The organism is Seonamhaeicola sp. ML3 (genome assembly GCF_023273855.1).
GTDB lineage: Bacteria > Bacteroidota > Bacteroidia > Flavobacteriales > Flavobacteriaceae > Seonamhaeicola.
Window position 1 is genome coordinate 1 of sequence record NZ_CP096884.1, and the last position, 57,671, is coordinate 57,671.

At 33.7% G+C, this 57,671-nt stretch carries 56 protein-coding genes (1 of these 56 running past the window's edge); 23 read left to right on the forward strand and 33 right to left on the reverse strand.

Annotation, left to right across the window (positions count from 1 at the left end):
• Genes dnaA through M0214_RS00015 form a run of 3 tightly spaced genes read left to right on the forward strand, consistent with a single transcriptional unit; the run spans position 1 to position 2,609 of the window.
• Positions 1 to 1,428 (forward strand): chromosomal replication initiator protein DnaA, encoded by a 1,428-nt coding sequence (gene dnaA / locus M0214_RS00005; protein WP_248723428.1) that lies wholly within the window; start codon positions 1 to 3, stop codon positions 1,426 to 1,428.
• 12 nt (positions 1,429 to 1,440) lie between these two features.
• A complete protein-coding gene (locus tag M0214_RS00010; protein ID WP_248723429.1) occupies positions 1,441 to 1,890 on the forward strand; it encodes a low molecular weight protein-tyrosine-phosphatase in 450 nt (149 codons plus the stop codon).
• Between the two features lie 2 nt (positions 1,891 to 1,892).
• Positions 1,893 to 2,609: an SAM-dependent methyltransferase gene (locus tag M0214_RS00015; RefSeq protein WP_248723430.1), complete on the forward strand. Its 717-nt coding sequence runs from the start codon at positions 1,893 to 1,895 to the stop codon at positions 2,607 to 2,609.
• An 11-nt stretch (positions 2,610 to 2,620) separates the two neighbouring features.
• On the opposite strand, the gene M0214_RS00020 is transcribed toward M0214_RS00015, so the two are convergent.
• The 5 genes from M0214_RS00020 to dapF form a co-directional block, all read right to left on the reverse strand.
• The gene (locus M0214_RS00020; protein ID WP_248723431.1) at positions 2,621 to 3,271 is read right to left on the reverse strand and encodes a peptidoglycan-binding protein LysM; all 651 of its coding nucleotides are present in this window, start codon (positions 3,269 to 3,271) and stop codon (positions 2,621 to 2,623) included.
• Between the two features lie 110 nt (positions 3,272 to 3,381).
• Positions 3,382 to 4,293, reverse strand: a complete 912-nt coding sequence (locus tag M0214_RS00025) for a DUF2279 domain-containing protein (RefSeq protein WP_248723432.1) — start codon at positions 4,291 to 4,293, stop codon at positions 3,382 to 3,384.
• A complete protein-coding gene (mltG, locus tag M0214_RS00030) occupies positions 4,293 to 5,336 on the reverse strand; it encodes an endolytic transglycosylase MltG (protein WP_248723433.1) in 1,044 nt (347 codons plus the stop codon). The genes M0214_RS00025 and mltG overlap by 1 nt, the downstream gene beginning before the upstream one ends.
• A gap of 1 nt (position 5,337) precedes the next feature.
• On the reverse strand, positions 5,338 to 5,862 hold the full coding sequence (locus tag M0214_RS00035; RefSeq protein ID WP_248723434.1) for a GNAT family N-acetyltransferase: 525 nt from the start codon (positions 5,860 to 5,862) through the stop codon (positions 5,338 to 5,340).
• On the reverse strand, positions 5,859 to 6,632 hold the full coding sequence (gene dapF / locus M0214_RS00040; RefSeq protein ID WP_248723435.1) for a diaminopimelate epimerase: 774 nt from the start codon (positions 6,630 to 6,632) through the stop codon (positions 5,859 to 5,861). The genes M0214_RS00035 and dapF overlap by 4 nt, the downstream gene beginning before the upstream one ends.
• 149 nt (positions 6,633 to 6,781) lie before the next feature.
• Between dapF and M0214_RS00045 the strand changes: the two genes are divergently transcribed.
• From M0214_RS00045 to M0214_RS00055, 3 genes are all read left to right on the forward strand, one after another.
• Positions 6,782 to 8,191, forward strand: coding sequence for a trypsin-like peptidase domain-containing protein (locus tag M0214_RS00045; RefSeq protein WP_248723436.1), 1,410 nt, complete (start codon positions 6,782 to 6,784; stop codon positions 8,189 to 8,191).
• A gap of 138 nt (positions 8,192 to 8,329) precedes the next feature.
• Complete coding sequence (locus M0214_RS00050) at positions 8,330 to 9,778, forward strand: glyceraldehyde-3-phosphate dehydrogenase (protein WP_248723437.1); 1,449 nt, start codon at positions 8,330 to 8,332, stop codon at positions 9,776 to 9,778.
• Positions 9,779 to 10,004: 226 nt separating this feature from the next.
• Positions 10,005 to 10,628 (forward strand): tRNA (guanine-N1)-methyltransferase, encoded by a 624-nt coding sequence (locus tag M0214_RS00055; protein ID WP_248723438.1) that lies wholly within the window; start codon positions 10,005 to 10,007, stop codon positions 10,626 to 10,628.
• Between the two features lie 112 nt (positions 10,629 to 10,740).
• Here M0214_RS00055 and M0214_RS00060 read toward each other — a convergent pair whose 3' ends face one another.
• The 4 genes from M0214_RS00060 to M0214_RS00075 are packed head-to-tail and all read right to left on the reverse strand — an operon-like array spanning position 10,741 to position 14,329.
• Positions 10,741 to 12,237 carry a CotH kinase family protein gene (locus M0214_RS00060; protein ID WP_248723439.1) on the reverse strand — a complete coding sequence of 499 codons (1,497 nt, stop codon included), beginning with the start codon at positions 12,235 to 12,237 and terminating at the stop codon, positions 10,741 to 10,743.
• Entirely contained in the window at positions 12,227 to 12,955 is a 729-nt protein-coding gene (locus M0214_RS00065) for a DUF2490 domain-containing protein (RefSeq protein ID WP_248723440.1), read from the reverse strand. Before M0214_RS00065 ends, M0214_RS00060 begins: the two co-directional genes overlap by 11 nt.
• Positions 12,956 to 12,968: 13 nt before the next feature.
• Positions 12,969 to 13,574: a DUF4956 domain-containing protein gene (locus M0214_RS00070; RefSeq protein ID WP_248723441.1), complete on the reverse strand. Its 606-nt coding sequence runs from the start codon at positions 13,572 to 13,574 to the stop codon at positions 12,969 to 12,971.
• A 5-nt stretch (positions 13,575 to 13,579) separates the two neighbouring features.
• Complete coding sequence (locus M0214_RS00075) at positions 13,580 to 14,329, reverse strand: polyphosphate polymerase domain-containing protein (RefSeq protein ID WP_248723442.1); 750 nt, start codon at positions 14,327 to 14,329, stop codon at positions 13,580 to 13,582.
• 375 nt (positions 14,330 to 14,704) lie between these two features.
• On the opposite strand from M0214_RS00075, the gene M0214_RS00080 reads away from it, so the two are divergent.
• Entirely contained in the window at positions 14,705 to 15,736 is a 1,032-nt protein-coding gene (locus M0214_RS00080) for a sensor histidine kinase (protein WP_248723443.1), read from the forward strand.
• Positions 15,733 to 16,404: a LytTR family DNA-binding domain-containing protein gene (locus M0214_RS00085; RefSeq protein ID WP_248723444.1), complete on the forward strand. Its 672-nt coding sequence runs from the start codon at positions 15,733 to 15,735 to the stop codon at positions 16,402 to 16,404. The genes M0214_RS00080 and M0214_RS00085 overlap by 4 nt, the downstream gene beginning before the upstream one ends.
• Before the next feature lie 53 nt (positions 16,405 to 16,457).
• Here M0214_RS00085 and guaB read toward each other — a convergent pair whose 3' ends face one another.
• The gene (gene guaB, locus M0214_RS00090; RefSeq protein WP_248723445.1) at positions 16,458 to 17,930 is read right to left on the reverse strand and encodes an IMP dehydrogenase; all 1,473 of its coding nucleotides are present in this window, start codon (positions 17,928 to 17,930) and stop codon (positions 16,458 to 16,460) included.
• Between the two features lie 89 nt (positions 17,931 to 18,019).
• Complete coding sequence (locus M0214_RS00095) at positions 18,020 to 20,797, reverse strand: outer membrane beta-barrel protein (RefSeq protein ID WP_248723446.1); 2,778 nt, start codon at positions 20,795 to 20,797, stop codon at positions 18,020 to 18,022.
• Positions 20,798 to 20,909: 112 nt separating this feature from the next.
• Here M0214_RS00095 and M0214_RS00100 point away from each other — a divergent pair, with 112 nt between their 5' ends.
• Entirely contained in the window at positions 20,910 to 21,296 is a 387-nt protein-coding gene (locus tag M0214_RS00100; RefSeq protein ID WP_248723447.1) for a DUF6686 family protein, read from the forward strand.
• Positions 21,297 to 21,305: 9 nt separating this feature from the next.
• The gene (locus tag M0214_RS00105; protein WP_248723448.1) at positions 21,306 to 21,659 is read left to right on the forward strand and encodes a hypothetical protein; all 354 of its coding nucleotides are present in this window, start codon (positions 21,306 to 21,308) and stop codon (positions 21,657 to 21,659) included.
• A gap of 1 nt (position 21,660) precedes the next feature.
• Here M0214_RS00105 and M0214_RS00110 read toward each other — a convergent pair whose 3' ends face one another.
• From M0214_RS00110 to M0214_RS00135, 6 genes are all read right to left on the reverse strand, one after another.
• Complete coding sequence (locus M0214_RS00110; RefSeq protein WP_248723449.1) at positions 21,661 to 22,116, reverse strand: heme-binding domain-containing protein; 456 nt, start codon at positions 22,114 to 22,116, stop codon at positions 21,661 to 21,663.
• Positions 22,117 to 22,146: 30 nt separating this feature from the next.
• Entirely contained in the window at positions 22,147 to 24,570 is a 2,424-nt protein-coding gene (locus M0214_RS00115; protein ID WP_248723450.1) for a TonB-dependent receptor domain-containing protein, read from the reverse strand.
• Positions 24,551 to 25,906, reverse strand: coding sequence for an HTTM domain-containing protein (locus M0214_RS00120; RefSeq protein WP_248723451.1), 1,356 nt, complete (start codon positions 25,904 to 25,906; stop codon positions 24,551 to 24,553). Before M0214_RS00120 ends, M0214_RS00115 begins: the two co-directional genes overlap by 20 nt.
• Positions 25,907 to 25,961: 55 nt before the next feature.
• Positions 25,962 to 27,056 (reverse strand): imelysin family protein, encoded by a 1,095-nt coding sequence (locus M0214_RS00125; protein ID WP_248723452.1) that lies wholly within the window; start codon positions 27,054 to 27,056, stop codon positions 25,962 to 25,964.
• Between the two features lie 102 nt (positions 27,057 to 27,158).
• Positions 27,159 to 28,355: a DUF4856 domain-containing protein gene (locus tag M0214_RS00130; protein WP_248723453.1), complete on the reverse strand. Its 1,197-nt coding sequence runs from the start codon at positions 28,353 to 28,355 to the stop codon at positions 27,159 to 27,161.
• Between the two features lie 165 nt (positions 28,356 to 28,520).
• Positions 28,521 to 29,384: a hydroxymethylglutaryl-CoA lyase gene (locus tag M0214_RS00135; protein WP_248723454.1), complete on the reverse strand. Its 864-nt coding sequence runs from the start codon at positions 29,382 to 29,384 to the stop codon at positions 28,521 to 28,523.
• Positions 29,385 to 29,782: 398 nt separating this feature from the next.
• On the opposite strand from M0214_RS00135, the gene M0214_RS00140 reads away from it, so the two are divergent.
• Positions 29,783 to 31,714 carry a T9SS-dependent choice-of-anchor J family protein gene (locus M0214_RS00140; RefSeq protein WP_248723455.1) on the forward strand — a complete coding sequence of 644 codons (1,932 nt, stop codon included), beginning with the start codon at positions 29,783 to 29,785 and terminating at the stop codon, positions 31,712 to 31,714.
• Here M0214_RS00140 and M0214_RS00145 read toward each other — a convergent pair.
• On the reverse strand, positions 31,707 to 32,741 hold the full coding sequence (locus M0214_RS00145) for a quinone-dependent dihydroorotate dehydrogenase (RefSeq protein ID WP_248723456.1): 1,035 nt from the start codon (positions 32,739 to 32,741) through the stop codon (positions 31,707 to 31,709). The genes M0214_RS00140 and M0214_RS00145 overlap by 8 nt on opposite strands.
• A 118-nt stretch (positions 32,742 to 32,859) precedes the next feature.
• On the opposite strand from M0214_RS00145, the gene pepT reads away from it, so the two are divergent.
• The 3 genes from pepT to M0214_RS00160 all read left to right on the forward strand — a co-directional run bounded on the left by pepT (position 32,860) and on the right by M0214_RS00160 (position 35,120).
• Positions 32,860 to 34,101, forward strand: coding sequence for a peptidase T (gene pepT, locus M0214_RS00150; protein WP_248723457.1), 1,242 nt, complete (start codon positions 32,860 to 32,862; stop codon positions 34,099 to 34,101).
• Positions 34,102 to 34,284: 183 nt separating this feature from the next.
• Entirely contained in the window at positions 34,285 to 34,614 is a 330-nt protein-coding gene (locus tag M0214_RS00155; RefSeq protein ID WP_248723458.1) for a PID-CTERM protein-sorting domain-containing protein, read from the forward strand.
• Between the two features lie 188 nt (positions 34,615 to 34,802).
• Entirely contained in the window at positions 34,803 to 35,120 is a 318-nt protein-coding gene (locus tag M0214_RS00160; RefSeq protein ID WP_248723459.1) for a PID-CTERM protein-sorting domain-containing protein, read from the forward strand.
• Positions 35,121 to 35,250: 130 nt separating this feature from the next.
• On the opposite strand, the gene M0214_RS00165 is transcribed toward M0214_RS00160, so the two are convergent.
• Positions 35,251 to 36,084 carry a hypothetical protein gene (locus M0214_RS00165; protein WP_248723460.1) on the reverse strand — a complete coding sequence of 278 codons (834 nt, stop codon included), beginning with the start codon at positions 36,082 to 36,084 and terminating at the stop codon, positions 35,251 to 35,253.
• A gap of 181 nt (positions 36,085 to 36,265) precedes the next feature.
• On the opposite strand from M0214_RS00165, the gene M0214_RS00170 reads away from it, so the two are divergent.
• A complete protein-coding gene (locus tag M0214_RS00170; protein ID WP_248723461.1) occupies positions 36,266 to 36,865 on the forward strand; it encodes a YdeI family protein in 600 nt (199 codons plus the stop codon).
• 60 nt (positions 36,866 to 36,925) lie between these two features.
• Here the strand turns inward: M0214_RS00170 and yajC are convergent, their stop codons facing one another.
• From yajC to nusB, 3 genes are all read right to left on the reverse strand, one after another.
• The gene (gene yajC, locus M0214_RS00175) at positions 36,926 to 37,216 is read right to left on the reverse strand and encodes a preprotein translocase subunit YajC (RefSeq protein WP_248723462.1); all 291 of its coding nucleotides are present in this window, start codon (positions 37,214 to 37,216) and stop codon (positions 36,926 to 36,928) included.
• A gap of 17 nt (positions 37,217 to 37,233) precedes the next feature.
• Positions 37,234 to 37,692: a DUF1573 domain-containing protein gene (locus M0214_RS00180; RefSeq protein ID WP_248723463.1), complete on the reverse strand. Its 459-nt coding sequence runs from the start codon at positions 37,690 to 37,692 to the stop codon at positions 37,234 to 37,236.
• 84 nt (positions 37,693 to 37,776) lie between these two features.
• The gene (gene nusB, locus M0214_RS00185) at positions 37,777 to 38,721 is read right to left on the reverse strand and encodes a transcription antitermination factor NusB (protein ID WP_248723464.1); all 945 of its coding nucleotides are present in this window, start codon (positions 38,719 to 38,721) and stop codon (positions 37,777 to 37,779) included.
• A gap of 202 nt (positions 38,722 to 38,923) precedes the next feature.
• Here nusB and M0214_RS00190 point away from each other — a divergent pair, with 202 nt between their 5' ends.
• Together M0214_RS00190 and M0214_RS00195 are read left to right on the forward strand one after the other, a co-directional pair.
• The gene (locus M0214_RS00190; RefSeq protein WP_248723465.1) at positions 38,924 to 40,681 is read left to right on the forward strand and encodes an ABC transporter ATP-binding protein; all 1,758 of its coding nucleotides are present in this window, start codon (positions 38,924 to 38,926) and stop codon (positions 40,679 to 40,681) included.
• A 153-nt stretch (positions 40,682 to 40,834) separates the two neighbouring features.
• Positions 40,835 to 41,224, forward strand: coding sequence for a PUR family DNA/RNA-binding protein (locus M0214_RS00195; protein WP_248723466.1), 390 nt, complete (start codon positions 40,835 to 40,837; stop codon positions 41,222 to 41,224).
• Between the two features lie 57 nt (positions 41,225 to 41,281).
• On the opposite strand, the gene M0214_RS00200 is transcribed toward M0214_RS00195, so the two are convergent.
• Genes M0214_RS00200 through M0214_RS00210 form a run of 3 tightly spaced genes read right to left on the reverse strand, consistent with a single transcriptional unit; the run spans position 41,282 to position 43,558 of the window.
• The gene (locus M0214_RS00200) at positions 41,282 to 42,313 is read right to left on the reverse strand and encodes a 1-acyl-sn-glycerol-3-phosphate acyltransferase (protein WP_248723467.1); all 1,032 of its coding nucleotides are present in this window, start codon (positions 42,311 to 42,313) and stop codon (positions 41,282 to 41,284) included.
• An 11-nt stretch (positions 42,314 to 42,324) separates the two neighbouring features.
• Positions 42,325 to 43,221, reverse strand: a complete 897-nt coding sequence (locus tag M0214_RS00205) for a bile acid:sodium symporter family protein (protein ID WP_248723468.1) — start codon at positions 43,219 to 43,221, stop codon at positions 42,325 to 42,327.
• A gap of 4 nt (positions 43,222 to 43,225) precedes the next feature.
• Positions 43,226 to 43,558 (reverse strand): tRNA-binding protein, encoded by a 333-nt coding sequence (locus M0214_RS00210; RefSeq protein ID WP_248723469.1) that lies wholly within the window; start codon positions 43,556 to 43,558, stop codon positions 43,226 to 43,228.
• Between the two features lie 49 nt (positions 43,559 to 43,607).
• Between M0214_RS00210 and M0214_RS00215 the strand changes: the two genes are divergently transcribed.
• Positions 43,608 to 44,165, forward strand: a complete 558-nt coding sequence (locus M0214_RS00215) for a thioredoxin family protein (protein WP_248723470.1) — start codon at positions 43,608 to 43,610, stop codon at positions 44,163 to 44,165.
• On the opposite strand, the gene M0214_RS00220 is transcribed toward M0214_RS00215, so the two are convergent.
• The 6 genes from M0214_RS00220 to M0214_RS00245 form a co-directional block, all read right to left on the reverse strand.
• Positions 44,162 to 44,647: a GNAT family N-acetyltransferase gene (locus M0214_RS00220; protein WP_248723471.1), complete on the reverse strand. Its 486-nt coding sequence runs from the start codon at positions 44,645 to 44,647 to the stop codon at positions 44,162 to 44,164. The genes M0214_RS00215 and M0214_RS00220 overlap by 4 nt on opposite strands.
• Positions 44,648 to 45,193: a YfiT family bacillithiol transferase gene (locus tag M0214_RS00225; RefSeq protein WP_248723472.1), complete on the reverse strand. Its 546-nt coding sequence runs from the start codon at positions 45,191 to 45,193 to the stop codon at positions 44,648 to 44,650. It lies immediately after the preceding gene.
• Positions 45,194 to 45,219: 26 nt separating this feature from the next.
• Positions 45,220 to 46,857 (reverse strand): lipocalin-like domain-containing protein, encoded by a 1,638-nt coding sequence (locus M0214_RS00230; protein WP_248723473.1) that lies wholly within the window; start codon positions 46,855 to 46,857, stop codon positions 45,220 to 45,222.
• 268 nt (positions 46,858 to 47,125) lie between these two features.
• Positions 47,126 to 48,058 (reverse strand): peptidylprolyl isomerase, encoded by a 933-nt coding sequence (locus tag M0214_RS00235; RefSeq protein ID WP_248723474.1) that lies wholly within the window; start codon positions 48,056 to 48,058, stop codon positions 47,126 to 47,128.
• 84 nt (positions 48,059 to 48,142) lie between these two features.
• Positions 48,143 to 48,613: a hypothetical protein gene (locus M0214_RS00240; protein WP_248723475.1), complete on the reverse strand. Its 471-nt coding sequence runs from the start codon at positions 48,611 to 48,613 to the stop codon at positions 48,143 to 48,145.
• A 49-nt stretch (positions 48,614 to 48,662) separates the two neighbouring features.
• A complete protein-coding gene (locus tag M0214_RS00245; protein ID WP_248723476.1) occupies positions 48,663 to 50,867 on the reverse strand; it encodes an ATP-dependent DNA helicase RecQ in 2,205 nt (734 codons plus the stop codon).
• 328 nt (positions 50,868 to 51,195) lie between these two features.
• Here M0214_RS00245 and M0214_RS00250 point away from each other — a divergent pair, with 328 nt between their 5' ends.
• From M0214_RS00250 to lptB, 3 genes are read left to right on the forward strand one after another with little or no spacing between them, the layout of a single operon-like run.
• Positions 51,196 to 52,161: an SIS domain-containing protein gene (locus M0214_RS00250; RefSeq protein ID WP_248723477.1), complete on the forward strand. Its 966-nt coding sequence runs from the start codon at positions 51,196 to 51,198 to the stop codon at positions 52,159 to 52,161.
• On the forward strand, positions 52,161 to 52,985 hold the full coding sequence (tatC, locus tag M0214_RS00255; RefSeq protein ID WP_248723478.1) for a twin-arginine translocase subunit TatC: 825 nt from the start codon (positions 52,161 to 52,163) through the stop codon (positions 52,983 to 52,985). The genes M0214_RS00250 and tatC overlap by 1 nt, the downstream gene beginning before the upstream one ends.
• 45 nt (positions 52,986 to 53,030) lie before the next feature.
• Complete coding sequence (lptB, locus tag M0214_RS00260; RefSeq protein WP_248723479.1) at positions 53,031 to 53,771, forward strand: LPS export ABC transporter ATP-binding protein; 741 nt, start codon at positions 53,031 to 53,033, stop codon at positions 53,769 to 53,771.
• A gap of 164 nt (positions 53,772 to 53,935) precedes the next feature.
• On the opposite strand, the gene M0214_RS00265 is transcribed toward lptB, so the two are convergent.
• Entirely contained in the window at positions 53,936 to 54,763 is an 828-nt protein-coding gene (locus M0214_RS00265) for a TerC family protein (protein WP_248723480.1), read from the reverse strand.
• A 6-nt stretch (positions 54,764 to 54,769) separates the two neighbouring features.
• A complete protein-coding gene (locus M0214_RS00270; protein WP_248723481.1) occupies positions 54,770 to 55,498 on the reverse strand; it encodes a phosphatidylcholine/phosphatidylserine synthase in 729 nt (242 codons plus the stop codon).
• A 282-nt stretch (positions 55,499 to 55,780) separates the two neighbouring features.
• On the opposite strand from M0214_RS00270, the gene M0214_RS00275 reads away from it, so the two are divergent.
• Both M0214_RS00275 and M0214_RS00280 read left to right on the forward strand, forming a co-directional pair.
• Complete coding sequence (locus tag M0214_RS00275; protein ID WP_248724981.1) at positions 55,781 to 56,767, forward strand: PorV/PorQ family protein; 987 nt, start codon at positions 55,781 to 55,783, stop codon at positions 56,765 to 56,767.
• Positions 56,767 to 57,671 carry the 5' portion of a DUF4105 domain-containing protein gene (locus M0214_RS00280; protein WP_248723482.1) on the forward strand. Its footprint extends 271 nt past the window's final position, so 905 of the gene's 1,176 nt are visible here — the first part of the coding sequence; it begins with the start codon at positions 56,767 to 56,769; its stop codon lies off the right edge, out of view. Before M0214_RS00275 ends, M0214_RS00280 begins: the two co-directional genes overlap by 1 nt.

Sequence of the window (57,671 nt, forward strand, 5' to 3'; positions counted from 1 at the left end):
ATGAGTAGAACTGCGCAATCGGTATGGAACAATTGTCTAAAATTCATACAAGATAATATTCAACCGCAAGCATATAAAACTTGGTTCGAACCAATAATAGCAGTAAAGCTCACTGAAAATGCCTTAAGCATTCAGGTACCTAGTAAATTCTTTTATGAATGGTTGGAGGAACATTATGTTAAAATCCTCAAAGTTGCATTAACCAAAGAATTAGGTGAAACCGCCAAATTAGTGTACATCATTAAAATGGAAAACACCTACGGTAACAAACAACCTTTTACAGAAAAAATCCCTAGTTCCAACAGAACCGCCGTTAAATCTCAAGAAGTTGATATTCCTTTAAATAATAAAAGCCCAGAATTAAGAAACCCTTTTGTTATTCCTGGCATTAGAAATGTAAAGGTAGAATCTCAACTTAATCCTAATTATAGTTTCGATAACTTTTTAGAAGGCGACTCCAACAGACTCGCCAGAAGTGCTGGGTTAGCAGTGGCTAATAAGCCTGGAGGAACATCTTTTAATCCGTTATTGATTTTTGGAGGTGTAGGTTTAGGAAAAACACATTTAGCCCATGCTATTGGTGTTGATATTAAAGACAAATATCCTGAAAAAACGGTTTTATATATTTCTGCGGAAAAATTTACGCAACAATACATAGAAGCCATAAAGAAGAATAACAGAAATGACTTTATTCATTTTTATCAGATAATTGATGTACTTATCATTGATGACGTTCAATTCCTATCTGGTAAATCTGGAACTCAAGATGTTTTCTTCCATATTTTCAACCATTTACATCAAAACGGAAAACAAGTTGTATTAACAAGTGATAAAGCACCTGTTGATATGCAAGATATAGAACAACGTTTATTATCCCGTTTTAAATGGGGGCTTTCTGCCGAATTGCAAACACCTGACTTTGAAACCAGAGTTTCAATTTTAAAGAATAAGCTTTATCGTGACGGTGTTGAAATGCCCGAAGAAATTATTGATTATGTTGCTAAAAACATCAAATCTAACGTTCGTGAGTTAGAAGGCGCCATTATTTCACTAATTGCTCAATCTTCTTTTAACAAAAAGGAAATCACCATTGACTTAGCACGAGTTATTGTTGAGAAATTTGTTAAAAACACCAAACGCGAAGTATCTATAGATTACATACAAAAAGTAGTGTCTGATTATTTCCAAATGGATATCGACACCCTTCAATCTAAGACCAGGAAACGCCACATCGTTCAGGCGCGTCAGCTAGCCATGTTCTTCGCCAAAAAGTTTACTAAAGCCTCATTAGCAAGCATAGGTTCACAAATTGGAAAACGAGATCATGCCACTGTACTGCATGCTTGCAAAACGGTTGACAACCTTTCTTCAACAGACAAGCAATTCAGAAAATACGTTGAAGATATTACCAAAAAACTTTCTGTTTAAAACTTAATTCAGATGACTAAAATACTAATGGTTTGTCTTGGCAATATTTGTCGTTCGCCATTAGCCGAGGGTATTCTTAAATCAAAACTTTCTAATAATTTCTTAGTCGATTCTGCAGGCACAGCCAATTATCATACTGGCAGCCAACCAGATCCTCGCTCTATAGCGGTTGCTAGAAAACATGGTTTAGAAATATCTCATTTAAAGGGAAGACAATTTACCGCAAATGATTTTGATACCTTCGATTACATTTATGCAATGGACCAATCCAACTATCTGAATGTAATTAGATTAGCTAGAAATGAAGACGACAGAAACAAAGTTGAAATGATTTTAAATCTAGTTCATCCTAATCAGGATTATGATGTCCCTGATCCTTATTACGGAGGAGACCAAGGTTTTGAAAATGTTTACCAAATGCTGGACGAAGCCTGTGATATTATTGCCGAAAGATTAAGCTAACCATGGATAACGAAAAAGGTAATCTATATTTAATTCCAACAACTTTAGGAGATAACGACCCTGTAGAAGTACTTCCAATATCAGTAAAAGAAACCATCGAAAAGTTAGACACTTTTATTGTTGAAAACGGAAAAACAGCCAGAAGGTTTATCAAAAAAATAGCGCCTAGCAAGCCGCAACCAAGTTTAAATCTTTTCATTTTAAACAAACACACAGAAACTACTGAGTTGCCCGGGTTTTTAGAACCCTGCCTAAACGGTAAAAACATTGGCCTATTATCTGAGGCGGGTTGCCCAGGTGTAGCCGATCCCGGAGCTGATGTTGTAAAAATTGCACACCAAAAGAATATAAAAGTTGTGCCGCTTGTCGGCCCCTCTTCTATTCTGCTTGCCCTTATGGGTTCTGGCATGAATGGGCAAAGCTTTGCATTTAACGGTTACCTTCCTATCGATAAAGGCGATAGAAAAAATGAATTACGACGATTGGAACGCTTGTCATTTGACCACAACCAATCTCAAATATTTATTGAAACACCATATCGAAACAACAAAATGTTAGAAGACATCACTTCGGTTTTGGGCGGAAATACTGATGTCTGTGTGGCTTGTGATATTACATTACCTTCAGAATTCATTAAAACGAAATCCGTGAGCCTATGGAAAAAAAATATGGTAGACCTACATAAAAGACCTACCATATTTATTATTCATAAAAGCTAATAATCTAGAAACTATATAGCTTTTGCTTTTTTGTTTGGTTTGATAAAAGAAGTATCATATCCAGAAAAACGTTTCATGTATGTGTAGACTGTTGTACCGAATCCGTCGGCAAAATTATCCAGTCCGTAACTTCTCAAATACTTTTTTACACTTCCAGGTCCAGCCAAATGCGCTGCTGCTAAAATCCCAGATTCCGTGACTAAAACACCATTAATTCGTTTACCAACAAAATTTCTGATGTCTCGTCTCAAAATCCACTTGTTTCTTTCAGCATTTGCAATAAAAGCCTTTTCCTGAAGTTTAGGATCATTTAAAAACTCTGTCGGATTGTTAATCCCGATAAGCTTTAAAGTTCCCGCACCAAATTGGTACTTACCCAAATACCCAAAGGTATTTACACAAGCATAATCCCCTCTTGATTCCTTAAAAGCCACCGCTTCTTTAAAACCAACAAAAGATTTACCTAAATAAGGAGTGAAAACTTCATTAGATGCTATAAGACCCCTGTCTCTAACATCGTCTGGATTTACAGTGTAGTTCAAATCCAGTCCCTTTGTAGAATACTTACTCAGGTCTACATTTTCATTTGATGAAAACGAAACATACAATAAAATACCTATTGTAAGCCCGAGGGTAAAATATCTTGCAATATTTCTTACCATAATTCTAAATTTTTCAGCATACTTTTTTCAAAAACCATGCCTTGAAATTTGAGCGTGCAAAATTATAAAAAAAATAAATAACTTCAAAACTATTCGACCAAATAATTATTTTAGTAGTAGAATAGATGAAATACACTTCTTTTTTTACCAAATTCCAATGTTGGAAATGGTACTTTTATCATATTGACAACGCTAAAAACGGTCCTTAAAAGGGAGGATTTGGTATTAATCTTATTCAAATTTACATCAAAACTAAGATAGAATTGGCGGTTGGAAGAAATACTTGTTAACAACTGATTGTCAACATCTTCAATATCACCCAAAACACCTTCTGCACCATAGCCAAAGGCTATATTAAGCCATTTAGGGACTTTACTGGTTTTAAAGAATGCGTGTATATTAAAACTTAGCCAGTATGTTTGTCCGTTATAATCCTTTAAAGCCTCCTCTAAAAAGCCTTTCCCCAACTTGTTTGGGTTTAATGCAGCATATTTAGTTTGACGAAAAGAGTATTTAAGGTTAATGCGCTGCTCATTCCAAAGTAATTCTTGACCGACATAGAGTCCTGTACCTGCGGCATTGGCTGTAATATCGCCCCAAGAAAAGCCCCACTCTTTAGAAAAACCATCCAACACTTCAATAGCAGTTAAAAAACCAAAACCTAAAGTGGCACCATATAATAATTGGTCTTTTTTACTAACACCGCTCCAATTCAACACATTTGCCCCAACTCTACCTAATTGATACGATGAAAAAACATGCCCCATTTTATCCATTTGTAACCAATCGCCATTATCGTTAATGGTATGAAACTTAGAGCGCTCAAAATCAGCATACCACACTTCATTTAAGCCTAATAAAGTTATACTAGCTAAAGCAGCTTCAGATATTACGACCGTATTTCGCCTTGGTATATTTAAAGTATCAGTAGGAGTTAAAAACCTATTAAATTTTGATTGTGCTAATGAAGAAACTGATATTAAAACTAAAACCAGAAAATATTTAGCTTTATCAATGTCCACTATTTATAGATTCCTTTTGAAGATAAGTACTTTTGGTAAGCTCTTGCATTGGCATTATGTTGCGACAAAGTCTTAGCAAACTTATGAAACCCAACATGTTTTGGATCGGCTGCAAAATATAGGTATTTATGCTTTTCATAATTCAAAACGGCGTCAATTGCCGATAAATCTGGCATAGCCACTAATCCTGGAGGCAATCCGGTATTCTTATAGGTGTTATAAGGAGATTTTATGTCTTTATGTACATTTAAAACACGTTTAATAACCGTATTCTTGTATTTCGGCAATTGATAAGCTGCAAACTTAAGGGTAGGATCTGCCTGTAAAGGCATGCCTATTTTCAACCTATTTAAATAAACACCCGCAATTCGTGGCTGTTCCTTAGGCTCCTTAGATTCTTCATAAACAATAGATGCCAAAGTAATAACTTCGTCTTTAGACAAACCAATCCTTTTAGCTTTCTCAACTCTAGTTTTATTCCAATAGCGATTGTACTCAGAAAGCATCTTATCCCTAAACTTTTCTGCCGAGGTATTCCAGAAAAACTCATAGCTATTAGGCAAATACATACCCAGAGCTGTTTCAGCTTTAAAACTGTTCTTATCATAGAAAGCCTGATCCTTCATCGCATTTACTAAAGAGGTACTATCTGCTTCTATTTGCTTAGCTATTCTACCAGCAAGCTTCTCCAAAGAATTCTGATTGTTAAAAGACACTTTAACTGGAATATTTTTACTCCTTATAGAGTTAATGATATCATTATTACTCATGCCCTTTTTAATCGCGAATTTGCCAGCCTTAATATTGTTGACATATTTCTTTTGGTTGGCCAAGGCATCAAACTTATCTATATCCTTTAACAAAGGTTCCAATTGGCTTCTTACATCCTTGTAAGTGTCTGTAGACTTGATATAAATATAGGCTTCTTCATTATTAAATGCTGTATTGGGAGTCATCATAGCCGAATATACATAGTATGCAAAATAACCCGCTGCTACTAACCCGATTAACGCTATGGCCCAAAGTATTTTTTTAATATACATTCTATCTGTTGATTAACTGAAATAATAGTTCATTTTTGTAGGTGTTATTTACTAAGTTCCAGTCTTTTTTAACACCAACTTCTTCAAAACCTTGTTTTTTGAACATACTAATACTAACGTGGTTATCTTCTGAAATATTACAGTACAACTGATGCAAACTTAGGTGATTAAAACAATAATCTATCAACAATCTTAAGGCCTCAGAACCGTAGCCTTTACCTCTATTTTCCTCGTCTTTAACCAAAACACCTATACCAGCTCTTCTGTTTTTAAAATCGAAATCGAAAATATCAATCATTCCCAAAGGCTTGGAATCATAACTGGAAATAACCAATCTCAATTGCTTAACCTCATAAATATCCTTATGGGCATTTTCTATGTACTCTTTTATCAAATACTTTGAAAAAGGACTTATGGTATTGCTTAATCCCCATACAGATTCGTCATTTTCTACGGCATGCACAAACTCCAAATCTTCAGGCTCTAGAGCACGTAAGTAGATATGTTCTCCTTTAAGGGTAATCATATGGTTCCTTTGAATACAAATTTTGCAGGACCAACAAGCCATACATTTTTGTAGGTTCCGTTTTCTTCCTCGAAAGAGACTTTTAATTCACCCCCTTCTACATTTAGATTTATTAAGTTATCATGAGTTTGCTTTGTAGCATGCATAGCTATGGCTACTGCAGTAACACCCGTACCACAAGATAAGGTTTCATCTTCAACACCACGCTCATAAGTTCTAACCCTGTAAGTGTTATCATTTAACTTTTTTACAAAATTAACGTTACTACCAGCCTCATTATAAGGGGCTCCATATCGTATGTTGGCGCCTAAGGTTTTTATGTCGAAATCTTCTATTTGCTCTTCAAATTGTACATGGTGAGGCGACCCTGTATCCAAGAATACATGACTGTCATGTTTTTCTACAGTATTAACATCCACCATCTGAAGTTTTACGATATCTCCATCGATAGACGCATGATGAAGCCCATCTATAGCCTCGAAAAGAGCTGTATTTGTAATGACTCCCAAATCTCTGGCAAAGGCCACTAAACAGCGTCCGCCATTACCACACATAGTACTTTCATTACCATCAGAATTGTAATAGACCATCTTAAAATCGCAGGTTTCGTGATGTTCTAAAAGTATTAATCCGTCTGCTCCTATGCCAAAACGTCGGTCGCATAAAAAAGCAACCTGTTTGGTATCGTTTTTGTCGAATGTTAGTTGACGATTGTCAATCATGACAAAATCGTTTCCCGTTCCTTGATATTTATAAAAAACTTGCTCCATAATATGGGGTAAAGATATGAATATTAAATAGTTTTTTCGGTTGTTAAACCAGCGTTAAAATTGTCGTAAAAAACCGTTAAAACTAAAAACCAAATTCAATAAATATTTAATTTTAATCGTTCAACAAATTAAACTTAATACTGAAAATTATGAAGAAGATTCTATCGTTAGTACTGATTTCGGCCTTAGGTGGCGTTTTAACACTTGGAGGCTACAAATTATTCCTAGAAAAAGAAAACACTGTTATTGTTGAAAATGCTCAGCAAACACCAACCTTTTTACCCACAAACACTATAAACACATTGTTTAATGCTACAGAAGCACCCAATTTCGTGCAAGCTGCAGAAAATACTGTAAATGCTGTAGTACATGTTAAAAACGTGTCTATGAGTAGCGGCCCCGTAACCTTTGAGGATTTATTTTGGGGAAGAAGTTCACAAAAACCGCAACTAGGAACAGGTTCTGGAGTTATTGTTAATAAAGATGGTTACATTATCACTAACAATCACGTTATCAAAAATGCGCAAAAACTTTCCGTTACACTTAATAATAACAAAACCTTTGAAGCAGAATTGATTGGTGCAGACCCCAAAACGGATATTGCACTTCTTAAAATTGAAGCCGATGAAGACCTTCCCTTCGTGACTTTTGGAGATTCTGATAATGCTAAGATTGGCGAATGGGTTTTAGCTGTTGGAAATCCTTTTAATCTAACCTCTACGGTTACAGCAGGAATTATAAGTGCTAAAGCAAGAGATTTGTCGGGAGTAAGCGCACAATCCTTTATTCAGACCGATGCGGCTGTAAATCCAGGAAATTCTGGAGGGGCCCTTGTCAACACCAACGGAGAATTAATTGGCATTAATACGGCTATTAGCTCTCAAACAGGTTCTTATATTGGGTACTCTTTTGCAGTACCTAGCAATATCGCTAAGAAGGTTATCGAAGACATTATGGAATATGGTAATGTTCAGAATGGTGTTTTAGGTATTACTGGAGGTACATTTACAAGTGAGTTTGCTGAAAAAGAAAATATAGATTATTCTGAAGGGGTTTACGTTACTGAAGTCATTAAAAACTCTGGAGCTGAAAAAGCAGGTATCAAGCCTAAAGATATCATAAAAAGGCTCGATAACATAGAGATTTCTAAGTTTGAAGATTTAAGTGGTTATATAAAAACCAAGCGTCCAAACGATGTGGTTAATGTTGAATTAGAAAGAGATGGAGAAATTAAAATATTCACTGTTACCCTTAGCAATACCAGTGCTTTTACAGTGAATTTCATTAAAATGGAGCTTCAAGATCTTTCAGATTCATTTAAAGAGGAACACGAAATCGAATACGGTGTATTGGTAAAAGAATCTAAAAACAAATGGTTGTATTCTAACTTAGGCATTTCCGAAGGTTATATCATTACCGGAATAAATGACCAAAAAATTGAAAGTATTGCTGATATATCTAAAATTAAAGAAGAGTATGGAGACGATATTCTAGACAATATCAAGAAACTGGAATACATTAACAGAAGGTTAGAAAAGAAAGAAGTTATTTTCAGATAAAGCTTTCTAAAAAACTTATTAAGCGATAACCTCTTTAAGTAAAATTAAAGGGGTTATTTTTTTAAATGTATTACAAAAAACATTTGAAATATTATTGTTTTGTCTTAACTTTAATACACAAACTAAACTATTTAAACCATGAATTTCAATAAAACCTACGAAAAGGAGCTTGCCTTTCAAGCAGACCGTAGAAGAGCTACGGTAGAGTTTATAAAAATTATAAGCGATTTGTGGTACGACAAATCAATTGAACTGGTACTTTTTAGAAATCAATTAATAGACCGCAATGTGAGTCAGATATTGAATTTACATGACTATGCGGGCAAGTTTGTCCAAAAACCTATTTCTATTTTCGATTCTGTTGAAATTGCTGGTGCGATTAAAGCTTTGGATATTCCCCCAGCTAAACTGGATATTGGTAAACTGACCTATGAATTTCATTCTAACGACAACAAACATGCTAACGCTACAGCTTTTGTAGCAAGAAAACTTAAAGGTGCCGATAAGGGTAATGGCATTAAGCCTAAAGATGTTATACTCTATGGATTTGGAAGAATTGGAAGATTGGTCGCCAGAGAGTTAATGGTTAGAACTGGAAAAGGCAATCAGTTGCGTTTGAGAGCTATTGTTACCAGGGGTGTTATCGACGAAACGGTGCTTAAAAAAAGAGCATCCCTGTTAAGCAATGATTCTGTTCATGGTGATTTTCCAGGTACCGTATCTGTAGATTTAAAAAACAGCGCTTTAATAATCAATGGAACAACTGTAAAAATAATATCGGCTAATGCGCCAGAAGATATAGATTATACACAATTCGATATAAAGAATGCGTTACTCATTGATAACACAGGTGCTTTCAGGGATAAAGAAGCTTTGAGTAGGCATTTAAAAGCTAAAGGCGTAAACAAGGTATTACTTACTGCCCCAGGTAAAGAAATCCCAAATATAGTTTATGGCGTTAACCACAAAGATTATGATCCAAAGAAAGTGGACATCTTTTCAGCAGCCTCTTGTACCACCAACGCCATTACAACAGTTTTAAAAGCTATAGAAGATTCTTTCGGAATTAAAAGTGGCCATTTAGAGACCATTCATGCCTACACAAACGACCAGAATTTAGTGGATAATATGCATAAAAAATACAGGCGCGGTCGTGCTGCAGCATTAAATATGGTTATTACTGAAACTGGAGCAGGGAAAGCTGTTGCTAAAGCACTACCTAGTTTAGAGGGCAAATTAACTTCTAATGCCATTAGAGTTCCTGTACCCAATGGCTCTTTGGCGATATTAAACCTAGAACTTGAAAATAAAACAAGCGTTGACGGCATAAACACTATTTTAAAGAAATATGCTTTGGAAGGTGATTTGGTAGAACAAATAAAATATGAAATTAGCGATGAATTGGTGTCTAGTGATATCGTTGGTAGTTCTGCGCCCTCAATTTATGATAGTAAAGCTACTATAGTGCGTCCTGATGGAAAAAACGCCATTTTATACATTTGGTACGACAATGAATATGGTTATAGCAACCAAGTTATCAGATTGGCAAAATATATTGCTCAAGTGCGTCGTTATACCTATTATTAAAAAAAGTGCATCCAAAATCCAGACTCTTTCGTATATAGTTCTAGTGAAAAAAATCCTTTTGCTCCTTGTGAATATGAACATACTCAAAACCTGATTTTAACTTTCAAAATCAAAATGTTTTGTTTTTGCGGAATGTGAAATAAAAGGATTTCTTTTAAAACACGCCTTATAAATATAAATTTATAACTTAGTGCCGACCAAATACAACCCAAAAAAACCAAAAGCAATGAATCCCTTAAAGCAATCTACCTCTATTTTTCTCTTTTTCTTAATTTCCTTTTCTTACTTAAATGCACAAGATAACATTCAATCTCAAAGCATTAACGACGGTTCGATAAATGATAAATTTGAATTCGTACTAAGAAAATCTGGGAATTTTAAAGGTACCAACGGACAGGCTTACGAAGCTGTAAAACGTAGTATGTTTTTAAGCTTACAGCAACACACAAAAGACTCTATTAACACTCTAAAAAGTAAATTGTCTAATGCGAATTCTACAATTTCTAATCAAACTCAAGAAATATCTGAGCTAAAATCGAAACTCACAAATACCCAAAGTAGTTTAGACAAAACTAACCTTGAAAAAGACAGTATGGCGCTTTTTGGAATACAAATGAGTAAAGGTGGTTATAATTCACTTATGTGGATAATTATTGCTGGCTTGTTGGCGCTTTTAATTCTATTTATTTATAAATTCAAAAACAGTAATGCAGTAACCAAACAGGCTAAACAAAACCTTGCCGAAATAGAGGAAGAATTCGATGAGCACAGAAGAGTAGCTTTAGAACGCGAGCAAAAAGTAAGACGCCAATTACAAGATGAGATTAATAAACAAAAAGGAGCTCAATAATCCTTTTCAGGGTTTTATAAAAAACACAAAAGCTGCAATTAAAAATTGCAGCTTTTGTGTTTACTAAAATCAAATACTAATATTAATCGACAGATTTAACAAACTCTAACTTTTATTCATTACCTAAATAGCTATTCACTGCCGAGTTTCTTAGAGCAACATGCGAGTTTAGCGTATTTACAGCATTTTGAAAATCTGAACTAGTTTCTATAAACGTGTAGCCACTAATTTCTGAGTTAGCATATGGTTCAAGTAATGATGAATAATACGCATATTGGGATTGGATATTACTTACACTAAAGACATTAGCAACTACCTGCTCTACATAAGTATCATACTTCGCTTTATAAACATCATCTTCATACAGGTACCCTATTAGCGGCCAACTGCTACCACTCAATTCTGAAAAATCTAACGATAAGGCTCCTCCCCTCTTTCCATCTTGTAATGCCTCATTATTATCCCAAGGAATCCATGTTAACTTGTTATTATCTGGATTGCTATACAAGTAATAATTATGAGTCATCCTACCATAAGTATCCCAATTTTGAATAACGGTATTTACGGCTAAATATTTAAGAAAGACATCCGTATCAAAAACAGCTTCAAGATTTGTTCTCCATGTTTCAGGGGCAGAGGTTCTTGTATTATCATGTAAAATCAAAAGTAAGTTTTGTACATCACTAAAATCTGCATCTTCCTCATTATTCTTTTTTTCATATTCGTCTACATCAAAAGTTCCATTAGCAAAACTTGCAGCATCACCATCTGGTTTATATAAATTTCCTTCATCACTTGAGAAGTTAGCATCTAATACGGTATTTTCAACGTCTTCAACCATGGTATAAACTCCAAAATAGGTCGGTCCATTACCATAATCTATATATACCGTATAAAACGCAGTATGTGAAGCTGCCAATCCAAAATTTCTGAATGTATCTCCAGCTACTTTTTCCCTCAACATGGATTTATCATCATAATTATTTTTGAGGTGTAATTTTTTAAACCCATAAAAACGTTGATTATCTATTTGCGGATAATCGTCCTCAAATTCATCAAAATCTAACTTAAAAGACAATTTTAAATTACCTCTTTGCCAAGTTGATTGTAAACTTGAATTCCCTTTAAACCGAACCCCAACACGATACCATTCCTTTCCATTATAAAAAACTTCTGCAGGAACAAACACCGGATCCTCATCGGTATCTATGAGTCCTCCTCCAGGCCCACCGCCCCCTGGGCCTCCTCCTCCAGGGCCTCCAGAACTTCCACCTGAACCAAAACTACCATAAGTATCGGTCATGTCATTCAACATAATTTGCCAACGCTCTTCCGTGAAGACTATATCTATTCGTTTTACCACATTATCTGCAAAAACTTCGCTAAAGTTAGGTTCTGCATCTTTACCATGTGTTTCGGTAGTCCAGTCTGTAACTTCAAAATCTGTATCATTATTTACAACCTCTTCCTGTTCTTTTTCTTCTTGTTCTTCGTCATCAATAAATTCAACAGAAACATCATCATTATTACATGCATACAAGGTTATTAATGTGGCACTAAAAATTAATGCTGTAAAAAGCATTCCTAGGGGTTTTCTCTTACTTTTCATGTTTATTGTTTTTAATTGTGTATGTATAATTTAAGCCTATAATCTTGGTTATTTCTGGAACAGAAACGTTTATTTCCTTTTCTATTCTATAGAATAGCCCAATGGTTCCAAATGATTTAAATTTGTATTCTGTTCCTAATGTTAACCGATACTTGCTAAACTCATTTTCCCGGTCTACACCAAAGCTCCTAAATATTTCTGCCGAAAATTTGGGGTCTAATTTCCAATTGTTCACACCATACTCCAATGAAGTTTTAAATCGAAATTTCTGATTAGCGTAATCACCTTCTGAAGTACTTATACCTAATTCATTTTTGTTTTGATAACGTAGCCTATATTTAAGTGATAAATCGTTTATTTTATGTTTGTAGGAGGCATCTAGATTAAATCTAAAATGATTTTCATAGCCTTGGATTTTCCCAACATTATCGTTTTCTTTTATATAACGAAATCCTGCCCCAAGCTTAAAACCCCTAAAAACAGTATATGAAGTACCGAAATCGGAAAAGTACTCACTAACCTCGGTTATATACTCTTTCATTCTAAGTTGCCCCTCTAGATTGAAAGCCCATTTTTTGTTGAGCTTAAACTTTAAATTGATTCCCGTCCAACTCTCTAAATCCCTAGTATCCTGGTTTTGAGAAAAAGCTAAAGATGTAAAAAGCAATGAAGCCATAACCATTAATAGGCACAAATGTTTTCTTCTTTTGTAAAACATAACTTATATAGCTTTAGTTATTATTTTTAAAATAAAATATGGTTACTTCTGCTGTGTCTTTTAAAAAGTCTACATTGCCAATGGTAATCTTATTGATACTTAAGCCGGTTCTATTCTCCAAATCGCTTTTTAGACTCTCATAGTTTTCGGGTTTTATATTTTCTATGTTTTCATAAATGACAGATTTAGATTCTTCTTGCTTTAGAGCCCAGTATTTTTCAATTGCTACTAGCACTGTAATTACCAATATATTGGCTGCAAAAATTTCTGCATAGCTCATTTTTTTATTTGCCAATGCATTAATTACCGATACACCTATGACAACAAACAGATAGGTCATTTCCTTAATATCAACAGGGTCGGTACGGTAACGAATTATTCCGAAAATGGCGAACAACCCTAGTGCCATTCCTATGTCTAATTCATATTTTTTAAGTGTAAAGCACAAGAAAAATACAATAACACTTATAAGATAGTATGTAAACACATAGTCTTTGCGTTTGGAAACAGGATAGTATATAAACCTTATGATAAACGTTAAAAACGTAAAGTTTATAATGAACCTAAACATCATTTTAAAAAAGTCGTCATCAAAGATGGGGATCTCTAAAAATTCCATAGATATTATGCTATTAATTTGTTTATTCTTATTAGTTTTTCCTTAAATCTATTGTACTTTAATTCATTATAAATACTAATCATTCCAATACAATACTTACTAAACTTATAAGGGTTGATTTGTTTTAATTTTAATTGTTTTACCACAGAAGAACTTCTATTAAAACGTTCTTGTTTCACTTCAATAATCACTAAATTATTATAGGTTTTAAAAGAATTATTTACCTTAAAAGATAGATTTAGATCAATTGTTAATCGTTCTTTTGAATTTCTATTGATTAATGTAATTCTATTGAAGTCGTTCCAGATTACAGGTTCTAAATCAAAGTTTTTTTTGGTTGTATCTTGAATAAAATCTAATGCGGTATTGGATAAATTCGTTTCAAAATCATTAATAGGTATTCTCGTTTTTATAGTCTTACCTCTTCCGTCTTTTTGTTTAACCTCTAAAAAACATAAATCTGTTTCTACATACTTACGCATTCTAATCTTAGTTCTATTAACTTTTTGATTATGATGGTCATTATAAAATTTCTTTGAGGGAGTATCAAAATACAATGAAGAATAGGTTAGCACTCTATGTCCTTTGATATCCAGTATTCTGTAATTATCTTTAATACTTAATAGAACATAGGCTAAATCCTTCTCATGAATTACGAATTTGGTATCTGTTCTTCTCATTAAAGACACCGTTTCCATCTCTTCTAATGAAATAGGTTTTAAATTATCTATAATATTTACTAATTCTTGTTTCATAACCTTGATAAATCCCTCTACTTAAATATGGGTTGAGATTGTTTTACATCTTTACTGGATTGATTTTTAACAATAACAGATAGAGAATCTTTAAATCTTACTTGATTTAACCGATTAATTTTTTAATAGAATTTTTAAAAACCAACTAAAAACATCACTTATGGGCACAACTTAAAAATGACAACTTTCATTCTATTTATTTTTGGTATTTAGACTCCGAATTTATTTTTTGGTTCAATGTGCAATAGTGGTTATCTGTGAATGACTACTCCTTTTCTGTGAACCCTACTTTTTGTTCAGTTATTGGTTTTATTCATACACCTTTTTAGCTCGTTTTCAAATAATTGTTGATTTATTTTTCCGTTACTTTGTGATATGAACAAACTTAAAAGGCTAGTTGTTCAAGTTGTTTTGTGGCTGGCCATAGGCATAATAATTTGGTTGTATCAAGAAAAACCAACAGAAGCACTTAAAGAGAATTTAGTCATTCTCTTCTTTCAATTTTTTCTTATTAGTAGTTTAATCTTTTATGCATCATCAAACTTTTTACAAAAGAAGAAATATGTAGTTTTCTCAGTTTTTTCAATAATGCTTTTGTTTTTTTCAGCCTGGGTATTGTCTTCTGTTTATCCAATGATTACAGTAAGGCCTCACCACGTTAATCTCCCAGAATTTGGCCCACCTCCACCTCCAAGGATGAAAAGACCCCCTTCTCATTTCCTACTTCATACCTTAATTTTAATCATAACTTATACTTCTTCTACTATTATTGAAGTATTCAATTATTTAATTAAAAGAGAAAAAGAGGTCATATTAGCTAAAAACGCTAATCTGCAAAATGAACTAAAACTATTGAAATCACAGATTAACCCTCATTTTCTATTTAATGCTTTAAATAATATTTATGCACTTTCTACCATAGATTCCAACAAAACACAACAAAGTATTAGCTATTTGTCAGACATGCTACGCTATGTGCTGTACGAATGCGAGAACGAACTTGTTCCTATTAAAAAAGAGATAGAGTATATTGAGAATTACTTAAAACTATTTGCTTTAAAGAGCAGTAAAACCTATCCAATAAAAACCAAATTCCATATAGAAAATAATTTAACCATTGCCCCTATGTTATTTATTCCTTTTATTGAAAATGCCCTAAAACATGGTAATATTGAAAAAATGAAGGAATCATTTATCAACATTAATATTGTTACTAAAAAAAATAATATAATTTTTGAAGTTGAAAATAGCATCCCTAAAACAGATATTAATAAGGATGACATGGGTGGTATTGGTATAGAAAACGTGAAAAAACGATTAGCAATATTGTATCCTCAAAAACATAATCTTTTAATTTCTCAAAATAAACATAGCTTTAAAGTTCAACTAAACCTTGACCTTACATGAAATATTTAAAATGCTTAGTTGTTGATGATGAGGAATTAGCAAGGACTTTGCTAAAAACATACATTGATAAAATAGATTTTTTAGAATTGGTTGACTCCTTTGAAAACCCTGTTGAAGCTTTTTCTGTGTTAAAGGAAAAATCTATTGATATTATCTTTTTAGATATTCAAATGCCAGAATTAAAAGGTACAGATTTTGCTAAAATGATAAACCCTGAAACCAAAATTATTTTCACAACAGCCTATTCTGAATATGCCTTGGAAGGTTTTGATTTAAATGCCCTGGATTATCTATTAAAACCTATAACGTTTCAACGCTTTTTACAAGCTGTAAACAAAATAAAACCTGAGATTATTAATTCAGAAGATTACATTACCATTAAATCTGGTTACGATTTACATAAACTAAAATATACAGATATACTTTTTATTGAAAGTGATAATGAATATGTGGTGTTTAATACTTCTGAAAGAAAAATCATGAGCCATCAAACATTAAAATCTTTAGAAGAAAGCTTACCTGAATCCATGTTTATGCGTGTGCATCGTTCGTACATAGTAAACAAGGAAAAAGTAGCTGCTTTAAAAGGAAAAAACTTAGTGGTTACAAACACGAAAATACCAATAAGTGATAGCTACTATGACAAGGTAAAAAAAAACCTGTTTTAAAAACAAAGGCCTAAATTTAAAATCAGGCCTTTATTTACTTCTTTATATCTAACCTACCTAGAATAATTAGGCGATTCTTTAGTTATGGTAACATCATGCGGATGACTTTCATTAATACCACTGGCTGTGATTTTAACAAATTGACCATTCTCTTTTAAATCTTCAATATCCTTGGCGCCACAGTATCCCATTCCGGCACGTAATCCACCAACAAATTGATGAATACTTTCAAATAACTCACCTTTGTATGGCACTCTACCTACTATTCCCTCTGGAACTAATTTTTTAATATCATCTTCAACATCTTGGAAATATCTGTCTTTACTTCCTTTCTTCATAGCTTCAACAGACCCCATACCACGGTAGGACTTAAATTTTCTTCCTTCGTAAATAATAGTTTCTCCCGGAGATTCTTTGGTTCCCGCCAATAACGAGCCTAACATCACTGTATCTGCACCTGCTGCAATCGCCTTAGGTATATCGCCTGTGTAACGAATACCACCATCTGCAATGACAGGAACACCACTTCCTTTAATAGCTGCGGCAACTTCCAAAACGGCAGAAAACTGAGGAAAACCAACACCTGCAACCACACGTGTAGTACAGATAGACCCTGGACCAATTCCTACTTTAACCGCATCTGCTCCTGCTTCAACTAAATACTTGGCTGCAGCACCAGTAGCGATATTTCCAACTACGACATCTAAATCAGGGAACTTAGATTTCACCTCTTTGAGTACATGAACAACTCCTTTGGTATGTCCATGAGCAGTATCGATAACAACAGCATCAACACCAGCTTTTACTAGAGCTTCGGCACGTTCTACAGCATCACCTGTAACACCTAAAGCTGCGGCAACGCGTAAACGTCCGTACTTATCTTTATTGGCTATAGGTTTCTGATTTAACTTGGTTATATCTCTAAAAGTTATTAATCCCGATAACTTATAATTATCGTCTACAATTAATAATTTCTCAATTTTATGCTTTTGAAGAATAATTTCAGCATCTTTTAATGAAGTTCCCACAGAGGAAGTCACTAAGTTTTCACTAGTCATTACTTCTACGATAGGTTTTTTATTATCGTGCTCAAAACGCAAATCCCTATTGGTAACAATACCTTTTAACTTCCCTGCTTCATCTACGATAGGAATACCACCAATACTGTGTTCTGCCATAGCACGCTTAGCGTCTTTAACAACAGCTGTTAATGGTAATGTTACGGGATCGATGATCATACCGCTCTCGGCACGTTTAACACGTCTTACCTTATCGGCTTGAGCCTCGATGGTCATATTCTTATGAAGTACACCAATACCACCTTCTTGAGCCATGGCAATAGCCATTTTGCTCTCGGTAACCGTATCCATAGCCGCAGAAATAATAGGCACGTTTATGGTTATATTACGTGTGAACTTGGTTTGGATGTTTACTTCTCTTGGAAGTACTTCAGAAAATGCTGGAACTAAGAGTACGTCATCATAAGTTAGACCTTCCCCTAAAATCTTGTTTTCGTGTGCAGTCATGTGCAATTACATTAATAATTGCGTGCAAATATACGATTTAAAAATGAAATAAATCTTCAAAAACATGTTAAGAATAAGTGGAGAATATTCTAACGCCTACGCATACCGCCACCAAATCGTCTTCCGCCACCCATTCTACCACCTTGACCTAATCCTTTTGGTCTTTTGTTCATATTTTGACCGGCAATCCTACCAAATTTAAAAACAAAAGTAACCATGAAATACTGTTCTAAAATCTTATCTTCCACGTCTTGGATATACGTCCCTGTCACAGTTCTTCTAAAACCATTGTTCTGGCCTAAAACATCGTAACCAACTAAGGTAAGCGTACCTTTATCTCCCCATAATTGAACACCTAATCCTGCGTTCCAAAAAACGGCATCGCCATCAAACTCATCACCAACTCTACTATTGTATCTGTATCCTATTTTGTTAGAGAAAAAGGCATTCTTTAAAAAGAAAATAGAGGCATCGACATTTAAATTTTGAATAAAAAAGTCGTTATCGTCAAACATATCGGTATCAAATTCATTCTTATTTTTAGAGTAGCTGTAGGTAGCGCTTAAATCTAATTTGTTGTCATAAGAATACCGGAATGAAAAAGAGGGTCTTAATGTTGTATTTTTGGAAACAAACCTGATGGCATTCTGAAGAGAAACATTGTTTCTATACGATGCAAAAAATCTGAAGTTAAAATTTAGATTCGTCTTTTTATCGAAATAAGACTTAGATACTGCCGTATTACCATTTACCGAATAATCTCCATTTAGGTTAACATAGGTCGTATTTCTAATTAAATCTTCATTGGTAACGGTTGAATTTACAATTTTATCCTCAATGAACTGAGCACGTACATTTCCAGTAACATTAATATTATGATAAGCCAAATTATTTTGATATTCAAAAGCTAAGATGTGATTAACTTCAGGCTCCAAAAAAGGATTTCCTATTCTTGTATTAATTTGGTTGCTTACATCTTCAACAGGTTGCAGTTGAGATGCTGAAGGTAAATCGACATTTTGTCGGTAATTTAGAGACACATTCTTGTACCCATTTTTATCACGGTATCGCAACCTTCCGGAATAGGTGAAATATTCAAAATCGGCATTAAAATTTCGCGCTGGTATTAATTCGTCTTTATACTTTCTATATGTGTTTGTATATGCCCCTTCTATTTCAAAACGAAAGTCTTTATAATCGTATCTTAACCTTAATGCGGGTTTCACTGTAGTGGTAACATATCGGCTATCAAAACTTTGTAAATCATTAAAGTCGGTAAAATCGTTATCTACTTCGTTAAAATCGAAAACATACTTTTCGTTATTGTTATGGTTTATATTAGCATTATACTTTGGGATTATTCTAAAGTTTTGAAATAATTCCTTAAACCACATACCATTAAAATTGATGTTAGCATTGGTGTTTTCGGTAGATCTTATTTGATTCTGAATACGGGTTCTATTTCTTTCGTATAGGATGTTTTCTGAAAAATTCTCAGAATCGGTATTAGACTCGGTAAAATTTGTACTTAAATTCAACGTAAAGAAATCTGTACCTTTCCCCGTTCTCGATATTATACCAATCCTGTTTTTAATTTCACGATTAGTAGAAGTAGATTGGTTCTTGGAATTAACATCGCTTATTAAATCGCCATCGATAGACTTCGAACTGGTAGTAGACTCTGAAAAGGCATTGGAATTACTGGAGTTAAAATCAACTTCATTAGAAAGCTGAACTCTACTATTTGATAGTTTGTTCTTGGGATTTATCACATATTTCAAATCGAAATTACCAATATGAGTATCGGTATCTCTAAAGCTTTCACTTTCTGTTTTGGAGATGTAATTTAAATTGGGGAGAAAGTTTTCTCGTTCCCTTCTCTGGGCATTATCTACATTATTCGAATTAAAACGGTAATTACCATTTACTCTTGTTTCATTCCATTTTCCTTTGGTGTAATTAGCACCCACAAAGTCAGATTCTATAGCACCAACACTAGATTTTGCATCTGGCAACGCATTAAAACCTCTTCGCATGTTTATATTGTTAGTACCAGAAATAAGACCAATTTGCTTCCCATCAATCAGTTTAAACAGATTAGCATTTACCTGATACTTTTCATCTGTTCCGTAGCCTGCATTTATATCCCCAAAAAAAGCCGTGTTTTTGCCTTTCTTAATTTTTAGATTTATCTCTTTTGTACCAGAATCAGATTCTTCACCAGTAAACTTCTGCATATTGGTTTTGTAGTCTGTAACTTGAACTTTACTAATAACATTACTAGGTAAGTTTTTTAAGGCTATATCTCCATTTTTCTCTCCAAAAAAGCGCATACCGTCAACATTTATGGCTTCAACATCCACGCCATTAACCGTAATGTTACCATCTACATCTATTTCAAAACCAGGGAGCTTTTTTAGCAGGTCTTCTGCCCTATCGTTTGGTAAGGTTTTAAAACTATCCGCATTAAATTCTATGGTATCTGTTTTAATTACTATAGGTGGAGCTTTTGCAGTTATGGAAACCGTATTTAATTGCTCAACAGATTCCTCTAAGGTAATAACCCCTAAATCCAATACATCGGTCTTTGGCACCGTTATAACTTTAGTGAATGGTTTATACCCTAAATACCCAACATTTAAAATTAAGGATTGGTCGTTATCTGCATTAACTTTTATGGAGAATTGGCCTTCTTTATTGGTTATACCATAAGCTATTACCAAACTATCTTTAGCCGCTTGAAGAAACACTGTTGCTGCTTCTAGCTTATACGTATTTGTATCTTTTACAATACCCTCTAGCGTAAACTTTTGGGCGAACAATGAAACCGTAAACAAAAGAAATACGATACAAGTTTTAGTTTTCAATTTAATAAAATCGGTTTGTTAGTTTTCACTTAGACAAATTAAAAGAACAATAGTTTAATACCAGTATAAAAACTTGAATAATACTTTTGAAAAGTTATAACTTTTATTAAATTTGTTATTTATAATTAGTCTAAATAAATATAAAATACATCATGGTCATGTACTCATAGCAAAAAACAAGAACGGGCAATTAACCTTTTCTGAAGATTACAAAATTTACCATCTTACCTTTAACAATGTTCACTTAGAGTTTTTCGAAAAGGAGCTGATTAGGTTTAAAGAGTTCATATTAGAACTAGAAATAGGATATGCCGAAGGCTGTTACAACCGTGTTATTATGAACAGAAAAGTTCCTATAAAAACCATGCAACATAACCTTACTCTTATATTTAATAAACAAGAACTCGATGGGCTAAAAAGGCTTTTAACCCAAACTGATAAAACGCTTTTAGAAAATTTAAAGGTCAGCGATATCGATTACCTTTTGTATTTAAATTAAAACCAGGATATGGAAGACATAAATATCATTTACAAGACTAACATAGGCCTTTCATTCTATTGGAAACGAGGTCCGTTAAGACAAGTTAACAAGCTCAATATTGTCATTAATGATATTGCACTTCATCTTTCCTATAGTGAGCTGACCGAATTCTCGAAAAACATAGATACTGCCTTAAGCAGAAAATCGGCGCATTGTAAAGATTGTCCCCATAAGTCAAACTGCGAAGTCACTATGTTAGAAACTCCAATACCACAAATTACATTTGTTAAGAGTTACCAGGAAATTAAATCCATACAAGACTTGGTTAAAGGAACTTTATTCGAGCTGGATTTGAATTCAATGTTAAAAGAAATCTTGTAAGCTACTCGATATTATAACTTGCTCTTACACCATTTGCCCATTTAATAAGCGTTTCTTTTTCTTCTTCTGTAATCGAACCATGTAACCAAGAATAAGACTCTAAAGGCATTTCACCCTCCTCAACTTCTTCTATAAGTTCATCTAGCTTATGGTCTCTTTTCTTTAACTTATACTTACTCCAATTAGATACGTTAAAATGTTCCTTCCCCTCCTCAACATGATGATCAATCCATAAAGATACCGGAGCGAGTTCGGCATACCAAGGATAAGTGGTTTTATCGCTATGACAATCGTAACAGTGTTTTTCTAAAATGGCTGTGACTTCTGTAGATGGTTTGGTATCGGTTATAAATGCGGTTAGATTTCTTGTTTCTGCGTTATTTTTGTCGGGTCTTATAAATTGAATAATTACGAGGGCAATGATTAAAACAAGACCTATTTTTTTTATTAATTTCATGGGTTAGAATTTCTATTTAGTATTTCAAAATTAAAATTTAATCTGTAAAGTCGTATACCAATTTCTGGGTGCTGAGGGTATAATACCTGGACCAGGATACCCTGTAGCTCTTCGTGTAAAGTACGCATTATCCAGCAAATTATTTACACCAGCCTCTAATTTAAAATTTTTATAACGGTAAGACATCGATATATCTAGAATATCGTATTCTGGAATTTCACCAACAACACCACTTAAACTAGCTTCTGTAGAATTGGTGGCATCTGTAAATTGTTTGCCAAGATAGGTGTATTGTATACTAGCTTGTAAATTTCTATATCCACCATTTAAACCTGTTTTTAAATTTAAATCTGGCACAAATTCAACTTTATTCCCAACAATACCTGGTTGATCTGATGATCTATACTCCGAGTTAATGATAGACGTATTAATAAAATAATTAAGTTGGAAATTGTTATTGAGATTGAAGACGTTCTTCAAATTAAAATCGAATAAAGATTCAACACCATACATAAGGGCATCACCTATATTCCCGCGTTCACTAGTAACCCTGCCGTCTGGTAATCCTTTTTGAACAAAACCAATTCGACCGTTATAGAATAAACCAAAAACACCTAAATCGTAAGAAACAATTTGTTTAAAATTACCGCGAATACCCAAATCTGCTGTAAATCCTTTTTCATCTGTAATATCGGGACTTATGGAGAACGCCGGATTGATTATATTTATATCTGAAAATGTTACAGAACGATAATTCTGGGAGACATTTCCATAAAGCTCTAAACCAGAATTGGGTTTATAACTCAGTCCAATACCCAATAGAACGAAGGAACGCTCAAAATCCCTATTATCTTCTACATTCTGTTCGAAAATAACATTCCCAGCGGCATCGGTATTAATTTGTTTGAAATAACCCTCACTTTGAGTTTTGATATACTCAAATCGGAATCCTGGGGTTACAGAAAAATTATCGGATAAATAAAAGATATTTTCACCAAAAACCGCCATATTCAGGTTAGGCAAATCAAATTCGGATTGGTTGGGATAGTTTGGAAAATCATCTGTCCTAAAATTAAAATCTGCATCACTTCCTGCACTACCGGGACCTTGTCTTTGATAATTATCTGCTTTATAAAACTTAGAACCTATTAGAAAAGTGGCATTTTTGCTACCCAACTTATACTTACTTAATAATCGTGATTCAAAGCCAAAATTATTGAAATCGCCTTTAATTAAATCACGTTCGCTTCCCGGGTCAACTTGATTCACTCTATTAGTTCTAAAACCTAAGGCATCTCTAGAGGCATTTAACCCAAAGAAATTAAAAGTGAAATTTATGTTTTCAGAAAATTCATGTGCAAACTTTAAATTATATAATAACCAATTGACTTCAAACCAATTTCTAGCTCTATTACTCTGATAAGGATCTTGGACAAACATATTATCTGTTAATCCACCAGCCTGTTGTGCTAGGTAATTCATATAAGTCACCTCCCCTTCTAAAGATGTTTTTGTATTGAATTGATAGCCTAAATGGGTGAAGATATTTTTGGATTCAAATTCTGAATTAGGTCTAAACCCATCTCCTTTTTTGTAGTTGAAATAGGTGTAATAACTAAATTTATTTTTGGTCCCACTTAAACTTGTAAAGTTGGTATATAAGCCAAAACTTCCCAGAGTATTTCTTGTAATAACTTCTAGAGCTTTATTTGGATTTGGTGATTTCATTTTGAAGTTTATTAATCCTCCAAATTGCGTTCCATACTGCAAAGAAGCTGCACCTCTAATGACTTGAATTTCAGAAAGCCCCTCAGCTGCAGGCGTGTAATAACTTTCTGGATAACCCAAAACATCGGCACTAATATCATATCCGTTTTGTCGGGTATTGAAATTCGCTGTCCTGTTGGGGTCCAGACCTCTACCACCAACATTTAATTGCAAACCGGCATCGTCATTTTGATAAATATTTAGTCCTGCTACTTGGCTGTATATCTGCCGGGCGTTGTTAGAAGCTAAGTTAGCCATAGATTGCTCAACTAACACAACTTCTGTTTTCTTTCCTGCGTAAATGGCTGTTTCTTCTACATCCTTTAACCGTTTCAATTCAAAAGCACGTCGCTTGTGAGCATTAATAATAACCTCTGACAATTCTGTAGTTAAGTCTTTTAAAACAATAATTAAATTCTTGGCAGACTGTGGATCTACTTCAAATTCCTTTATTTCATATTCCGAGGAAAAGAAAACTAGAGTTATACTTTCCTTTGATGTTTCAAATTGAAATTTACCTAGTTTATCGGTAGTGGTGAGCAATCCAGAATCTTTATCGTAAACGTTAACATCTGAAATTGGTTTATTCGTTTTAGAATAAGTGACTACTCCATTTACCGTTTGCTGCGCGTACATCGATACGCTAAAAATTAATGCTATTAATAGCTTACAATCCTTTAATGTCATCTTTAAAAGGTAAAATCCAGTGTTTTGATTTAAACGACTCTTTTTCGGCGTACAAATCTACAGTTTTATCAATAAACGGGGCACTTAATCTGCCATTTAATGCCACATAACTTTCAACAAAAACTTGTATATTCTCATGCCCTTGAGATTTAAAATGGTCGCCTAAATAATGTGCATATTCTAGAATAAAATCTGGCTGAAAGCTCATTTGTTTTTCTTGAAATGGCGTTAAAAAATCTTTATTATCAACTAAGAAAAACTCACCTGTTTTTCCATTAACGATTTTAAAGGTAGAAATCCCCATTTTTTCCATGAGCATGACGCGCCACGAAAATCGATACCCCTCTTCTGTCCAAAATAATTCCCCAGGATATAAAATATTTCTAAATGGAAATAATAGTTGAACTGAAAAGAAAATTGCAAAAAAAACAGCCACCGGTTGTTTGAATTTATATCTGTAATTTGAAGTACTTAAAATCGTATTCCGTTTTGGTAAAAAACGCTTTATAATGTTTATTAGTCTCTTGTGTAATTGATAATCAAAGAAAATTAAGGTTGATACAATCATGATAAATGGAAACATCCCGATTGGGAACAAAACTCTTGTAAATACATGAAAAAATACTACGAGAGCAAAAGCCAGTAATCTTGTTTTCTTGTAGAGTAATAAAAATGGGATAGCCAAATCATACAACATGCCACCCCAGCTCATGGCATAGTGAAACCAATTTTGATGCATTAAACTATCACCAATTAAAGGTAAGTCGTATTTTGAAGGCAGCCATATTTTTAAGGGCTGTGCTCTAAATAACCAATCTGAATTAATCTTGGCTAATCCTGCGTAGAAATAAACAATTCCCAATAACAATTTTATACTATCTACAGTCCATTTCGGAACGTTCTCATAGCTTTTCTTCCTTAAAACATTATCAACAGAAAAGTGAGCATTGGCCGGTAAAAAAATCATTAGAAAACTCAATAGACTAATAAAGTAATAATGATTAAGGTAAGTGGTTTTATCCATCAACTCTATGTAGGTAAAACTCAAAAAGAAGGTAATTATGGCTAATCTGTACTTTAACCCTATAGCTACCATAAGCGCTGCTACCCCGCAAATAAGAAAAAGCAAATAGGTGTAATTACCCAAAGGTTTTACCCATTCAAAACCATAATAGGTAAAATGAAACTTGGGCTCAATATAAAGGGTCTCAATCCAGCCATGATACCAGAACCTCATCATTCCAAAACACATCATAATACCAAAGGCTATTCTAAAAACAGCTAAAGGTGCCGCATTGGTATTTCTATTTAGATATGTTTTAAAACTTAAATTCATAGTAAGAAAAAAAGGTTGCCTTTAGAAGACAACCTTTTTTTAATGCTTTGTTTTTTTAATCGCCATCGGCATCAACATAATCAACATTTATATTAAATGCTTGAAGCATATCTACTTTTAAGGACACCACAGCTAGTTGAAGTGCATCATAAGCTTGTGTCATTTTAGTGTTATCATCATTTATTTGCATAGCTAAATCGCTATTTAAAGCTTGTAATTTTTGACGTGCATCATCAAATCTTGAATTAATTAGCGTAACCAAATCATTCCTATTCAAACTTTGTAAATAGGTTTTAAAGCTATCTCCAGCAGTGCCGTTAGTATAGGCCTTTCCATTAAAAAAGTCTTGAACAGCATCTAATGCTACAAGTACTAATTCTTTAGAGTATATTTTACTATAAAGTCCTTCAACTTTTTCTGGTAAAGGGGTTGCGGAGAAGTTGCCCGCTGGAATACCAATTTTATTTGCTCTTAATCCTTTTTCGTAATAATAAACAAAATCATTAGTTAATTTATTTAAAGCACTTGTTGCAGTATTACCCGTTTGAGCAATGAATGAAGATTTATAACTTCCAGTCCAATCATTAAGAACCGTTTTTGTTAAAGATTCCATTTGATCTACAAGATCAGAGAGGTAAGAAAGATATTTAGCGTCACCATACTTGGCTAATATAGCAGTATCATCTTGAGCCAGTCCAAAAAGCATGTAATCTAACGCAGGGAAACCAACGGCATCGTTATTATTCACATTAGATAAATCGTAGGTTCCAGAAGCAATATTATTTTCAACATCTACTGTGTTAGTTGGGTAGACATTCATTTGAAATCCATAAAGAATTTCCTCGGCTTTACCAATATTAAACATTTCAACATACTGCCATACTTTATAAGCATTGAACCAAGTACTTCTCAATGCATCCAAATTGTTTTGATTAGGTGTAGCCATGAAGCTATCTTTAGCTGACTTTAAATCTGAAAGCTCAGTATCTAAATCTTGTAAAGCCGCAATGATTATATTATCGGCAACATTAGATAACAATGCACCTCTGTCAAAAGTATCAACTGGTCCCGTTGGGCCATCATCAGAAGATGATGAACTACAGGCCATAATTAAACCTAGTGCAACTAATCCTAAAAAAAACTTCTTCATTTTATTATTCTTTTTTTAATAAACTTTTGCAAAAGTATTAAAAGTAGCTGTAGTAATATAATAAACCACAGCTACCTAAAAATTTTATCATTTCTATATTGTTTAACTACCAGCTTGAGCTGTTGTAAAGTTAAATCTCGCTGAAATTTCATCAGACATGGTATCTAAAGTTTGCGTAGTTATATCCCAGAAACCATTTCCAGATAAAAGAGTAGCTATAAAAGCATCTACTTCTGCTTTTGTAAAATATGGTGCTCCGGTACCAGGTTTTCTGGTAAACTGTAAACTATATACAAACCCGAATCCTTCAGATAAATCATGGAAAGCCGCACCTTTATCATTAACTAGAGTTAACTTGGCCTGTTGAAGGTAATAAACTGCTCTAATTCCAATAATCTCAGATATCTTTTCTCTGATGATAGCAGCTTGTTCGTCTCTTACGTCATAGTTCTTAGCAACAATTGCTGCTCTTCCTAGTTTGAAAGCCTCAAAAATTTCATCTGCAATTCCTGCAAAATCGCTGTCACCTTCAACTCTTCCTAAATATTTATTTAAAAAGCTATCTGCTCCTAAATCAGCATTTGGATTAGCAGGGTCTGCATTTACGCCATAAACATAACCGTAAGCTTCGTCCCACTTATGTTCCATGTTTGTGTATGTCTTACCATCGGCAACGGTGCCAGCATCATTATCAGCAACATTAGTTCCCGCATCTAAAACAGCAGGACTTAAATAATTATTTAAAGCTTGATCAACCATTAAAGCACCTATTAAACCTTTATTTACAGCTTGACTATACTCTAACCCTTTTGCATTGACATAACGTGTAGAACCACCACCAGCTTCTTGAATTTTACCGGCAGTTCCTGAAGCTGCATCTACAGACCAGTTTGGATAAACCTCATCAACTTGACCTTTTATCCATGCATCAAAATCAGCTTTAATAGCATTGGCATCTGTTGTATTTGCAGAGAAATAATCTGCTGAAGCGGCAGTTTTACTTCTTATTGTTTTAGATGAAGCATTTAAATCTGCATCAGCAAATTTATCTCCTGTATTTGTGAACATACCATCTAAATCGGCTTCAGATTTTGAAGTATCCTTTAGAGCATCGATTAATTCTTGCCCCATTTCAATTCTTGTTGTTTGACCACTAAAACTAACGGTAGATGCACCATCTCTGGTAAAGCTATACGTAGCTGGAGCAACCACTTGGTTTCCTCCTACGTTATCATCATCGTTTGAACACGACACAAATAAGCTTCCTAAAATTAATGCGCTTATCGTAATTTTTTTCATTGTTTTTTATTTAGATTAAATTTAAATAGTTGTTTCGAATGCAAATATAGAACTCATTTTCACTCATACAAAGTTTATTTAGATTAAATTTAAATAAAAATAGAGGTAGAATTATATTAAACTGTATGTCAATATTTTATATGAAAAATTTAACATTTAGATAAACTATCGATAATATTTAAAAATCTTTGAGGCCTCATTATAGGCACTCTCAAAGCTCATGGCGTTAAGTGTGTTGAGTTGCTTTGATGTAAAGTAAGAAAGTAACTTTTCGGTGGGCATATTTCCTGTTAGTTCGTCTTTTGCCATGGGACAACCACCAAAACCTTGTATGGCGCCATCAAAACGTTTACAACCAGAATTAAAAGCTGCATCTATTTTTTCAAACCAAGAAGTTGGTGTGGTGTGTAAATGCGCTCCGAATTCAATATTAGGATATTTGGGAATTAAATTTGAAAATAAATATGTGATACTTTCAGAAGTAGAACTGCCAATGGTATCACTTAAAGACAATATCTTAACGCCCATATGGTTTAAGCGTTCTGTCCACTCCCCTACAATGTCAACATTCCACGGGTCTCCATAAGGGTTTCCAAAACCCATTGAGATATAAACTACCAGCTCCTTGTTATTCTTGTCTGCCAATTCAAGAATATCATTCAGAATATCAACCGATTGTGCAATAGTTTTATGCGTATTCCTCATCTGAAAATTCTCTGATATCGAGAAAGGATAACCCAAATATGTTATCTCAGGGTGCCGGCATGCATCTTGGGCACCTCTTAAATTAGCTACTATGGCCAGAAGTTTACTCGTAGTTTTACTCAAATCTAATTGAGATAATACTTCGGCTGTATCTTTCATTTGTGGGATCGCCTTTGGCGACACAAAACTCCCAAAATCGATGGTATCGAAACCTACCCTAAGCAATGCCTGAATATATTGCACCTTTTGCGATGTAGGTATAAATTGTTTTATACCTTGCATAGCATCTCTCGGACATTCAATAATCTTTATATTCTCCGGCATAAGCGTAGTAAATCTGGGTAAAAATACTATTAATTTTTATAAGATAATTTGGGAATGAAATCTTTGAAGTACTCCTTTTTTAATTAATCCTAATTGATTCAAAATAATTCTTTTAGTTTTCTAAATATTAATATAAACATCCTCATCAAAGAGCCTTAGTAACTTTTCTAAAATTCGTCATTCGAATAATGAAAAATTATAAAAAAGTTGCTATTGAACGTATCTATTTTAAATTCAGGCATTTGTTTCTTTTCGTTAGTTTTTACAAGATAACACCTCAACTAATGACGATTATTCAAGAATTAACGCATGTTATCGACAAAACCTTACAATTAACGTTTTTTTTGTATGAATTTCGTTCCATGGGATACATTTGAAGTATTCAATTGCCCCAAACAATGAAATCCTGTTCTACTAAAATATTATTCCAATTCTTTTTGGTTTTGTTTACAAGCTCGTCTTTTGTGTTTTCTCAAGACTTGGAAGTACATTGTACCACTAATGTATCATCAGAACAATTAGAATTTTATAAGAGTATTAGAAGTCAATTAAAGTCTGTTGAAAAACAGTTCAATACCGAACTATCTAATAAAACAAACTCGTCTAATATTGTAAATTTCATACCCGTTAAAATACATGTGTTAAGATATGCCGATGGCTCTGAGGGAATTTCTGAATCTGATATAGATTTTAGTATCGATAATTTAAACGATTTCTTTAAGGGTTCACTTTTAGAGTTCTTTAATTGCTCGGATATTAATTACATTGACGATGACGCTTTAGCTCAGGTTAAGAAAGGAGAAGTAGACGATTTAATAGATGCTCACAACGTTCAAGGAATGGTAAATATATATTTTTCGCATTCCATTAAGAACGAATCCGATCAGCATATTTGCGGATACAGTAACAACACTAGAAATAAAGATTTTATTTTTATCAAAAACTTTTGTGCACTTGGATCTACGCTAGCTCATGAAATGGGACATTACTTCTCGCTAATCCATACGCATGGTGCAGATAATTATCAAATAACAACAGAATTGGTTGATGGTAGCAACTGTGATACCGACGGTGATGGTATTTGCGACACCCCTGCCGACCCTGGTCTTTCTTCCAATAATGTAAATAACTTTTGCGAATATACAGGTGATTTAAAAGATGCTTATGGCCACACATTTAAGCCTGATACTAAAAACATAATGTCTTACTCCAGAAAAAGTTGTCGTTCTCATTTTTCTAAGCAACAACTTATTAGAATGTATGCTTTTTATGTTACACAAAAGAATTATTTAGCGTGTCCGGATTTTAACGCAGATTTTAATGTTAGCGCATACGCTACTTGCGAAACAACTCTTAACGTCAGTTTTAGTAACGATTGTGAAGGTATTACAAACTGGGAGTGGGATATCGACTCCGATGGCACTATAGATTACACCACAAAAAACCCAACACATACCTTCGGAACTGGTGTTTATGATGTAACATTGACTGTTACCAAAAAATCAAAAAAGATTAGTAAAACCTATCACAACCTTATAAAAGTTGGATATTATGCAGAGGCGCTATTTGATGAAACTTTTGATTCTTTCAATATTGCTGAAGATAATGGCTGGACAACCATAGATCGCTCCAAAAGTGGATACAATTGGTTAATAAACCATGGAGCTACAACCACAAAAGAAACGGGGCCTCTTAATGACCATTCAAAACAAAGCAGTATTGGAAAATACATTTATACTGAAGCCTCTGGAGCCAAAGCTGGTGATATTGCTGAATTTATATCGCCATGTTTAGATGTGGTTTACGATAATTCTGAAATACAGTTCTCTTACCATATGTTTGGAAAAAATATTGGCGAACTTCATGTTGATATTGAAACAGAATCTGGATACATTCTAGATGTTATAGATCCATTAATAGGAAGCCAACAAGATTATCAAGATGATGATTTCCTCACCACAAGTATCAATTTATCACCCTATACTGGAAAAACCATTAAGATAAGATTTAGAGCCATTCGTGGAAAAGGCTTTGAAGGTGACATTGCTATTGACGATGTCTTTCTAAAGACCATTATCAAGCCAATATCTGACGAATCGGTATCACTATATCCAAATCCGGTTAAGAACGATTTACTTTTTGTGAAGATCAATAACGAAAGAAACGATAATGAAATCCTAAACTATACGATTTCTAATTTAATGGGACAAACGTTCTCTTCTGGAATGGTTTCCGGTAACCCTATAAACACAAGCGATTTATCTTCAGGAGCTTATATACTTACAGTTTCAGGAGAAAAATCTAAAGTTATGAAACGCTTTGTTAAATAGCCTTCAAAATAGCTTTATTAATTCGTTTGATAAGACTCGGGCCTTCGTAAATAAATCCGGTATAAATTTGAACTAAATCTGCTCCCGCATTTATTTTTTCAAGAGCATCCTCGGCAGAATGGATACCACCAACTCCAATAATTGGAAACGCCTTGTTACTCTTATCGGAGAGATATTTAATAACACTAGTACTTTTATCCTTAATGGGTTGTCCGCTTAAGCCTCCGTTTCCTATTTCTTTTAACCTTTCATCAGATGCTTTTAAACCAGTCCTATCTATCGATGTATTACTAGCAATAACACCATCAAGCTTGGTGTCGTTAACCAGCCCTATGATTTCATCTAATTGACCATTATTTAAATCTGGAGCAATTTTTAAAAGAATAGGTTTTTGGTTTTTAAATGTTTTATTAGCTCCTTGTACGGCACCAATTAACTCTTCTAAATAATCTTTATCACTAAGTTTCGCATGACTCCCAACATTGGGACAACTCACATTTAAAACAAAATAATCCACATAAGGATGTAGTGCATTAAAACATTCTAGGTAATCTTTTGTGTAATCCTCAGGTTTAGTAGCTGTATTTTTTCCAATATTCCCACCAATGATAAGTTTTCCTTCGTTTTTTTTGAGTTGCTCAATAGCAGCTTCAACACCTTCATTATTAAAACCCATACGGTTTATAATACCTTGGTCATCTTTCAATCTAAACAAACGCTTTTTGGGATTTCCTGTTTGCCCCTTAGGGGTTACTGTACCTATTTCTATAAAACCAAATCCAAAATCTGCTAACTCATTATACAAAACCGCATTTTTATCGAAGCCAGCTGCAAGACCAACAGGGTTTTTAAATTTCAATCCAAAAAGATTTCGCTCCAACCGCTTGTCTTCTATGGTATATAACCCCTTGAAAATAGATGAAACACCAGGGATTTTAGAAGAAAATTTTATTAGCGAAAAAGTAAAATGATGAATTTTTTCAGGATCAAAAGAAAAAAATATAGGACGAAGTAATGTTTTGTACATCTGTTTTATTTGTGCAAAAGTACACCTAAATAGTTTAAATAAAAAATGCATCAATACTCAAATAATCGTAATTTTACGTACGGCCACGTGCCTATCTTCAACTTAAATTTACTTATTAATGATTTCCAAAGAACATATTATAAATCGGTTTATTAGCTACGTTACTATTGATACTGAATCTGACCCAAATTCTGAAACTACACCAAGCACCAAAAAACAATGGGACTTGGCCAATAAACTAGTAAGAGAGCTTGAAAACATTGGTATGGAAGACGTTTCAATTGATGAAAACGCTTATGTTTTGGCAACGCTTCCCAGTAATGTAGACCACAATGTTCCAACTATTGGTTTTATATCGCATTTCGATACTTCTCCAGATTTTACTGGAGCCAATGTCACTCCGCAAATTCACGAAAACTATTTAGGAGGCGAACTACTGTTAAATAAAGAGGAAGGTATTGTTCTATCGCCAGACTATTTTGAAGACTTACGGTTATATATTGGACAAACCCTTATCACAACAGATGGCACAACACTTCTGGGCGCAGATGATAAGGCTGGTATTTGTGAAATCGTTTCGGCTATGGAATACTTAATTAATCATCCTGAAATAAAACATGGAAAAATAAGGGTTGGATTTACCCCAGATGAAGAAATTGGTAGAGGTGCCCATAAATTTGATGTTGAAAAATTTGGAGCCGACTGGGCTTATACCATGGATGGAAGCCAGATTGGTGAATTAGAATACGAAAATTTTAATGCTGCTTCTGCTGTTGTGAAAATTAAAGGTAAAATGGTTCACCCCGGTTATGCAAAAGGTAAGATGGTCAATTCAATGCTTATCGCTACAGATTTTATAAACTCACTTCCTCCCATGGAAACACCAGAACAAACTGAAGGCTATCAGGGTTTTTTCCATTTACATAATATGACTTGTGACGTTGAAGAAACTACTTTAGAGTACATTATTAGGGACCATGACAAGGAACACTTTGAAGCCCGAAAAGAAATGATGCTAAAACTTACTGGAGAATTAAATTCGCAGTACGATAAAGAAATCATTTCTACCGAAATTAAAGACCAATATTACAATATGCGCGAAAAAATAGAACCCGTAATGCACATTGTTGATATTGCCGAAGAAGCTATGAGAGCGCTGGATATTGAACCGTTAATAAAAGCTATTCGAGGAGGTACTGACGGCTCACAGCTAAGTTACATGGGGCTTCCATGCCCCAATATATTTGCAGGAGGGCACAACTTTCACGGACGTTATGAGTATATTCCCGTAGAAAGTATGATCAAAGCTACCGAGGTTATCTGTAAAATTGCTGAGCTGACTGCTTTAAAGCACAATTAATTTAAAATAAAGAAACTTATACAATGTTATACTTCGATAAAAGGTGGGATTAATTCGGCTTAATTCACAAAAAAAATGAGCAAATTTCCTTTAACCTATAAAAAATGGTTTAATCGAAAATTTGATGTATACGACTACATTTTACTTAATTTTACCAAGCTATTAATTCTAATAATATAAAAAATGAAGGGTAACATTTTTGTAAAGACAATTAAAACGGTGGTTTTTATTTTTGCCTTTGTAATTTGTACAAGCGCAAATGCCACCAGTAGTGCACAAGCTGCAACTATCAGTACACCAACTACGGTTTTATCTTCTGCTAATGCACATGCTTTAACATGGACATGGTGGTGGAAAAAGAAAAAAAGAAAAAAACCGAGAAAGAAAAAATACGTTTACAAAAGACCAGCAAGAGATTGTAAACCTGACAGAATTCCTGTAGATGGAGGTCTAGGTATTTTACTTTTAGGTGCTACTGCATTTGGAGTAAGAAAACTTCGAAAAGACAAATAATGATATTAATTTGAATTAATATTTAAAAGGCTTCCTGTTTAGGAAGCCTTTTTTTAAACTTAAATTCTCTTAAAGGGCTGAAATTTAGCTATCAAAGTCTAAAAATGCAGTTTAACGACAAAATTCTTTAATCTCAAATCAATTAGTTAGATTTAACCAGCTGTTAATCAAAAAAATGGGTAATTAAAATGAAAACACAAAGTAAACTTCTAAAATTTATTGGAGCATTTATGGTTATACTTGCTCTAACATTCTCGACCAATTCTTATGCCAGTACTGTACAAGAAAAGAGTGAAAGTAAAAGTATGAGCAAGAGCGAAAGTAAAAGCATGAGTAAAAGCGAAAGCAAGAGCATGAGTAAAAGCATGAGCAAAAGTATGAGCAAAAGCATGAGTTACAGTCGTAGTAACGATAAACCAGATGAAATTCCTGTAGGCGGTGGTATTGGAGTCTTATTACTTGGTGCTGCTTTTTATGGGGTAAAAAAGTTGAAAGATCTTAAATAATAAACTAAAGAACTTTTAAACATATAAAAAAAGAGAGGTTGTTTGGCCTCTCTTTTTTTTATGCTCTCTTTTGAGATAAATTATCTAAAACTATTTTGAACAGGTATTGTTTACCTAAGACAAATAAAGTCTAATCTTTTTCATCTTCAACCTTATTCACTTTTGAATAAAAATGTATGTTCCATTGGTTTGAATAACTTATCAACTGTTTTGTGAATGCCAACATAAAAAAGGTATTACCAATCATTTCCAGTATCTCCTCTATAAGCCTAGAGAAATGTTCGATATTATAAAGTTCAGTATTGAAAAAATTAACAACCGGATCATATACTGAAGCATCCATATCCTCAAAGAAATCAAGAAAAACAGAACCAGCAAAACATCCAAATCCAAGAATAATAAAGATAAACTGTTTCTTTTCTTTTAATTTTTTATAGAGGAAGAATAATAACAGTAAAGCAACAACACCAAAAATTGGAACATAGACAAACTGCCATCCATAACTTGGAAAAACATCAAAAAGCTTAGTTATAAAATTGGGGTCAGACTTATGCTTTGATTCCAATAGTACTCTGGCCGTAGTACCAACTCGTTCATGCATTTTAGATCCGTCATCAATTGCCAAATAAGAAAAAAACATGGCACAAAACGACCAACCATACTTAAAAACTCTTTTATTTTCTATTACTGGTTTGGAATAGGATTCAACGACGAAAATACTCCACAACACCATACTTACACAAAACAACTGCACACTAGAAAACCAATTAGGCAAACCATCATCTTTAGATATACTCACTAGCCTTTGTATTGGCCCGCTGTCTATCCATTCGTAATGATTTATAAATACATCGGCCCATGCTAGAAAAGCAATAATTAAAAGCCAAATAAAAAGTAACAGGTTAATAAAAAAATCTTTATTGATAGAAAGATTTCGTGAGGAACCGTTGGATAATCCAGACATAACTTAAAATGTTAAGTAGTTGATTTATCTATATTAATAAAAAATATATCTTTAAACTATTAATTTAGATTAAGCACCAATATACTCCTCGAAATATTTAAAACCTATAATCTCTATTAAACATTTTCAGTATGAATAAACCCAACTTATTTTATTTATTCTAAAATCTAATTCCTGTATTATGAAAAAAGTTAACTCAATAGAAGAATATATTGAAACTCACGAAAAATGGTCTCAAGCGCTATCATTACTTAGAGATATTATAAAATCTACCGAACTAAAGGAAACCATAAAGTGGAGTATCCCAACCTATACTTTAAACGGCAAAAACGTTTGTGGTATCGGAGCCTTTAAAGAACATTTTGGAATCTGGTTTTTCAACGGAGTATTTCTAAATGACGAACATAATTTACTCATAAATGCTCAAGAGGGTAAAACGAAAGCTATGCGCCAATTAAATTTTAAATCTATTAGAGACATCGATAAGAATATCGTTCTCAAATATGTTAAAGAAGCTATAGAAAATCAAAAATTGGGGAAAGAATTAAAGCCTAACAGAGAAAAAAAGGAAAGTGCAATCCCGCATGAATTACAAAATGAATTTTATAAAAACCCTGAGTTAGAAACTGCTTTTAATGCTCTTACACCTTACAAAAAGCGTGAATATTGCGAATATATTCTATCAGCCAAGCGAGACACCACTAAAATTTCCCGTTTAGAAAAAATAAAACCTTTAATCTTAAAAGGTGTAGGGTTGCATGATAAATACAAAAACTGTTAAAAAACAAACAAGGTTTCCGTGATGGAAACCTTGTTTGTGTTTTATTTTGGCTTGCTGCAATTACTTGGCAGGAGCATTTAATTTAGTGCTCATTTCCATTGATACTGCAGAACGGTCGAATTTAATTTTTCCAGACAACGTCTCTATAACACAGCTATTGTCTTTATCGTTTAATTCAACGACCTTACCGTGCATACCACTTTTGGTAACGATTTTGTCTCCTTTTTTCAATTCTGCTGCAAATTTCTTTTCTTTTTTTGCGCGTTTCATTTGTGGTGCAATCATAAAGAAATACAACACCGCAAATAATAAAATCATAGGCATAAATGCCCCTATTCCTCCTTCTCCCATGAGTGTGTTTAATGTTATTATGCTGGTTTATCAGCTGTTTCTACTTGTGCTTTTATTTTAACTGTTTCTGTTCCCTTTTCTGTATTGGCAGTGACTGTAATGGTTTTAGATATTGCCCCGGTTCCACTTCCGTTATAAGTAACTGTAAACTCTCCAGTATCTCCAGGAGATAATGGTTCCCTACTCCAGTCTTGGGGTACGGTGCATCCACATGAACTTTTAATCTCTGTAATAACCAAAGGGCCATCTCCGGTATTTTTGTATTTAAAAACGGTCGTTACTTTTTTACCTTTTTCAATGTTTCCAAAATCATGTTCTACTTTATCAAATTCGATTATAGGAAACTTCGATGCATTCTCATCTCTTTCGGCAGCTGCAGCAACATTCTTTTCATCAATTTTATTTGCTGGATTTTCTTTACATGACGTCAATATTACTAAGCAAATAGCAACTAAACCTAAAAATATTTTTTTCATATTCTTTTTGTTTTTCTATTAACCTGGGTAAAAATAATAATTATTTCACCGTTTGAAAACTTTTGTAAAATATCTTAACTGATTTTACATAAGGCCGCGCCCAACCTTTTTTAAACTACCTTTTTGTTCGTATTCTTTTACCAACTTGTCTAAAATACCATTAATAAAGATGCTACTTTTAGGTGTAGAATACTCCTTGGCTATCTCCAAATACTCGTTTATGGTAACCTTGACAGGAATTGAAGGAAAGTTTTGCAACTCACCTATTGCCATTTGTAGTAAAGTATAATCTACATCGGCTATCCTATCTGCATCCCAATTCTTAGTTTTCTTTTCAATCTCAGTATTAAGAACAGACCTGTTTAACAAGGTTTTCTTAAAAAGTTCTATTGCAAATTCTTTATCTTCTTCCTCTCTATATAACTTTGGCACAAAATGATTGCCCCCAGTTGTAGATTTTGTTTTTCTTAATAATTTTAAAATGGTCGTATTTACAGTAGGTAGATCGTCTAACCAAGTTAAATTTTTATCCTCTATATAATCGTAGAGCTTATCATTAGGAGCAATGATTTCTTTGTAAATATCAATAATAAACTGCTTATCCTCTTTAAAATCAGACACTCTGGTCTTCATGTAATCCTTGTATAAATCACTGGATATAATAGCTTTAAAAATCACTTCAACATACTCATCGTCTAGCTCCCAATGTGTGATTTTATTCAATTCCAATTCATTCTTCAAACCATTATCATCCCTAAGTAGTTGCAGTAGTTGATTGTTAACAAACTTTCTATTGGGATCTTTGTCTTCGGCAGTGGCCAAGAATTTCTGCTTTTTCTTCTCTAAATCTTTTTCGGCTCTTTTTTTTACCTCAATTAATAAAGAAATTAGCAGTAAATACAAGTTATACATGTTTCCTATACTGAACAGCAAAAATTTTTGATCTTTACTAAAATCATCACTTTCGCTGCCCTTGTAGGCGTATAGAGTTTGCATAACTTTTACACGAATATGTCTTCTGGTTAGCATAATTACAAAGAACTTAATTTAATAGAGTAAGGTGTTTACCGTTTTATGCTGCAAAAGTAATATTATTTTAAGAAGTAGCTCTATTTTTAAATCTTATATTATCATGAATAAATCATTAGTACACTTTTAACAAATACTAAACATTTTATAAGTTTATAATAGTGAGATATACGCTATATTTGTTAATTGTTGAAACTGCTTGATGAAAGAATTAAAACATTTAAACAAATACTTTTTAAAGTATAGAACCCACTTAATAATTGGAGGCTTAATTACTATTGCCGCGAGGATATTTTTACTTTACACGCCAAGATATGTTAAGGAAATTTTCACAACGGTAGAGAGATACAATAACAAGTCTATTTCTACAGAAGTATTTAGGTCTAACCTACTGGAATCTATTTTTTATATAATAGGAGCCGCTATTGTAGCTGGTATTTTAACGTTTTTTATGAGACAAACCATTATTAATGTGTCTCGCTATATAGAGTTTGACCTGAAAAATGAAATCTATCAGCAATACCAAAAGTTATCCTTAAACTTTTACAAGAAAAATAGAACGGGCGATTTAATGAACCGTATTACTGAAGATGTTGGTAGAGTAAGAATGTATGCAGGTCCTGCCATTATGTACAGTATAAATACAATTGCACTATTTGTTGTTGCTCTTATTTATATGTTCAATGCTGCTCCTAAACTTACGCTTTACACTATTTTACCCTTACCGATATTGTCTGTTATTATCTATAAATTGAGTAAAGAGATTCATAACAGAAGTACTATAGTTCAACAATATCTTTCTAAACTTTCTACTTATACACAAGAATCATTTAGCGGTATTTCGGTAATTAAGGCCTATGGTATTGAACCCCAAACGGCTTCAGATTTTGAATCGCTAGCCGTTGAAAGCAGAGATAAACAAGTGAATTTAGCCAAGGTGCAAGCATGGTTTTTCCCCATGATGATTTTACTCATTGGCACCAGTAATTTATTGGTTATTTACATTGGTGGCATGCAGTATATTAATGGTGAAATTGAAAGTTTAGGTACCATTGCAGAATTTATAATTTACGTAAATATGCTTACTTGGCCAGTAGCTACTGTTGGTTGGGTAACCTCTATTGTTCAGCAAGCAGAAGCATCGCAAAAGCGTATTAATGAGTTTTTAAAAATTGAACCTGAAATAAAAAACACGGTCGAAGTACCCTCTAACATAACTGGCGATATTGCCTTTCAAAATGTTTCTTTCACATACGATGATACTAACATACAAGCCTTAAAACACATTTCCTTTAAGATAAAAGAGGGCGAAACACTGGCTATTCTGGGAAAAACAGGTTCTGGAAAATCTACCATCTTAGATCTTATCGGCAGACTTTATGACGTTCAGGAAGGTGATATCTTTGTTAATGGAGTTAACGTTAAACAACATAATCTTAACACACTAAGAGACAACATTGGTTATGTTCCCCAAGACGCATTCCTATTCTCAGATACAATAAAGAATAATATTAAGTTTGGAAAAGAAGATGCCACCGATAACGATGTAATTGAAGCTGCTAAAAATGCTCAAGTACATAAAAACATTGCTAAGTTCAAGAATGGTTATGAAACAGTTTTAGGCGAACGTGGTATCACTCTTTCTGGTGGACAAAAACAACGTGTCTCAATTGCAAGAGCTATCATAAAATCTCCTAAAATATTGTTATTTGATGATTGTCTTTCTGCAGTCGATACTGAAACTGAAGAAAAAATCCTCCAAAATCTTGAAAAAATCTCTAAAGGAAAAACAGCCATAATTGTAAGCCATAGGGTTTCATCAGCTAAAAATGCTGATAAAATAATTGTTCTTGAAGACGGAGAAATAGTTCAAGAAGGCACCCATGAAAGTCTTGTGAACAGCGAAGGATATTACAAGCATTTGTACCTAAAACAAATTAGCGATACAACATCTAAATAGACTTTAAATCAATTAATTACACAACCAATACTTTTAAAGAAATGTAACAAAAATGCAGAATCAAAAAAGAAACTTCATTATTTGTTGCTTAATAGAGGTTTTTTTTAGATTTTTGATACAGAAACTATAACGTAAATAATTTTCTAAACAACTATGAACAATAATGATATGATGGAGAGAGAAGAGATATTTTCTAAGGTTCTGAGAGCCGGAAGACGAACCTACTTTTTTGATGTAAGAGCTACAAAGGCAGATGATTATTACTTAACGATCACAGAAAGCAAGAAGTTCACAAACGATGATGGTTCCTTCCATTATAAAAAACATAAAATATACATTTACAAAGAAGACTTTGCCGAGTTCAAAGAAATCTTATCTGAAATGACCGATTATATTATCGAGAAAAGAGGCGATGAAGTAATTAGTGAGCGTCACCAAAAAGACTTTAAAAAAGAATATAATACGGATTTTGAAAACAATGGAACAGAGGAAACCTCAAAAAGTTCTGAAAGTTTTACCGACGTAGACTTTGATGATATTTAATCGAGATTCCAAAAAAATATAAAAAAACCCGCTTTACTTTGTATAGCGGGTTTTTTATTACAATTTAACAGCCAACAATGCCACTAGTAAACTAATCGCTAAATAAATTAACCCCATTTGCCAACCAAAATAAATGAGAATAAATGCAAATAATAATAAAACCCAAAAAGGGACTATAGTTAAGGCTACTGCAAATCGAAATGTAGACTTAAACTCCAGCTCCTTTATTTTTGGTTCAATCCCCAATTTCCAAACAAAATAAGGTAAAATCAAATTAAGAATCATTAAAAGCTTGAAAAGTATTTGTAACCCCCTAATATTAGACATCTTCTTTGGTTTGCAATTCTCAAAACTACCCTTAATACAAGCATTCACATCCTTAGGCTTTAAAAAATCAACTTGCAAAGCTTCTAGTTTATTTAAATATTCTTCATAATTACTCTCTGGGATATGAGTTGTTAATTTCATTAACTCCTCATGAATTCTAATTTTTAATGCTAACACATTTTCATTTCGATTTACAGCCGTGAACTCTTTAACCGAAATGGATTTACCGAAATATAAGGCTGTGCTATCTGGACATCCTATGGCTTTCTGATAGTTTACACCTACTGGAACTAATTGTAAATCCAAATCAGGATATTTTTCTAAAGTATCAAAAACAATACGTGTAAATCCTTTACTAAGTGGCCTAACCCTTCTGGCCAAATTATGATTGCCTTCGGGAAAGATGACTATGGATTCCCCTTTTTTTAATAATCCTGAACAGATTTCAAAAATGGCATTGTTATTAGATAGGTTATTCCATCCATCTCTAACCCTATAAACCGGTAGCATTCTTAAACTTCCCAGCAATTTACTTACAAACTTTTTTTTGAAAACGGCCGCCCTAGTCAAGAAATATGAAAATCGGCCTCCATATACGGCAATTAAAAGAGCATCTAAAAGGGCATTTTGATGGTTCCCTAAAAGTAGAACGGGTTTATCCTTTGGAATATTTTCAATATCATGAATGTGAATTCTTTTAAAATAAAAGAACATTCCCAACCTTAAATATGCCCGTACACTATGTAACCAAAGTTTTTTCAAATGTTATAGAATTATTCCTTTTTGTTAGACCAATAAAACGCCAACAACAAGCCTGAAATGATATGCCATATTCCCCAGAATGCTGCTAATATAGCCATACCACCTAAACCATTAAAAAAGGTAAAAATCAGCAAAAGACCCAAACCAGAGTTTTGAATACCTGTTTCTATGGCAATAGTCTTTTTATTTTTAAATGAGAGCTTAAATATTATTGCCACCGATAAACCCAATAGTATAGCCAAAATATTATGAGAAATCCCAATTACTAATACATGATGAATATAGGTGTTAAACACATCAATATTGTTAGAAAAAGCAATGATAACAATGCCTCCAAAAATAAATATGGATAATGGCCTTAAAATTTTTGAAAGCTTAAGCGCTAACTGTTCTTTATAGTATCTAACCAACATGCCAATGAACAACGGAATTCCTAAAATTAAACTAACCAGCTTTAATAACTCTAATGGATTTAGTTCAACTTCCTCTAATAATTTTGAAGTGGGCTCATATAAACTCCCATAAAACTGAAAATTAAATGGTGTCATGAAAATAGCAAAAAACGTAGCAAAAGCAGTTAAACTTATGGATAATGCGGTGTTTCCTTTTGCCAAATGAGTCATAAAATTAGAAATATTACCACCAGGACAGGCAGCCACCATAATCATTCCTAGTGCTATGCTGGGCTGTGGCTTAATAAGTATAACTAACAAAAAGGTAACCAATGGCAATAAGATAAACTGAGACAGCACACCTACCATTAATAATTTAGGCTGTTTAATTAAACTTTTAAAGTCAACTACTGTGATACCTAAAGCAACTCCAAACATAACCACTGCAAGGGCTATATTCAAAACCCAAAGACCGCTACTATCAAAGTTTATTTTTACCGAATCTAATTCCTGCATGTATTTAAGAGATTACACTTCCGTTCTTTATCTTATTTTCTGGGCACAGAAGAGTAACATCTTTACCGTTAACAGCTCCTAAAACCAAACATTCGCTCATAAAATTGGCAATCTGTTTATTTGGAAAATTTACCACAGCTACTATTTGTCTATTCAATAAATCCTCCTTATTGTATAAGGTAGTTATCTGTGCTGATGATTTTTTAACACCTAAATCACCGAAATCAATAGTTAGTTGATAAGCAGGGTTTCTTGCTTCTGGAAAGTCGTCTACACTTATAATGGTCCCAATCCTTAAATCAACTTTTATGAAATTTTCGAAAGTTATTGTATCCATGACTTTTTAAAAATACAAATAATCACGAACTTTGTAAAAAGTTAAAACCATGGCCAGAACTCCATCAAATATGCTTGCTTTAGGAACTCAAGCACCAGATTTTTCATTACTTGATACTGTATCAGATTCATTAAAAAACTTAAACGATATTAAGGGAGAAAAAGGTACTGTAATCATGTTTATTTGCAACCATTGTCCGTTTGTTATTCATGTGAATCCCGAAATTATAGCTATTGCAAATACATACAAAGAGAAAGGTTTTGGTTTTGCGGCCATTTCAAGTAACGATGTAGTTAACTACCCTCAGGACAGTCCTGAAAAGATGAAAGCTCATGCTGCTACCGAAGGCTATCCGTTCCCATATTTATACGATGAATCTCAAGATATAGCCAAGGCTTATGATGCTGCTTGCACACCTGATTTTTATGTTTTTGATTCAGAGGACAAATTGGTATATAGAGGACAACTGGATGATTCAAGACCAGAAAATGGTAAACCGCTAAACGGAAACGATTTAAGAGGTGCACTAGACTGCCTTATACAAGGAATAGAATATACCGAAACACAAAAACCAAGTATTGGTTGTAATATAAAATGGAAGGTTTAACCTAAGGTTAATTGCCAAAAGCCTACATCTAACCAAGTCCCAAACTTCTTGCCTACGTGCTTAAAGTGTGCGACTTTGCTAAAACCAAATTTTTCATGAAGTGCGACGCTGGCTTCATTAGGTAGTGTAATGCCTCCCAAGATAACGTGGAAACCAAAATCTTTTAGGTCTGACAACAAACTGTCATACAATCGTGTACCAATCTTTTTACCTTGTACGCCATTTTTAACATAGACAGTAACCTCAACGCTATGTTTATAAGCCGGCTTAGGCCTAAATCTACTTCCGTAGGCATAACCCAAAAGCTCATTTTTTTCCTCAAAAACAATAAAGGGATATTCAGAATTTATCCTATTGACTTTTTCTGTAAAAGCTTTCAGTGATAACGGTTCGTCATCAAAAGTTACTACAGAGTTCAAAACGTAATAATTATAAATATCTAGGAGCTGATGGGTATCTCCTTCTTGAAACGCCCTAATCATTTATAACCAACCTTTACGCTTTAGTAAATTTTCAATATGAGCATAATGGTGATTGCTATGCCAAGCATAGTTACCTACATTATAGGATAACACTACCTCTGAATTCGTTTCTGGGTGAATGAAGCACTTTTTTAAATCCTTTTCAGTCAGTTGTTTTAGTAAATTCACCAACTTATAATGAATGGCTTTAATGTGTTCCAAAGACATTTGAATGGGATCATTTTTACTATCACTCAGTTCTGCCCAGTCTGCTTCATTATACGCTTTAATTAATGGTTTATCTTCAGTCAATGCCCATTTAAAGCGCGTATAACTATGATGATGACTATCGGACACATGATGTACTACCTGTCTTACTGTCCACCCTCCTGGTCTATAAACAGTATCTAGTTGTTCTTTTGTAAGGTGTTTTACAAGAGCTTCAAAACGGATTGGGAACTGCTCTAAAACAGTAATCCAGTTTTTAATATCCGCTTTGGTAATTGGTGATGGACATTCAAATTGTCCTATGGGGTATTTTAATTGTTCTAATTTTAAATCTGTCATAAATCAATTTCTTAGTCTAAACTCGCTTATTTATCTTTCACAAATTTAATAACCTGTTTTCCTTTGTTTGATACCAAACTTAAAAAATATAATCCATTGGATAATGTTTCCAAATTTAAATTATGGTTTCTCTTGGCATTGGTATAGAAATTCGAAATCGATCTACCATTAACATCTAAAATTTCAATTTTACCTGAAATATTTTCTCCAAATTCAATAAACAAATTGTCTTTTGCAGGGTTAGGGTGAACACTAAATAAATCTTTATTTAAAATAAAATTGCTTAATGTTACAGAAGAGGATGCGGTACTTATCACCTCACCACTTAAAGTATTATCTAAAGAATACCCTTTAACTCTAAACCAAATAGTATCTGCGTTGTTTGTACCTGCTCCATTCCATGAAAAAAAAGTGTCTGTCAATCCGCTAGCTATGGGAATAAATGTTGCCTGATTATCAATACTGTACTCTAAATCGTATTTCAAGGGTCTTCCATCATCTGGGTTATTAACTTGCCAGCTAATGTTATTGGACGTATCGTAAACGCCACCATTGGGACTTATAATACTTAAGGACGGATTTTCGTAAGTGTGCAATAATTCTGTAAATCCAACACCAGTAACTGGAGTAGAATTTATTGTACCAGTAATGGTTGTGGCTCCCTCAAAAAACTTAAATGATAATTCTGAGATATCAACTTCAGAATTTTCGTGATTTATAGTGATTATTAGATCTATATTTTTAGACGATGATGTTAAACGCCATTTCTTTGAATAACATCGGAGATTATCAGGAGTGAAAAAATATTCCAACCGTTCAATTTCAAAATCGGATATTGTATACTGGGAACTTTCAGACTCATCAACATAAGCCGATAGTATTCTAAATTTCGAATTTTCTGGAATTGATCTACTAGAATTAAAAATATTCCATAGATTGATATCCGTTCCATTATCTAACTTTATACTAAACCATTCATAATCCTCTCCAGTAAATGGATTGAAACTTCCATACTGACGATCAATCCAAGCTTCTCCTGTTACGTTTTCTGTTACACTTCCCACTCTTAAACTTCCAGTAACCGTGTTTTCGGTTTGCGAATAATAATACGTGTAACTCGAATCACCTTGATCAAATAAGCCATCTCCCCCAACAATTAATGGTCTTTTAACAGTTTCTAAATTGAAATCCATGCTTATATCAGTGCTAGAAGCGCTAATTTCATATTCAAATGGCAGTATTTGTCCGCCCGAATCTTCTTTATTTCTCCAATACTCTGTTCCTGTGGGGAATAAAGAAGCTACAATATTTAACTCAGTTTCAGATAATGTTGCATAATTCAAAGCCTTTGTATCTTGATAAAATGTCCCATCAGATTCATCGGTAACATTTAAAATCCTAAACCCATCAAAATTAAAAATTGATATAGATGTTGGTCTAAAAAAATACGTAAGCATAAAACTGTATTTCTTGTTTGTATCAGTTGTAATGTGACCAGAAACGTACCACCATTCGGTTGTTTCAGCTGAATGTCGTCCTTCATCGACTGGAAATGAGACCAAGCTCCCACCGGAAGGCACATAGGGATAGGTTTTCCAATCTTGTGAATACGTGGTAATACAAACAAAAAATATTAAAACCGATAAAGTAATCTTTAATTTCATAAGCAGATGTTTTAGTAAACAAGTATATTACTTTAGTTTTCTATTTAAAAAAAATCAAGATAACTCGTTCATTTTAAAGCATAAACGGGATTTTAAGTTCTCTGTAAACGAAATAAAACTTATTTGGAATTGGAATTATAAAACTACTTTAAGACTTAAATAACAATATGATCTTCATATATTAATGAATTTGTATGTAACTATTTATTTCAAAAAAAAGCACCTCAAAAATGAGATGCTTTTATACATTTAAAAAATTGTTTTTAGATTACTTCACATTCATCAACTCAACATCAAAAATTAAGGTAGCATTTGGAGGAATAACACCTCCTGCACCTCTACTTCCATAACCTAAATCACTTGGGATAACCAACCTTGCTTTGTCTCCAATATTTAATAATTGAATACCTTCCTCCCACCCTGGGATTACTTGACCAACACCTAAAGGGAAATCAATTGGTTGATTTCTCTTGTAAGATGAATCGAATACTGTGCCATCTGCTAATTGCCCTTTGTAATGCACAGAAACCGTTTTTCCTTTTTCTGCCTTAGCGCCTTCTCCTTTTTGAATAATTTGGTATCTAAGTCCGCTTTCTGTTTTTTCAAAACCAGTAGCAAGTTTATCTAATTCTGCGTCAGCCTTAGCCTTTTCTTCCGCTACTCTTCTTTCTCTAGCACCCTCAAATGTTCTAAAAGCCTCGATGGCATTAAACCCTTCAGCTTCTGCCCCAACTCTTAAGATCTCTAAACTCTCAATAACATCACCTTGTGCAATAGCATCTACAACATCTTGACCTTCTGAAACTTTTCCGAAAACAGTATGGTTATTATCCAACCAAGGTGTTTCTACATGAGTGATAAAAAATTGACTACCGTTGGTACCAGGACCAGCATTGGCCATGGATAATACACCTGGACCATCGTGTTTTAATTCTGGATGGAATTCATCATCAAATTGGTAACCAGGGTTACCGCTTCCAGTACCTTGAGGACAACCACCTTGAATCATAAAATCTGGAATCACTCTATGAAATTTTAATCCGTTATAATAAGGTGTACCTTGAGGTTTAGCCGAGTTTTCTAAATTACCTTCTGCTAAAGCTACGAAGTTACCTACTGTACCTGGTGTTTTTTGATATTCTAAAGACACTAAAATCTCGCCTTTACTTGTATTGAATTTTGCGTATAAACCGTCTTGCATTGTTCTGTTTTTTAAGAAAGTGCAAAGATAAGAATGATAGACGATTTTCAAATGAGGATTGACGAGTTTTTTAATTGTCCTCTATTATAAGCGCTTTTTGTTTAGCTTTAAATTTAGCACAAAACTAACCAATGCCCTGTTTATAGGTTGATAGCTTTTGTTAATTACTACAAGATGTGGATTTATAGTAGCTCTAAATCTATGGCTTCCAATACCAAATATAGGAACAACTCTTAATGTTAACTTATTGAAATCTGTATAAGTAACGACCTCGGTTCCTAAGACAACAATATTATAAAAAAATATACCTGTTATTTTTGGACCAATAGTAAAATTCTCTGTATCCAATCCTATTTCTGTACCTACCCCATATAGAAGACCACCTCCATGCCTTCCGCCATAACTCGTTTTATTAATAGAAAACTCTAAAAGTTTGTAACTCTCCTTTCGAGAATCAGAATCGGAGTAACTATAATTATATCCAACACCAATATTAAGAGATTCATAATGTTCATAATCTCTTAATTCGTTCTCCTGACCATAAGTAAAAAACACAAATCCAGTTAGAAAAAGACTAATACTGAACCTTTGTCTTCTATATTTTTTAATTAGCGACCTCACTAATAAACTTTATGCGGTAGAGGCGTAATTCTTCTTCGTCATAATCACCATCAAACTCTTCTATAGCATCATCTATACCATCTGTTTCAGATTCCATAAAATACTCATGTATTTCTTCTTGTTGATCCTCGTCTAAAATCTCATCTATCCAATAATCGATATTTAATTTAGTTCCAGAATATACAATGGCTTCCATTTGTTTTATAAAATCTTCCATTTCCAATCCCTTAGCAGAGGCTATATCATCTAAAGGTAATTTACGATCTATGTTTTGAATGATATAGAGCTTATTCGCAGAGTTGGTACCGGTAGATTTGACCACCATATCATCAGGACGAACAATATCGTTTTCTTCTACATATTTTGCGATAAGCCCAACAAATTCTTTACCATATTTCTTGGCTTTCCCTTCACCAACACCATGTACATTTCCTAGTTCTTGTAATGAAATGGGATATTTCAATGCCATATCCTCTAGAGAAGGATCCTGAAAAATAACAAATGGAGGTACACCTAATTTCTTAGCATTCTTCTTACGTAAATCCTTGAGCATACGCATTAAGGTATCGTCTGCACTAACACCCCCAGCTTTTGCTGCGGTTATAATATTACCACCATCTTTATCGTCATCATACACATGGTCTTCGGCCATCATGAAAGACACTGGCTTTTCAATAAAACGTCTGCCTTTATCATTTAACTTAATGATACCATAAGTTTCTATATCTTTATTTAGGTATCCGGCAACAAGCACTTGTCTTAAAAGCGCCATCCAATAAAATTTTTCTTTTCCTTTACCTCTTCCAAAAAAGGGTTGTTCATTAGTTTTGTGTGAATTAATCATGGCATTCTCTGTACCTACAATTACATTCACTAAATCTTTAGATTTATATTTTTCGTTAGTGTCATTTATTGTTTCCAGCAATACTAAGACATCTTCTTGAGCTTCTATCTTCTTTTTCGGATGCCTAACGTTATCATCCATATCGCCGCCTTCTCCAGTTTCATTATCGAACGCTTCACCAAAATAATGTAAAATAAACTTCCTTCTGGATATAGAAGTTTCAGCAAATGCAACAACTTCTTGTAACAAGGCATGACCTATTTCCTGTTCGGCTACTGGTTTACCCGACATAAACTTTTCCAGTTTCTCTATATCCTTGTAGGAATAAAACGCAACACAATGGCCTTCACCACCATCGCGTCCAGCACGACCAGTTTCCTGGTAATAACTTTCTATACTTTTTGGAATATCATGATGGATTACAAAACGAACATCGGGTTTATCAATACCCATCCCAAAGGCAATTGTCGCAACTACAACATCTATATCTTCCATGAGGAACATATCCTGATGACTGGATCTTGATTTAGCATCTAATCCTGCGTGATAGGGTACTGCTTTTATGCCATTTACCTGTAAGACCTGAGCAAGTTCTTCTACCCGCTTTCTACTCAAACAGTAAACGATACCAGATTTACCTTCGTTTTGTTTGACAAATCGAATGATGTCGGCATCAACATTTTTTGTTTTTGGTCTTACTTCATAGTATAAATTGGCCCTATTAAATGAGGCTTTAAATGTATTGGCCCCAGTAATACCGAGATTTTTTATTATATCCTCTTGAACTTTAGGAGTAGCTGTGGCAGTTAAGCCAATAATTGGAATACCTTCTCCTATTCTAGAAAAGATATGACGAAGATTTCTATATTCCGGTCTAAAATCGTGTCCCCACTCACTGATACAATGTGCCTCGTCAATAGCCATAAAAGAAACCTTGACCGATCTTAGAAAATCAACATTCTCCTCTTTAGTTAAAGATTCGGGAGCAACATACAGAAGCTTAGTGACACCATTAATAATGTCTTCTTTTACCCGTTTTACTTCAGTTTTATTTAATGACGAATTAAGTACATGAGCAATACCTTCTTCGTTAGAGACACCTCTGATAGCATCTACCTGATTTTTCATTAAGGCAATTAATGGAGAGACCACTATAGCTGTCCCTTCTTGCATCAGCGCAGGCAATTGATAACAAAGCGATTTACCGCCACCTGTTGGCATAATTACAAAGGTATGCTTTCCTGATAAAATACTTTCTACAACATCTTCTTGCAACCCTTTGAATTTATTAAATCCAAAATATTTTTTTAGCGCAGATTGCAAGTCACTTTTTGCTATTAACATGAACAGTACAAATAATAATTAACATTTAAAAACAATCCGCCAAAGTCGAGATGTAAACCTAATAGACAGCAAATTGATTTTAAAATTTCCCCCTTAATGATTCGTTAAATTTCAATCCAGAAAATTTGATTGGTACAGATGAATTCTGCTTTAATCTAAATGAAAAATAACAAGTACAGATAATTTTGTTCAAATGGCTTTTTCGAATCTTCAAATGAAAAAAATCGTGTACTTTTGTAACGAAAATCCAAATTACAATAAAATTTAAATCTGGATAACATTAAAGATAATAAAATCTTTAAAAGGGTCAACTAAAAAGACACAAAATTTGAATAGCAAGAACTCTATTTTACAAATAGCAAAACAGACCATAGAGGCCGAGAGCCAAGCTATTTTTAATCTTTCTAATTTAGTTACAGAAGATTTTGCAGAAGCCGTTAAACTAATATATAATTCCAAAGGGCGAGTTATCATAACAGGGATTGGTAAAAGCGCGATTATAGCCAATAAAATAGTAGCGACATTAAACTCTACTGGTACACCGGCTGTTTTCATGCATGCAGCAGATGCCATTCATGGAGACCTTGGGTTGATTTTAAAAAACGATATTGTAATTTGTATCTCTAAAAGCGGTAACACCCCAGAAATAAAAGTTTTAGTACCCCTTATTAAGAGTGCCAAAAATAAAATTATTGCTATAACTGGTAATAAAAATTCTTACTTGGGTCAACAGGTTGATTATGTTTTAGATGCCTATGTAGATAAGGAGGCTTGCCCGAATAACCTAGCTCCAACGACTAGCACAACTGCCCAATTGGTTATAGGCGATGCGCTTGCTGTTTGCCTCTTGGAAATGCGAGGGTTTTCAAGCAATGATTTTGCAAAATACCATCCCGGAGGCTCTCTAGGCAAGAAACTTTACTTAAGGGTTCAAGACATATCTTCTGTAAACGAGAAACCAAAAGTATCTCCCGACACTAATGTTAAAGATGTTATTGTTGAAATTTCGGAAAAAAGATTGGGCGTTACAGCTGTTGTAGAAAATGATACAATTGTAGGCATAGTAACTGATGGTGATATAAGAAGAATGTTGAGCCACTCTAACGACTTCACTAACTTAAAAGCTAAGGATATCATGAGCGCCAGCCCAAAACGGGTTACAACCCAAACCATGGCTGTTGATGCTCTAGATATTATGGAAAACAATGCCATTTCTCAACTACTTGTTGAAGAAAACGGAAAATATGCTGGGGTTGTCCATTTACATGATCTAATAAAAGAAGGCATTATATAATGGCAAAGAAAAACATAAACGAGATGTCTTTTTTAGACCATCTTGAGGATTTAAGATGGCATTTAATTAGAATATGCATAGCTGTTGTTATAGTGGCCACATTAGCCTTTATTTTCAGCAGATTCATATTTGATGAAATTATTTTTGCTCCTCTAGATATGAGTTTTCCAACGTATGACTTTTTATGTAGAACAGCTACTTTTATTGGTGTAGATACTACATTCTGTAACGAAAAGGTACCCATGATTATCCAAAACAGGACCATGGCTGGGCAATTTTCGGCAGATATTTGGACCGCTATTTTGGGAGGTTTCGTTATTTCCTTTCCTTATGTAATTTATCAACTTTGGAAATTTGTTAGTCCGGGCTTGCATGATAATGAAAGGAAGCATTCTAGAGGCTTTATAATTATTTCCTCTTTATTGTTCTTTATTGGCGTCCTTTTTGGATATTATATCGTAACACCGCTATCAATAAACTTTTTAGCTAATTATAGTGTCTCAACTACCGTAGACAATCAAATTGATATAAGTTCCTATATAGCTTTAGTGCGTTCTTCTGCTCTCGCTTCTGGACTTATATTCGAACTGCCTATTATTATTTATTTCTTTACAAGGATTGGACTAGTAACTCCTGAAATACTTAAAAAATATAGAAAATATGCTTTGGTGGTTGTTTTGATTATGTCGGCAATTATAACACCACCAGATATAGCAAGTCAGGTCATTGTGGCCATTCCTATTTTAATACTCTATCAAGTAAGTATCTATATCTCTAAAGTGGTTGTGAGGAATCAAAAACGAAAGGAAACAGTTAATACTTAGTATTATTTAGCCCAATAATTAATTAAATTTCACGTTATTGCAAATATGATTTTAAGAGCTGAAAATTTAATGAAGTCCTATAACGGACGTAAAGTTGTTAAAGATGTTTCTTTAGAGGTCAATCAGGGAGAAATCGTTGGGTTATTAGGTCCTAATGGTGCTGGTAAAACCACATCGTTTTATATGATTGTTGGGCTTATTAAGCCTAATGGCGGACAAATTTTTTTAGACAACCAAGAAATCACCAATTTCCCGATGTACAAACGTGCTCAAAATGGTATTGGATATTTGGCTCAGGAAGCATCGGTTTTTAGAAAATTAAGTATTGAAGATAATATACTAAGTGTGCTTCAACTTACTAAACTGAGCAAGAAAGAACAGCACCACAAAATGGAGTCTTTAATTGAAGAGTTTAGTTTAGGGCATATTAGAAAAAACCGAGGCGACCTACTTTCTGGTGGTGAGCGAAGACGAACAGAAATTGCTCGTGCTCTGGCTACAGACCCAAATTTCATTTTATTAGATGAACCTTTTGCTGGCGTTGACCCGGTAGCAGTGGAAGATATACAGCGCATTGTAGCACAGCTAACAAAAAAGAATATTGGAATCTTAATTACCGACCACAACGTACAGGAAACCTTGGCAATTACCGATAGAACTTACCTGATGTTTGAAGGCGGTATCTTAAAACATGGTATCCCAGAAGATTTGGCTAATGATGAAATGGTGCGTAAAGTCTACTTAGGCCAAAACTTTGAACTTAGAAAGAAGAAGATTCGGGATTAAAAGACTGTACCTTACAGGAATATCCCTACCCTCCAACTAGAGCAGGAATCCATCATTAAAGAGAAACATTGCCCAATAACATTTCGACTTTTGGCAAGGTAAAACAGACGTTACTTAAGACACTCAAAAACAACACCCCAATAATCTCCTCGAATGGATATTATTTATTCGTCCTTGTTATGTAACTCCTCACGAGCTTCCTGAGCTATTATTTTCTTTTGATAGCGCCCTTGAACTATATCTGTGATAACCAGTACAGCAATAACAAAATAAAAAGTTGTTTTACTCATAGATTCAATTGGATTACCAAAAAGTTCTAGATGCGCTAAATGCCCACCTTCGGTAACCAACATAATGCCAACTATAAAAAGAATAAAGAGCCCTAGTACCTCGTACATTCTGTTCTTGGCTAGAAATGCCGAAATCCTATCGGCTAGAAACAACATCAGCAAACCACTAATTACAATTGCAATGGCCATAACAATGAATGCTGTAGTAGAATTTTCAATTTCACTTGTAAGACCGATGGCTGCTAAAATAGAATCAAATGAAAACACAAGGTTCATTAAAACGATACTTGCTATAACAGCATTAGATGATTTTTTTCCTTTAGTTTTATCTACCCCTTCTACATCATGAGTTAAATCGTGTGTAGCAATCATATGCCAAATTTCTTTTATGGCTGTATAGATAATAAAACCACCTCCAGCTAAGACAATAAGACTGTGCCCGTTGAAAGCGAAATGAGCTACACCATCAACATCACCGGTTAAAAAAGAAAATGGCTCTTGGAAATACCCAATTAAAGATACCAAAACAAAGAGCAATACAATCCGTAACGCTATGGCAATAAGAATACCTACTTTCCTAACTTTCTTTTGATCGTTTTGGGCTGCCTTTTTCGACTCTAAAGAAATATACAATAAGTTGTCAAAACCCAATACAGCCTGCAACATAACAAGCATTAAAAGTGTAAATATAATTCCTAGCATTATGGTTTATTTTGGTGTTAAATTATCTATTACTGACATGATGATATACAATAAAATGACTATTGGAATAGCGGCAAATTTTAATACAATAAGTAAAACTGCGCAAAGCATTACAAAAATATATCGTGTTGCATTCTCTTTAAATCCCCACGTCTTAAATTTTAATGCAAATAACTTTATACCAGAATTTAGTAGCCAACAACTTAAAATTGTTACACCTATTAAAAACCATTTGTTTAAAATAATAGCATTAATTACATCGTTATTTTGAAATTCCAGTATTAATGGAAAAGACACTATCAATAGCGTATTTGCTGGTGTTGGCAAGCCTTTAAAAAAGTTTTGCTGCTCTGTATCTACGTTGAACTTTGCCAAACGATAAGCTGAGGCTAAAGTAATTAACAAACCAAAACAACAAAGCGGGGTAACACCAAATTCAATTTGAGAATTATCCCAATTACCAATTTCAAATTCTACATACTGAAAAAGTTTATACATAATTACCCCAGGCACCAAACCACTAGTAACCACATCTGCCAAAGAATCCAGTTGTAAACCAATATCACTTTGTACATTTAACTTCCTTGCAGCAAAACCATCGAAAAAATCAAAAAAGACACCTAAAAACACAAAAAAAGCTGCAGTAATAAGATTGTCATTTACAGCCAAAATTACAGCAATACTTCCACTAAAAAGATTCATTAATGTTAAAGCATTAGGAATGTATCGCTTCATGTACAAATATAGTTGAAAAGAATTCCTCGATTTTTTATCGAGTTCTATTGTAAAATATAATCTCCACCTTAAAGCTTCATACTAGAATGGTTCTTGGTAGAAATCCAAAATAACAAACAATTTTACTGATATACAAGGATTAAACAATAACTATTATATTTTACAGTTTATAGGGTTATATTTGTAAAAAATTTGCAATTGAAGGTTTTAACTACTGCTTTATTTTTTATTATATCGCTATCCTCTTTCTGCCAAACAACCAGAAAATACTCTAATGAGTTCATGAATATTGGTGTAGATGCGGCTGCTTTAGGGATGAGTGGAGCGGTCACCTCGCATACCTCAGACGTCAATTCGGGTTATTGGAACCCCGCCGGACTTTTAGCTCTGGAAGACAACCAATTGGCATTGATGCATTCAAGCTATTTTGCAAATATTGCCAACTACGATTATGCAGGGTTTGCTATGCCTTTAGATAACACAAGTGCCATAGGTATTTCCTTAATAAGGTTTGCTGTAGATGATATTTTAAACACAACACAATTAATTGACGAACAAGGCAATATTAACTATGACAGAATAAGTCTTTTTTCCACAGCCGATTACGGACTCACCTTTTCATATGCCAGAAAATTACCTGTTCAAGGTTTAAATTACGGAATTAATGCCAAGGTCATCCGTAGAGTTATTGGCGATTTCGCATCGTCTTGGGGATTTGGCTTAGATGCTGGAATTCAGTTTGAAACCAAGAACAATTGGAAATTTGGAATTATGGCCAGAGACATAACCACAACTTTTAACGCTTGGGCCATCGATGAAGCCGAATTCGATACCATAAAAAATGCGGTTGAAGGTCAAAATCAGGAACTTCCGGAAAGTACCGAAATTACCATCCCAAAATTACAAATAGGTATCTCTAAATTATTCGATTTTAATTTCGATTACACCTTACTTGCAGCAGCAAACTTAAATGTAAGATTTGAGGAAAATAACGATGTTATATCAACGTCTTTTGCCAGTATTAACCCTGCTCTTGGTTTTGAATTTGGTTATATCGACATGGTTTACCTTCGAGCCGGTATGGGGAATTTTCAGAATGAATTACAAATTGATAATACCGAACAACTTACATTTCAACCAAGCTTTGGAGTTGGTTTTAAATACAACGGCATTCAAATAGATTATGCTTTTACCGATATTGGTGACCAAAGTATAGCCCTATATTCTAATGTGTTTTCGTTAAAACTCGATTTTAGTATTTTTAGATAATGGCAAAACAATTACTCCTACTCTTTCTAATAATATCATCTTTTGTTTACGGACAAGACATAACACTATCCAACTCCGCTGAAATTAGTGTGTTAACTGTAGGACCGGGAAGTTCTTTAAATGATGCTTTTGGACATAGTGCGTTTAGAGTAAAAGATACAAATAACAACTTGGATGTAGTTTACGGTTATGGAGAATACGATTTTGAAGCACCTAACTTCTATTTAAAATTTGCCCAAGGAAAATTAAATTATCTTTTAAGTAAAGATCAATTTAGCAGGTTTTATCAACGATATGTTTACTATAACCGAACGATAAAAGAACATGTTTTAAACTTATCTCAAAAAGAAAAACAAGATTTATGTAACTATTTAGCCAATAATTATAAACCTGAAAACCGTAGATATTTATATGAGTTCTTTTTTGACAATTGCGCTACTCGGATAAAAGATGTTGTAAACATTGCTACTGAAGACAACATCACATATAATAATCCCGAAGAATTTGAAGCAAAAACCTTTAGATATTTAATTTACGATCATGTGGACAGGAATTCTTGGGGAAGCCTGGGTATTGATATAGCTTTAGGATCTGTTATAGACCGACAGGCGACTCCCGAAGAACATATGTTTTTACCCGAAAATATTTATAAGTTCTTTGAAGTAGCCACCAAGAAAGATGGTTCCGCTCTGGTAAAAAACAGTAACACTATTTTTACCCAAATACCAAGAAAGCCGTCGGATTCGGTTTTTAGTAGTCCGCTTTTCATCTTAGGAATTGTTTCGCTCTTCATTTTATATATTACTTACAAAGACTTTAAAAAGCGAAAGAGAACGATTTGGTTGGATATTGTATTGTTTGCTCTAACTGGTCTAATCGGGATTCTTATTCTTTTACTTTGGTT

What these genes read in the sequence shown, in the direction of transcription:
- M0214_RS00115 (WP_248723450.1), bottom strand. Translation starts at nt 24,570, where the DNA reads ATGACATTAAAGGATTGTAAGCTATTAATAGCATTAATTTTTAGCGTA.
- M0214_RS00075 (WP_248723442.1), bottom strand. Translation starts at nt 14,329, where the DNA reads ATGAAACAAGAATTAGTAAATATTATAGATAATTTAAAACCTATTTCA.
- M0214_RS00215 (WP_248723470.1), top strand. Translation starts at nt 43,608, where the DNA reads ATGGCCAGAACTCCATCAAATATGCTTGCTTTAGGAACTCAAGCACCA.
- mltG (WP_248723433.1), bottom strand. Translation starts at nt 5,336, where the DNA reads ATGTATATTAAAAAAATACTTTGGGCCATAGCGTTAATCGGGTTAGTA.
- lptB (WP_248723479.1), top strand. Translation starts at nt 53,031, where the DNA reads ATGATTTTAAGAGCTGAAAATTTAATGAAGTCCTATAACGGACGTAAA.
- yajC (WP_248723462.1), bottom strand. Translation starts at nt 37,216, where the DNA reads ATGGGAGAAGGAGGAATAGGGGCATTTATGCCTATGATTTTATTATTT.
- M0214_RS00210 (WP_248723469.1), bottom strand. Translation starts at nt 43,558, where the DNA reads ATGGATACAATAACTTTCGAAAATTTCATAAAAGTTGATTTAAGGATT.
- M0214_RS00145 (WP_248723456.1), bottom strand. Translation starts at nt 32,741, where the DNA reads ATGTACAAAACATTACTTCGTCCTATATTTTTTTCTTTTGATCCTGAA.
- guaB (WP_248723445.1), bottom strand. Translation starts at nt 17,930, where the DNA reads ATGACTGCACACGAAAACAAGATTTTAGGGGAAGGTCTAACTTATGAT.
- M0214_RS00220 (WP_248723471.1), bottom strand. Translation starts at nt 44,647, where the DNA reads ATGATTAGGGCGTTTCAAGAAGGAGATACCCATCAGCTCCTAGATATT.
- M0214_RS00165 (WP_248723460.1), bottom strand. Translation starts at nt 36,084, where the DNA reads ATGTCTGGATTATCCAACGGTTCCTCACGAAATCTTTCTATCAATAAA.
- M0214_RS00195 (WP_248723466.1), top strand. Translation starts at nt 40,835, where the DNA reads ATGAACAATAATGATATGATGGAGAGAGAAGAGATATTTTCTAAGGTT.
- M0214_RS00010 (WP_248723429.1), top strand. Translation starts at nt 1,441, where the DNA reads ATGACTAAAATACTAATGGTTTGTCTTGGCAATATTTGTCGTTCGCCA.
- M0214_RS00080 (WP_248723443.1), top strand. Translation starts at nt 14,705, where the DNA reads ATGAACAAACTTAAAAGGCTAGTTGTTCAAGTTGTTTTGTGGCTGGCC.
- pepT (WP_248723457.1), top strand. Translation starts at nt 32,860, where the DNA reads ATGATTTCCAAAGAACATATTATAAATCGGTTTATTAGCTACGTTACT.
- M0214_RS00265 (WP_248723480.1), bottom strand. Translation starts at nt 54,763, where the DNA reads ATGCTAGGAATTATATTTACACTTTTAATGCTTGTTATGTTGCAGGCT.
- dapF (WP_248723435.1), bottom strand. Translation starts at nt 6,632, where the DNA reads ATGGAGCAAGTTTTTTATAAATATCAAGGAACGGGAAACGATTTTGTC.
- M0214_RS00125 (WP_248723452.1), bottom strand. Translation starts at nt 27,056, where the DNA reads ATGAAGAAGTTTTTTTTAGGATTAGTTGCACTAGGTTTAATTATGGCC.
- M0214_RS00235 (WP_248723474.1), bottom strand. Translation starts at nt 48,058, where the DNA reads ATGCAAGACGGTTTATACGCAAAATTCAATACAAGTAAAGGCGAGATT.
- M0214_RS00070 (WP_248723441.1), bottom strand. Translation starts at nt 13,574, where the DNA reads ATGGAATTTTTAGAGATCCCCATCTTTGATGACGACTTTTTTAAAATG.
- M0214_RS00205 (WP_248723468.1), bottom strand. Translation starts at nt 43,221, where the DNA reads ATGCAGGAATTAGATTCGGTAAAAATAAACTTTGATAGTAGCGGTCTT.
- M0214_RS00055 (WP_248723438.1), top strand. Translation starts at nt 10,005, where the DNA reads ATGAATCCCTTAAAGCAATCTACCTCTATTTTTCTCTTTTTCTTAATT.
- M0214_RS00230 (WP_248723473.1), bottom strand. Translation starts at nt 46,857, where the DNA reads ATGAAATTAAAGATTACTTTATCGGTTTTAATATTTTTTGTTTGTATT.
- M0214_RS00120 (WP_248723451.1), bottom strand. Translation starts at nt 25,906, where the DNA reads ATGAATTTAAGTTTTAAAACATATCTAAATAGAAATACCAATGCGGCA.
- M0214_RS00270 (WP_248723481.1), bottom strand. Translation starts at nt 55,498, where the DNA reads ATGAAGCGATACATTCCTAATGCTTTAACATTAATGAATCTTTTTAGT.
- M0214_RS00225 (WP_248723472.1), bottom strand. Translation starts at nt 45,193, where the DNA reads ATGACAGATTTAAAATTAGAACAATTAAAATACCCCATAGGACAATTT.
- M0214_RS00015 (WP_248723430.1), top strand. Translation starts at nt 1,893, where the DNA reads ATGGATAACGAAAAAGGTAATCTATATTTAATTCCAACAACTTTAGGA.
- M0214_RS00170 (WP_248723461.1), top strand. Translation starts at nt 36,266, where the DNA reads ATGAAAAAAGTTAACTCAATAGAAGAATATATTGAAACTCACGAAAAA.
- M0214_RS00035 (WP_248723434.1), bottom strand. Translation starts at nt 5,862, where the DNA reads ATGATTACCCTTAAAGGAGAACATATCTACTTACGTGCTCTAGAGCCT.
- M0214_RS00160 (WP_248723459.1), top strand. Translation starts at nt 34,803, where the DNA reads ATGAAAACACAAAGTAAACTTCTAAAATTTATTGGAGCATTTATGGTT.
- dnaA (WP_248723428.1), top strand. Translation starts at nt 1, where the DNA reads ATGAGTAGAACTGCGCAATCGGTATGGAACAATTGTCTAAAATTCATA.
- M0214_RS00245 (WP_248723476.1), bottom strand. Translation starts at nt 50,867, where the DNA reads ATGTTAATAGCAAAAAGTGACTTGCAATCTGCGCTAAAAAAATATTTT.
- M0214_RS00050 (WP_248723437.1), top strand. Translation starts at nt 8,330, where the DNA reads ATGAATTTCAATAAAACCTACGAAAAGGAGCTTGCCTTTCAAGCAGAC.
- M0214_RS00130 (WP_248723453.1), bottom strand. Translation starts at nt 28,355, where the DNA reads ATGAAAAAAATTACGATAAGCGCATTAATTTTAGGAAGCTTATTTGTG.
- M0214_RS00190 (WP_248723465.1), top strand. Translation starts at nt 38,924, where the DNA reads ATGAAAGAATTAAAACATTTAAACAAATACTTTTTAAAGTATAGAACC.
- M0214_RS00110 (WP_248723449.1), bottom strand. Translation starts at nt 22,116, where the DNA reads ATGAAATTAATAAAAAAAATAGGTCTTGTTTTAATCATTGCCCTCGTA.
- tatC (WP_248723478.1), top strand. Translation starts at nt 52,161, where the DNA reads ATGGCAAAGAAAAACATAAACGAGATGTCTTTTTTAGACCATCTTGAG.
- M0214_RS00275 (WP_248724981.1), top strand. Translation starts at nt 55,781, where the DNA reads ATGAATATTGGTGTAGATGCGGCTGCTTTAGGGATGAGTGGAGCGGTC.
- M0214_RS00060 (WP_248723439.1), bottom strand. Translation starts at nt 12,237, where the DNA reads ATGAAAAGTAAGAGAAAACCCCTAGGAATGCTTTTTACAGCATTAATT.
- M0214_RS00105 (WP_248723448.1), top strand. Translation starts at nt 21,306, where the DNA reads ATGGAAGACATAAATATCATTTACAAGACTAACATAGGCCTTTCATTC.
- M0214_RS00085 (WP_248723444.1), top strand. Translation starts at nt 15,733, where the DNA reads ATGAAATATTTAAAATGCTTAGTTGTTGATGATGAGGAATTAGCAAGG.
- nusB (WP_248723464.1), bottom strand. Translation starts at nt 38,721, where the DNA reads ATGCTAACCAGAAGACATATTCGTGTAAAAGTTATGCAAACTCTATAC.
- M0214_RS00135 (WP_248723454.1), bottom strand. Translation starts at nt 29,384, where the DNA reads ATGCCGGAGAATATAAAGATTATTGAATGTCCGAGAGATGCTATGCAA.
- M0214_RS00180 (WP_248723463.1), bottom strand. Translation starts at nt 37,692, where the DNA reads ATGAAAAAAATATTTTTAGGTTTAGTTGCTATTTGCTTAGTAATATTG.
- M0214_RS00140 (WP_248723455.1), top strand. Translation starts at nt 29,783, where the DNA reads ATGAAATCCTGTTCTACTAAAATATTATTCCAATTCTTTTTGGTTTTG.
- M0214_RS00155 (WP_248723458.1), top strand. Translation starts at nt 34,285, where the DNA reads ATGAAGGGTAACATTTTTGTAAAGACAATTAAAACGGTGGTTTTTATT.
- M0214_RS00020 (WP_248723431.1), bottom strand. Translation starts at nt 3,271, where the DNA reads ATGGTAAGAAATATTGCAAGATATTTTACCCTCGGGCTTACAATAGGT.
- M0214_RS00065 (WP_248723440.1), bottom strand. Translation starts at nt 12,955, where the DNA reads ATGTTTTACAAAAGAAGAAAACATTTGTGCCTATTAATGGTTATGGCT.
- M0214_RS00045 (WP_248723436.1), top strand. Translation starts at nt 6,782, where the DNA reads ATGAAGAAGATTCTATCGTTAGTACTGATTTCGGCCTTAGGTGGCGTT.